This is a genomic window from Cellulomonas sp. KH9, from assembly GCF_900114185.1.
Lineage (GTDB): Bacteria > Actinomycetota > Actinomycetes > Actinomycetales > Cellulomonadaceae > Cellulomonas.
The window spans coordinates 1-57,191 of record NZ_FOSE01000003.1 but is presented as its reverse complement, the minus strand read 5'-3'; the positions used below and the strand labels follow the sequence as shown (position 1 = coordinate 57,191).

The following is a 57,191-nucleotide window of genomic DNA, read 5'->3' as shown; positions in this document are numbered from 1 at the left end:
CCTCGAGGTGGTCCCACATCACCAGGCTCGGGGAGTAGCACGCGGTGTCGGTGCCGTCGGGCCACCGCACGTCGAACGTCATCTCAGGCATGGGCGAGCTCCCGCCACCCCTGCGCGTGCGTGTCCGCGGTGACCGGCGCGTACGCGTCGGGGCGGCGGTCGCGCAGGTGGAACATGCCGCCGCGCATCGCCCGGAAGGTTCCCTCGACGTCGATGTCCGCCACGGCGAGGCCGCTGCCGAGCAGCGTCGTCGCCAGGACGTTGCCACCCGGGTCGACGACCTTGCTGTTGGCGACGTACCGCAGCGACCCGAACGTGCCGGACTGGTTGGACGCGATCCAGAACACCTGGTTGTCCAGCGCCCGCGCGCTGTCGAACAGGTTGAACCGGTACGTCCACCGGTCCTCCTGCAGGTTCTCGGCGGTCGCGGTGCGGGCCGCCGGCCAGGCCGACAGGGACGCGATGATCTCCGCACCGTCGAGCGCGAGCACCCGCGCGGCCTCGGGGAACGCCTTGTCGTAGCAGATCTGCAGGCCCACGCGGCCGACGGGGGTGTCGAACGCGCGGTAGACGTCGCCCGCGGCGTACGACATGTTCTCGCCCAGCGGCTGGTGCACCTTGCGGTACGAGCCGTAGACCTGGCCGCCGTCGAGGCAGACGGCGGCGTTGTACCGGGTGGTGCCGTCGTCGTCGAGCTCGCAGAAGCCGATGACGACGACCGTGTCACCGGCCAGCTCCTGCACCCGGCGGATCTCCGGGCCGTCGATCCGCACCGCGGGCGGCAGGGACCGGTTGCGCACGGTGTCGCCGTGGTTGCCGAGCGAGGACAGGTACCCGCCGATCGACGCCTCGGGGAAGACGACGAGCCGGGCACCCCGGGCGCGGGCGTCGTCGAGCATGTGCTCCACGACGGCGTAGTTCTGCTCGAGGTCACGCGTGAAGTTCGCCGACACGGCGGCGACGGTGGTGGTCACGGCCGTCCTCCTACAGGTTGTAGGTCGAGTTGATGATGGCGCCCTTGCGCGCGTAGTGGATGAGCGCGTCCTGGACGTCGAGCGGGTGCGCGGGGATCACGCCGGCGATGAGGTCCTCCTCGCGCATGCCGTGCAGGGCCATGCCGAACCGGCAGCAGAAGACCGTGCCGCCCTCGGCGATGAACGTCTCGAGGGAGCCGTTCATGTTGAGCTCGCCGGGGAACCCGGAGTCGCCCGTGGTGGGGAACCCGCGGTTGGCGGCGCAGCCCAGCGCACCCGGGCCGTAGAAGTAGATGGCCGACTCGAAGCCCTTCCGCAGCGCGCGCGTGGCCTGCAGGATCGCGACGAAGCTGACCGACGACTCGTGCGGGATGCCGTGGATGAGCGTGAAGTAGGACTCGCCGTTCTCGGCCTGGTAGTCGGGGAAGATCTTGGTCGAGCCGTACAGGTTCGTGCCCTTGGGCAGCGACGGGTGCGGGATCTCGGCCAGCGAGGCGTCGATGGCGGCCTGGATCTGCGGGTCGAACGGCATGGTGCTCCTCCGGGGGGTGGGGGCGTGCTGGTCGGGTCGTGCGGTCGGGGGTCGTGGAGCGGGCGGTCGCGGGGTCGGGTCAGCCGGTCCCGTCGGCCGGGCCGAGGCCGGTCGCGGCCGCGCCGGCGGCGTCGGTGGTGACGCCGTCGGGCCAGCGCAGGCGGACGCCGGGCTCGGTGGTGAGGTCCCCGCAGGCGGCGGACGTCGCGAGGTCCCCGGCGGCGTCGGCCATCCGGGACGCGCCCGGCGCGTCGGCGGTGAGCATCGCGAACCCGGGGAAGCAGGTGAGCCAGTCGCCGGTCGTCGCGGCGTCCGGGGTCGGCACGGCGGCGACGTCGAGCACCGCGCCGGCCCCCGACGCCTCGGCGAGCATCGCGGTGGTGCCGACGACCCCGGCCATCGAGACGTCCTTGGCGGCGCGCGGCCGGGCGGTCGCGACGGTGGTGGCGAGGTGCCGCAGCTCGGCCGCGCTGCGTGCGGACGTCGAGTCCCACTGCCGGCCCTCGAAGCCGCGGCGCCAGCGGCCTCCGAGGTCCGCGGTGAGGGTGAGCGTGTCGCCGGGGCGCCCGCCGCCGCCGGGCACGGGGTGCGCCGTGCGGCCCAGCGCCGTCACCGAGAGCGTCGACGGGACGCCGATCTGGGTGTGCCCGCCGAGCACCGGCACGCCCCAGGCCTGGGCGGCGCTGCGCAGCCCGTTGAGGACGCGGTGCGCTGCCGAGACCGTCGGGGCGCCGACGGCGTCGAGCAGCCCGACGGGGGCCGCCCCCATGGCGGTGAGGTCGTTGACGTTGACGAGCACGGCGCACCAGCCCGCCCACTCCGGGTCGCGCTCGAGCAGCGCGGGCAGGATCGCGTCGCACGCGGCGACGAGGTCGGTGCCGGGCACGGGGGCGCCGTCGTCGCCGACGAACCCGGTGCCGCCGAGCGTCGCGGCCGGCAGCAGCGTGCCGGCGTCACCGAGCAGCGGGCCGACGAGCCCGGCCAGCGCGGCCTTCGTCGAGCCGATGAGGTCCGCGACGCGCGTGACCGGCCAGCGCATCCGCACGTGCGGCACGCCCTCGACGTCGCAGGTGCCCCACGCGTGCCAGCCGAGCCGCTCGAAGAGCACCCGGTTGGGCTGCTGGACCGTGGCCTCGAAGCGCAGCGCGCCGACCTCGACGGCCCGGGTGCACGCGGCGCGCACGAGCGCGGCCCCGATCCCGCCGGCCCCGCGCGCCGCCCGGGCGACGACGAGCCGGCTGCCCGTCCACCAGCCGATGTCCCGGCCCGTGGCGTCGAGCGCCTCCGGAGCGGGGGCGATCCGCACGCCGCCCAGGACCCGGTCGTCACGGTCGACCGCCACGAGCACCTCGGTGCGCGGGTCCTCGTCGACGCGGTCGAGGTCGTGGCCGCTGAACAGGCCCTGCTCGGTGACGAACACCTCGGAGCGCAGCCGACGGTAGGCGGCGACGTGCCGGGCGTCGGCCGTGCGCACCGTCCAGGCGGCCGGGGCGACGGGCCGGACGGCGGGACCGGTGAGCGTCGGCACGTCGAGCACGTCAGCCCCCCACCGTGGCGAGCGCGCTGCACGCCCCGCAGGCGGCGCAGCCGGCGGCCTGGTCGGCCCCGCGCATCCCGGCGTCGCGCAGCAGCGCACCGACACGACGCGTGACGTCCGCGACGAGTCCGCGGTGCGGGGCCGGCACGTGGTCGACGTCGGTGGCGAGCGTCCCGGCGAGCGGCCGGAACGGCACGACGAACGGGTAGACGCCCATGTCGACGAGCTCGGCGGCCGCCGCGACGAGCTCGTCCGGGTCCTCCCCCAGGCCGACGAGCAGGTACGTCGAGACCTGGTTGCGGCCGAACACCCGCACGGCCTCGCGCCACGCGGCGCGGTACTCGTCGAGTGTGACGGTCGCCTTGCCCGGCATCCAGCGGCGGCGGACCTCGTCGTCCATCGACTCCACGTGGATGCCGATGGACCGGGCGCCCGCGTCGTACAGGTCGGTGATGGCCTGCAGGTCCGCCGGCGGCTCGCACTGCACCTGGATCTCGAGCTCCGGCACGGCGTCCTTGACGGCCCGCACGCACCGGGCCAGGTGCTTGGCACCGCGGTCCCAGCCGTTCGACGTTCCCGTCGTCATCACCACGTGCGAGACCCCGTCGAGGTCCCGGGCGGCACGGGCGACCTCGGCGAGCATCGCGGGCGTCTTCACCGCGACCGTCGTGCCGGAGCGCAGGGACGACTCGATCGCGCAGAACCGGCAGCGCTGCGACTCGTCGTAGCGCACGCACGTCTGCACGACGGTCGTGGCGAGCACGTCCTTGCCGTGGAGCTTGGCGATCTTCTCGTAGGGGGTGCCGTCGGCCGTCGTCAGGTCGTAGAACCGAGGACGCGTGACGGGCTGGACGTCCATCCCCAGGTCGGCGCCGTCGAGCGTGAGCCGTCCTTGCCGCACGACGTACGGGCTGCCAGGGTTGAGCGGGATCGCGGCGCCCGCGCCGCCGATGACGAAGTGTCCGTCGTCGCTGGGCCCCGCGCCGCCGTTGCGGCGGACGGGGGCCTCGCTGCGCACCCCGAGCAGTGCGATGCTCACTCGGGTCGAGAGCTGGTCGGTGGGCGACATGCAGCAAGTGAAGGCGCCAGGCTTTTCCGATTGGTTGCCGTCGGAATACGAGTGTGTGACTTTGCCGTCGAGGTCAGGGCTTCGGCTGCCCGCGGCGACCGAGCGTCATCGCCCGCCCTTCGCGAGGTACTCCGGGCCGTCGTAGTGCAGGCGCAGGGTGGCGATGCGCCCGCCGTCGAAGGTGAAGAACTCGGCGAACGTCATCGGACCGCCGGGCATCGTCGCCGTGTAGAGCACACCGCCGAGCCGGCGCCGTCGTGCACGTCCTGGAGGACCTCGATCCCCTCGACCGTGGCGACGAAGCCCGCCGCGCCGTGCAGGAAGCCCTCGGTCGCGTCCGGCCGGTGGCCCGCGAGCGCACCGGTGAAGTCCAGGTGGTCGCTCACGAGGCGGCGCATCGCCTCGCCCTCGCCGTAGGCGGCGGCACCGCCCTCCAGGACCTCGTAGTAGTCCCGCAGGACCTGGGGCGCGTCAGGTGACAGCGTGGCAGGCATGGTGGTCCCCCTCGGATCGGCGTCGACCCCTCACATCGTCCTCGGAACCACTGACACCGCGCCCGCTGCCGCCGTACGGTGGGCGCGAGCGGCACGACGCAGGGAGGCGGTCACCGTGGTCGTACAGGACGAGCCCGCGGTCCCCGGCGTGGTCCCCGCCGACCGGCTGCGCATGGCCGGCAGCCGGACCCTGCGCTTCGAGGGCGTGCACCACGGGTCCGGGGTCAGCTTCTTCCTCGTCACCAACGGCCCTGGTCAGGGGCCGGGGCTGCACCGGCACCCGTACTCCGAGACGTGGTCCGTCATCGACGGGGAAGCGACCATCCGGATCGGGGAGCACGAGGTCGTCGCGCGCACCGGTGACACCGCCGTCGTCCCGCCCGACACGTGGCACCGCTTCACCAACACCGGGGACGGCGACCTGCGGATGATCTGCATCCACGCGTCGCCCGTGATGATCCAGGAGAACGCCGACGTCGCTCGCTGAGCCCGCCCGCACAGGCTCGACCAGCCCGACCTGCGCGAGCACGGCGAGGTGCTTGGCGATCGCCTGGCGGGTCACCGGGAGCCGCTCGGCCAGTGCGGACGCCGATGCCTCGCCGCGCCCGAGCTCGGTGGCGGGGTCGAGGGCGCCCCCGCAGCCGGGCCACGCGAAGGCGAAGCGGCGCGGCGGGTCGTAGGCCTCGATCCGCACCGGGCTGTCGTCCTCGCCGTCCCACCCGAGGTCGCGGGCGGGCGGTGCGCCGACCCGGACGGTGCGGGTGGCGGTCGACGTGGCGTCGTCGACGGACGCGGTGGTCTGGTGAGCGGTCATCGCAGCCTCTTTGGTGCAACTCTCCTGTTGCACGACGGCCCGCACCTCGCCGAGCCCGCAACGCACCCCCTTGGTTGCATCTTCGGCAAGGCGTCGTCCCGCGCGCGACGGCGCGACCGCACCGACCAGCACGACGGTGTGAAGCGTTGCTGCCGGATCCCGGCACCGACGCTTCACGACTCACCGCTGGTGGCCCGCGTCAGCCGAGCTCGACCGGTCGTCCCTGGTCCGCGGTCCACTCGGAGAGCGAGCCGTCGTAGACCGCGACGTCGACGCCGGCCGCGACGTACGCCGCGAACGCCGGGACGGTCGCCGCGATCCCGCCGCCGCAGTACGTCACGGCACCCCGGGCGTCGAGCAGGCCGCCGTCCTGCAGGAGGCCACGGAGGTCGGCGGGCGGCAGGAAGCGGCCGGTCTCGGGGTCGAGGAACGTGAACAGCGGCAGGTTGGCGCTGCCGGGGATGCGTCCACGACGTGGGTACGGGCTGACCTCCTGCTCGCCGCGGAACGTCGCCGGGTCGAGCGCGTTGACGAGCAGCCCGGAGGCGGCACCGGACGAGATCTGCTCGACCTGCGGCAGCGTCGCCAGCAGCTCGGGCCGCACGCGGGGGGTCAGCCGGCCCGGGGTGGCACGGGCGGCCGCGTCGTCCTCGGTCCCGCTCGCGACGGGCAGCCCGGCCGCCCGCCAGGCGCCGAGGCCACCGTCGAGGACCGACACGTGGTCGTGGCCCAGCCAGCGCAGCAGCCACCACACGCGCGTCGCCCACGCGGAACCGACGGTGTCGTAGACGACGACATGGGTCTCGTCGCCGATGCCGAGGGCACCCAGTGCCGCGGCCAGCGCCTCCGGGGCGGGGACGGCGAAGAGCTGCGGTCCGGACGTGTCCGACAGCTCGTTCGTCACGTCGACGAACGCGGCACCGGGCACGTGCCCCTCGAGGTACTGCTCGCGCAGCGGCTGGGCCGTGTACGGCTCCGCCTCGCCGTGCGTGGCCAGGGCGGTCGAGGCGTCGAGCACCACGACGGCGACACCCGCCGCCACGGCGGTGTGCAGCTCCTCGGGGCTGACGAGGGCCGGAAGGGCAGAGGTCATCGGGCTCTCCTCGATGGCGATCGGTCTCCCGCGACGCTACGCCGCCCACGTCCGGCCCGACACCGCTCGTCCACCGCGACCGCCGTCGAGCCGTCAGTGCGCGACGGCGTGCGCCGACAACCAGTCGGCGACCGCGTCGAGCGTCAGGTGGTCGTCACCTCCGACGGCGCGGATGAACCCGTCGCCGTCGTGCGGGTCGACGACGAGGGAGTACCCGTTCACCTCGTAGAACGACGCCACGAGGAGCCACGAGAGCCGCTTGTTCCCGTCGTGGAGCGGGTGCGACCGGTTGACCGCGTCGAGGAGAGCCGCCGCCTTCGCGTGGATCCCCACGTACGCCTCGACGCCCCAGACAACCTGTGAGGGGCGCGCGAGAGCCGACGCGAGCGAGCCGGCGTCACGGATGTGGAGGCCGAACCGGTCGCAGATCAGCTTGGCGGTGTCGAGCGTCGGGTACCAGACGCTCACCGGGAGAGCAGGTCGAGCAGTGTGGCGTCGCGCTCGGCGACCTTCGAGACCGCGTCGGCGTAGGCGTCCTCGACGACCGTCTGCTCAGCCAGCCGGCGGATCGCCAGGATCGCCGTGTCGTTCATCGACCGGTTCTCGCGCTCCGCGAGACGGCGCAGCAGCGCGCTGTCCTCGTCACTCATGCGCACCGACATCGTCGGCATCCGGACCTCCCTGGTATCACTGTGCCACCAGCGTACGCCCGGGCCCGGTGGCGGAGCAGGCCGCTCCCTCACAGCACCGCAGCCCCGTGACCAGCAGGTCACGGGGGCCGCGGCGTCGTTCCGCAGGACTCAGAAGTCCCAGTCGTCGTCCTCGGTGTTGACGGCCTTGCCGATGACGTACGAGGAGCCCGACCCGGAGAAGAAGTCGTGGTTCTCGTCGGCGTTGGGGCTCAGCGCCGAGAGGATCGCCGGGTTGACGTCCGTCTCGTCACGCGGGAAGAGCGCCTCGTAGCCGAGGTTCATCAGGGCCTTGTTGGCGTTGTAGCGCAGGAACTTCTTGACGTCCTCGGTCAGGCCGAGCTCGTCGTAGAGGTCCTGGGTGTACTCCACCTCGTTGTCGTACAGCTCGAAGAGCAGGTTGAACGTGTAGTCCTTGAGCTCGGCGCGCTCGGCCTCGCTGACCAGCTCCAGGCCCTTCTGGTACTTGTAGCCGATGTAGTACCCGTGCACGGCCTCGTCACGGATGATCAGGCGGATGAGGTCGGCCGTGTTGGTGAGCTTGGCGCGCGACGCCCAGTACATGGGCGCGTAGAAGCCCGAGTAGAAGAGGAACGACTCGAGCATGGTCGAGGCGACCTTGCGCTTGAGCGGCTCGTCGCCCCGGTAGTAGTTCAGGACGATCTCGGCCTTGCGCTGCAGGTTGGGGTTCTCCTCCGACCAGCGGAACGCCTCGTCGATCTCCTTGGTGGAGATCAGCGTGGAGAAGATCGAGGAGTACGACTTGGCGTGCACCGACTCCATGAACGCGATGTTCGTGTAGACGGCCTCCTCGTGCGGGGTCAGCGCGTCGGGGATGAGGCTGACCGCGCCGACCGTGCCCTGGATGGTGTCCAGCAGCGTCAGGCCCGTGAAGACGCGGGTCGTCATCGTCTTCTCGGCCTCGGTGAGGGTCGCCCAGGACTGGATGTCGTTGGAGACCGGCACCTTCTCCGGCAGCCAGAAGTTGCCGACGAGGCGGTCCCAGACCTCCGCGTCCTTCTCGTCCTGCAGCCGGTTCCAGTTGATCGCCGACACGCGGTCGACCAGCTTCAGCTTGCCCGTGCTCATCATGTTCGTTCCTCAGTCTCGTCGAAGGCGTCGTCGCAGGTTGGGCGTCAGAGCATGCAGCTGACGCAGCCCTCGACCTCGGTGCCCTCGAGCGCCATCTGCCGCAGGCGGATGTAGTAGATCGTCTTGATGCCCTTCTTCCACGCGTAGATCTGCGCCCGGTTCAGGTCGCGGGTCGTGGCGGTGTCCTTGAAGAAGAGCGTGAGCGACAGGCCCTGGTCGACGTGCTGCGTCGCCTCGGCGTACGTGTCGATGACCTTCTCGTAGCCGATCTCGTACGCGTCCTGGTAGTACTCCAGGTTGTCGTTCGTCATGAAGGGCGCCGGGTAGTAGACGCGCCCGATCTTGCCCTCCTTGCGGATCTCGATCTTCGACGCGATCGGGTGGATCGAGCTCGTCGAGTGGTTGATGTAGGAGATCGAGCCGGTCGGCGGGACGGCCTGCAGGTTCTGGTTGTACAGGCCGTGCTCGGCGACGAGCGCGGCCAGCAGCCGCCAGTCGTCCTGCGTGGGGATGCGCACGCCGGCGGTGTCGAAGAGCTCCTGCACGCGCGCGGTGCGCGGCTTCCACTCCTTCTCGATGTACTTCGTGAAGTACTCACCGGTCGCGTACGTCGACTTCTCGAAGCCGTAGAACGACGCCTTGCGCTCCTGCGCGAGCAGGTTCGACGCACGGATCGCGTGGTACGCCACGGTGTAGAAGTAGATGTTCGTGAAGTCCAGGCCCTCGTCGGAGCCGTAGAAGATCCGCTCGCGCGCCAGGTACCCGTGCAGGTTCATCTGCCCCAGGCCGATGGCGTGCCCGCCGGCGTTCGCCTTCTTGATCGACGGCACCGACTCGATGCTCGTCTGGTCCGAGACGGCCGTCAGGGCGCGGATCGCGGTCTCGACGGTCTTGCCCAGGTCCGGGGAGTCCATCGACAGCGCGATGTTCATCGAGCCCAGGTTGCAGGAGATGTCGCGGCCGACCTCGGCGTACGACAGGTCCTCGTTGTACGTCGACGGCGTCGAGACCTGCAGGATCTCCGAGCACAGGTTCGAGTGCGTGATCTTGCCCTCGATCGGGTTGGCCCGGTTCACCGTGTCCTCGAACATGACGTACGGGTACCCGGACTCGAACTGGATCTCGGCGAGGGTCTGGAAGAACTCGCGGGCGTTGATCTTGGTCTTGCGGATGCGCCCGTCGTCGACCATCTCGTAGTACTTCTCCGAGACGTTGACGTCCGCGAACGGCACGCCGTAGACGCGCTCGACGTCGTACGGGGAGAAGAGGTACATCGGCTCGTTCTTCTTCGCCAGCTCGAACGTGATGTCCGGGATGACGACGCCGAGCGAGAGCGTCTTGATGCGGATCTTCTCGTCCGCGTTCTCGCGCTTGGTGTCGAGGAAGCGGTAGATGTCCGGGTGGTGCGCGTGCAGGTACACCGCGCCGGCGCCCTGGCGGGCCCCGAGCTGGTTGGCGTACGAGAACGAGTCCTCGAGCAGCTTCATCACGGGGATGACGCCGGAGCTCTGGTTCTCGATGTGCTTGATCGGCGCGCCGTGCTCACGGATGTTCGACAGCAGCAGCGCCACGCCGCCCCCGCGCTTCGACAGCTGCAGGGCGGAGTTGATGCCGCGCGCGATGGACTCCATGTTGTCCTCGATGCGCAGCAGGAAGCAGGAGACGGGCTCGCCGCGCTGCGCCTTGCCGAGGTTGAGGAAGGTCGGCGTCGCCGGCTGGAAGCGGCCCGAGACGATCTCGTCGACCAGGTTCATGGCGAACTGCTGGTCACCCTCCGCCAGGGCGAGCGCGACCATGCACACGCGGTCCTCGAAGCGCTCGAGGTACCGCTTGCCGTCGAACGTCTTCAGCGTGTACGAGGTGTAGTACTTGAACGCGCCGAGGAAGGTCTGGAACCGGAACTTCTTCGAATACGCGTGCTGGAACAGCGACTTCACGAACGCGCGGTCGTACTGCGCGAGCACGGCCGGGTCGTAGTACTTGTTCTCGACCAGGTAGTCGAGCTTCTCGTCCAGGTCGTGGAAGAAGACGGTGTTCTGGTTGACGTGCTGCAGGAAGAACTCGCGCGCGGCCTGCCGGTCGGCGTCGAACTGGATCTTCCCGTCCGCGTCGTACAGGTTGAGCATCGCGTTGAGGGCGTGGTAGTCCAGCCCCGTCAGCTCTACGCGGGTATCTGCGACTGTCGCTGCCAAAATCTTCCCAATCCTTCGCGGACGCGTGTGACGTCCTCGGTTGTTCCCATGAGCTCGAAGGCGTACAGGTACGGCACGTGGCACTTGGCGGCCACGATGTCGCCGGCGATGCAGTACGCCTCACCGAAGTTCGTGTTGCCGGCCGCGATGACACCGCGGATCAGCGCACGGTTGCCCTCGTCGTTGAGGAACTTGACGACCTGCCGCGGGACCGCGCCGCCCTCGTTGCCGCCCCCGTAGGTCGGCACGACGAGGACGTACGGCTCCGTGACGTGCAGGAACCCGTCGGTCGGTCGCAGCGGGATCCGCTGCGACCGCGTGCCGAGCTTCTGCACGAAGCGGTGCGTGTTGCCCGACGCGGACGAGAAGTACACGAGCTCGGTCACCGCTCGCCTCCTCCTCCGCGTCCTGTGCGTGCTGCCGCCGTGCGGCGGACCCGGGCATGCCGAGGCCCGCTCCGTGTGTGCCGGGTGCAGCCCGGCCGGCGCGCGAGGCGCCGGCCGGACCTTTCTCGAGTGCCCACCGGGCCGACGCGGCGCTAGCCGTGCGTCGGCCCGGGGCGTGCGGGGCGACGGACCACGAGGTCCGCCGCGATCAGGCGACCTGCGTCGCCAGCTTGTCCGCGAGCGCCTTGATGCGGTCGGGACGGTAGCCCGACCAGTTCTCGCCGCCGGCGACGACGACGGGCGCCTGGAGGTGGCCGAGCGACATGACGTAGTCGCGCGCGTCGGCGTCCTCCGAGATGTCGACGACCGTGTACTCGTGGCCGAGCTTGTCGAGGGCGCGGTACGTGGCCGTGCACTGCACGCAGGCCGGCTTGCTGTACACCGTGATGGTCATGTCTGCTCCCCCGAGCTCGTGGTCCGTGTGGTTCTCGCCGTGGCGGCCGCGTCACCCGGGGGTCGGGGTCCGCGTGCTCCCCGTCAGCCTCCGGACCTCCCTGCGAGGGTGGTCCGTCGTGCTGCCGAAGGTCTGCATGACACCCGTGTGGTTCGGGGCGAGCCGTCTGGCTAGACACTACACCTGGGGTCTGACATCGCAAGTACCCACTAAGTGTTGTGTTACGGCCGTGTCATTCTTCACCCTGTGGGGCCCGCGGCCCACCGCCTGTGGACATCCCGCGGGGCCGCTGACGTGCGACGACGCACGTCCGCCACACGACACGCCGGGAGGACCCACAGCGACGTGCACAGGGCAGGGCCGGTCGTCCCCACCCCCGTCCACAGGGACTTCGGGAGCGTTGTCCGCTATGCCGGGACCTCGGGCGCGCAGTTGCGTGCGACACCCTGTGCGACCGTCCGCCCGACCCGGGGCTACCCGGTCAGGCGGACGGCTGCCGCGGTGCGCGCGTCACGGCGCACGGGTACGGGCCGCACCGGGAGGGCGCCCTTGCACGCCCGGCACGGTGTCGAGGGCGTCAGACCGACGCGAGAGCCCGCCCGATCACGGCCAGCACGGCGAGGCTGCCGACCGTCCAGGCGAGCACGGACCCCAGCAGGTAGGCGACGTAGCGCACGCGCTGCCGCACCGAGCCCTCGAAGTACGGCGCCGGTGCCCAGCGCACGGTGTCCACCACGTGGCGCACGCGGGTGCGCAGCGGGAGCGGGCGGGCAGCCGTCACAGGACGGTTCCAGGTGACAGCGGACACGGCGACACGCTCCTGTAGGTGCGAGGACAGCGGGGTGCCGGGGTCACCGGCCCTTCGATGGTCCCAACGGGTCCCCGCGGGCACCCGGGACCTTCGTCCCCGGGCCGCTGCCCGCCTGGGGGCGCCGTCAGGCGATGCGCAGGTGCTCCGCCGGCGGGGCCTGTCGCACACCGTCGGGCCGGGCCGCGACCGCCTTCTCGAGCACCGACGTGATCTCCTCGCCGACCAGCTCGTACCGGTCGAGCAGCGCGTCGCGCAGCGCCTCGACCAGGTCCCGGTTGCTCGCCAGCAGCCGCCGCACCGTGGCCCGGGCGCTGTCCAGCACGTCCTCCAGCCGCGCCCGTGCCGCCGGGTCGCCGATCACCGCGGTGACGAGGTCCCGGTCGGTGGCCGCGAACGACACGAGCGAGCCGGTCATCCCCGCCGCGCCGACCATCTGCGCGGCCGTGCGGGTCGCCGCCGCCAGGTCGGACGCCGGGCCGGTCGTCGTCTGGCCGAAGAACAGCTCCTCGGCCACCCAGCCGCCCATCGCGATCTGCACCAGCGCCCGCAGGTCGTCCTGCGTGCGGGTGTACACCTCCTCGCAGTCGCCGTGCGCGAGCAGCCCCAGCGCGGAGCCGCGCTTGACGATGGTCAGCACCTCGAGCGTGCGGTTGGGCGCCACCAGCCACGCCGTGACCGCGTGGCCGGCCTCGTGCGTCGCGATGAGCGCACGCTCCCCCGCGGTGTAGGTCACGGGGTGCCCCAGGCCGACGAGCTCGGTGATGCGCGCCTGCTCGACGTCGACGAACGTCATCGCGTCGTCGCCACGCCGTAGCGCGTTGACGAGCGCCTCGTCGAGCAGGTGCTCGACCATGACGGGGGTCCACCCGTTGGTCGCGGCGGCGACGCGGTCACGGACGGCGGGCTCGTCGAGCTCGGCGTGGTGGGAACGCCGGGCGAGGAAGTGGTCGACGAGGGCCCGCCGTCCGTGCGCGTCCGGCGGGTTGAACGTCAGCCGCCGGTCGAAACGACCCGGCCGCAGCAGCGCCGGGTCGAGGTGGTCCGCGCGGTTGGTCGCGGCGATGAGCAGGATCGGCGCGCGCGTGGGGCGGCGCTGCTTGAGCTGGCGCTGCGCCGGCAGCAGCAGGTTCACGGCGGCGACCAGCGCGTTGTAGAAGCGGTCCGCACCGACCGGCTGGTCGAAGGACTGCATCTGGACCAGCAGCTCGTTGACGACGCCGCCCGTGCCCTCGGAGACCATCGCGTTGCGCACCACCCCCTGGCCCGCCAGCAGCGACGACCGCGACGGCAGCGCCACGAACGCCGCCGTGGGGTCCGCACCGAGCAGGCCACCGCGGCGCAGGGCGATCGCGTCGATCTCCTCGATGAAGCCGATCGCGCCGCCCTCGGTGCGCGCGGCCTGGCGCAGCGCCTTGAAGTACGTCCGGATCTTGCGGGCCGTCGCGCCGTAGTACATGGACTGGAAGCTCGTCGCGGAGACGAAGAGGAACGGCACCCCGGCCTCGGCCGCCATCGCCTTGGCGGTCAGCGTCTTGCCCGTCCCGGGCGGCCCCTCGAAGAGGATGCCGCGTCGCGGTGTGCCGCCCATCTGGTCGGCGAAGCGCCGGTGCGTCTGGAACAGGTCGATGGAGCGGCGCACGTCGTCGACGATCGGGTCGATGCCGACGACGTCGTCCAGCGTGACGTCGACCTGCTCCGGGCGGTACGTGACGTGCGGGGACCGCCCGGCACCGACCTGGGTGCCCACCAGCAGCGCGATCAGGGCGACGAAGAACAGCACCGGCGCGACGACCAGCGGGTCGACGTCGGGCAGCACCACCAGCGGCCGACCGGCGAGCGCCGACCACACGACGTACGCCTCGAGCACCAGGACCACCAGGCAGAGGCGGATCACGCGGCGACGACGCACCCGCTCGCGGTCGACGGCGATGTCGTGCGCGCCGAGCAGGGGCCTGGCGGGGGCGTCGGTCACGGGCGGACCCTTCATGAGGCGACGGCCCGCGGTGCCCGGCCGCCGCAGCCGCGGTGGTCGGGCCATCGTCGTCCGGATTGTCCGTTTCGAACAATCGCTTCGGCCCGCTGTCACCCGTCCGGCCCAACGCGCGAGCGGGCCTCCTCGGTCACGGGCCCCGCGGTCGGTAGCCTGCCCGACTCCGGACGAGAGGTGGGCGGGATGACGACGACGGACGGTTCGGCCACGCAGCCCGCGGCGGTGATCGACCTGCGGGTGCTCCCGTGGCGGCCGCGACGCCGCTACAAGGGTCCGGACGTCGACTTCGCGCTGTTCAGCGGCACCGAGCTGCTCGGCGGGGTCGTCGCGCTCGTCGTCGCGGTCCTGGGCGCGGTCGCCCTGCTGCTGGTCGTCGTCGCGCTGGCGCTCGTGGTGCTCGAGCTGTGGATCGTCGCGCTCGTCGCGCTCGCCCTGCTGCTCGCCCGGTTCGTCGGGCTGCTGCCGTGGGTCGTCGACACGGGCCGCGGCGGCTACGAGCGCTACCGGTGGCTGCCGCACGCGACGCGTCGGGTCCGCGAGCTGAACGGCGGCGGGCCGGCCCGGGTGCGCTGGCGCTGGGTCTGACGCCCTCAGTCGCGGCGCGTCACGCCCGACGTCAGCTGCCGCGGCACCCAGCGTGTGGGCCGCGGCGGGGTCGCCTCGGCCAGCGGGTGCAGCCGGTCGGCGACGACGTTGCCGGTCGGGTCGGCCCGGAACACGCGGCGGCCCGGGTCGACCAGCGTGCGCAGGAACTCGACCTGCCGGCGCAGCGCGCGGGCCTCCTCCTCGAGCTCGAGGATGCGCTTGATGCCCGCCAGGTTGACGCCCTCCTGGGACAGCCGCTGGATCTCGCGCAGCGCACGGATGTCCCGCGGCGAGTAGCGCCGCCCGCGCCCGCGCGTGCGCGCCGGCCGCACCAGGCCGAGGCGGTCGTACTGCCGCAGGGTCTGCGGGTGCATGCCCGCGAGCTCGGCGGCGACGGAGATCACGTAGACCTTGGAGTCCTCGTCCATCACGCCTCCTCACCGGCTCCGCAGGTCAGCGTCTGGCCTGCGCCATCAGGTCGGCCCGTACGTCCTGCCCGGACGTCGCGATGCCGAACGCCTGCACGGCCTCCTTGGCCGCGCCGGACAGCTTCTGCGGCACGACGACCTGCACGCTCACCAGCAGGTCGCCCGTGTGCCGCGACGTCGTCACGCCCTTGCCCTTGACCCGCAGCGTGCGGCCCGACGGCGTCCCGGCCGGGACCTTCACGCGCACGGTCGAGCCGTCGAGCGTGGGGACGTCGATCGTGGCGCCGAGGGCGGCCTCGTCGAAGGCGACGGGCACGGTGACGCGCAGGTTGTCGCCGTCGATGCTGAAGACCGGGTGCGGCTCGACGTGCACCGTGATCACCAGGTCACCCGCGGGCGCGCCGGCGTCACCGGGACGCCCCTTGCCGCGCAGGCGGATCTTCTGGCCGTCGCGCACCCCGGCGGGGATGCGGGCGTTGACCGTGCGGCCCTCGACGGACAGCGAGATGGTCGATCCCTCGACGGCCGTGCGGAACGGCAGCGTGGTCGTGGCCGTGAGGTCCGTGCCGCGCTGCGGGCCGCGGGCCGCACCGAAACCGCCGGCACCGCCGAACAGGCCGCCGAGGATGTCCTCGAAGCCTGCACCACCGGCGCCGCCGGTGGAGTACCGCACCCGCCCGCCGGGGCCGTTGGCCCCGCCGCCGAACATGCCGCCGAACACGTCCTCGAACCCCGCGGTGCCGCCGGCCCCGCGGCCGCCCGCGGTGAAGCGGGCGCCGCCGGCCATGGCCCGCAGCTGGTCGTACTGCTGGCGCTGCTCGGGGTCCGACAGGACCGCGTACGCCTCGCCGATGTCCTTGAACCGCGCCTCCGCCTTCGCGTCACCCGGGTTCTGGTCGGGGTGCAGCTGGCGGGCGAGCTTGCGGTACGCCTTCTTGATGGTCGCGGCGTCGGCGTCCTTGGCGACGCCGAGCACGGCGTAGAAGTCCTTCTCGATCCAGTCCTGGCCGGTCACGGCGCCTCCCTCCTGGTTCGCGTGCTGTGGTGCGTGGTCGTGGTGGTTCTCCTGGTGCCGCGGAGGCGGCGGCCGGTCGCCCGGCCGCCGCCCCCACGTCGCTCGGTGCTGATGATGGTGCTCCTCAGGCCTCCGGGTCCACGACCGCGACGCGCGCGGCCCGCAGGATCCGCTCCGGGGTGCGGTAGCCGGGCTGCAGCACCTGCTGCACGGTGGCCACCGTGACCTCGTCGGAGTGCGAGTGCATGAGCGCCTCGTGCACGGCCGGGTCGAACGGGTCGCCCTCGGTGCCGTAGCGCTCGATGCCGAGGCGGAAGAGCGTGCCCTCCAGCTTCTCGGCGATCGACGCGAACGGACCGGTGAGGTCGCCGTGGCGACGGGCCAGGTCGATGTCGTCGAGGACCGGGATCAGCGCCTCGCCGACGGTCGCGACGCCACGGTCGTGCGCCGCCACCGTCTCGGCCTTGGACCGCTTCACGTAGCCGTTGTACTGCTGCTCGAGGTTGTACAGCGCCGCCTGTGCGCGCTGCAGCTCCTCGAGCCGCTCGGCCGCGAGCTTCTCGGCCTCGACCAGGCCCTCCAGGACGACCGACTCCTCGGCCTCCGTCGTGACCTGCTCGGCCTCGGCCAGCACGGCCTCCTCGGGCGTCGGCTCGCGCAGCTCGCCCGTCTCCGGGTCGACGCGGCGCTTGTCGGTGAACCGCGGGGTGTCCTCGGGGTCGGGCGTGCCCGACCCCGAGCGCTCCTCGGTCACTTCTTGTCGTCCTCGTCGTCGACGATCTCGGCGTCGACGACGTCCTCGTCGGAGGTCGTCGAGGACGTCGAGCCGGCGCCCGCCGGGGCCTCGTCAGCGGCCGGCGCCGCCGACTGGTTGGCGTACAGCGCCTCGCCGATCTTCTGGCTCGCCGTGAGCAGCGCCGAGTGCTTGGCCTTGACGGCCTCGACGTCGGTGCCCTCGAGGGCGGTCTTCAGCTCGGTGACGGCCGTCTGGACCTCGGTCTTGACGTCGTCCGAGAGCTTGTCCGCGTTGTCGACCAGCAGCTTCTCCGTCTGGTAGACGAGCTGCTCCGCGGTGTTGCGGGTCTCGGCCTCCTCGCGGCGGCGCTTGTCCTCGGCGGCGTGCTCCTCGGCGTCCTTCACCATGCGGTCGATGTCCTCCTTGGGGAGGGCCGACCCGCCGGTGATCGTCATCGACTGCTCCTTGCCCGTGCCGCGGTCCTTGGCGGACACGTGCACGATGCCGTTCGCGTCGATGTCGAAGGTGACCTCGATCTGCGGCATGCCGCGTGGGGCCGGCGCGATGCCGGTCAGCTCGAACGTGCCCAGCGGCTTGTTGTCCCGGGCGAACTCGCGCTCACCCTGGAACACCTGGATGAGGACGGACGGCTGGTTGTCCTCGGCCGTGGAGAAGATCTCCGACCGCTTGGTGGGGATGGCCGTGTTGCGCTCGATGAGCTTGGTCATCACCCCGCCCTTGGTCTCGATGCCGAGGGACAGCGGGGTCACGTCGATGAGCAGGACGTCCTTGCGGTCGCCCTTCATGACGCCGGCCTGCAGCGCGGCACCGACGGCCACGACCTCGTCCGGGTTGACGCCCTTGTTGGGCTCCTTGCCGCCCGTGAGCTCGGTGACGACCTCGGAGACGGCCGGCATGCGCGTCGAGCCACCGACGAGCACGACGTGGTCGATGTCCTTGACGGAGATGCCCGCGTCGCGGATGACCTGGTGGAACGGCGCCTTCACGCGGTCGAGCAGCGACTGCGTCATCTGCTGGAACTGCGCGCGCGTCAGCTTGGTGTCCAGGTGGATGGGGCCGTTCTCGCTCATCGACAGGTACTGCAGCGAGATGTTGGTGCTCGTCGCGGACGACAGCTCCTTCTTGGCCTGCTCCGCCGCCTCACGCAGACGCTGCAGGGCGATCTTGTCCTTCGACAGGTCGACGCCCGTGGTGTTCTTCACCTCGGTGACCAGGTGCGCCACGATCGCGGCGTCCCAGTCGTCACCGCCGAGGCGGTTGTCACCGGCGGTCGCGCGGACCTCGATCGTCGAGAAGCCGTCGTCGTCCTTGCCGACCTCCAGCAGGGACACGTCGAACGTGCCACCACCCAGGTCGAAGACGAGGATGTTCTCGTCCTCCTTGCCGCGCTCGAGCCCGTAGGCGAGGGCCGCGGCGGTGGGCTCGTTGATGATGCGCAGGACGTTGAGGCCCGCGATGGTGCCCGCGTCCTTCGTCGCCTGACGCTCGGCGTCGTTGAAGTACGCCGGGACCGTGATGACCGCGTCCGTGACCGGCTCGCCCAGGTACGCCTCGGCGTCGCGCTTGAGCTTGCCGAGGATGCGGGCGCTGATCTCCTGCGCCGTGTACTTCTTGTCGTCGATGGTGACGGACCAGTCCGTGCCCATGTGGCGCTTGACGGACGAGATGGTCCGGTCGACGTTGGTGACGGCCTGGCGCTTGGCGACCTCACCGACGAGCACCTCGCCGGTCTTGGAGAACGCGACCACGGACGGAGTCGTGCGCGACCCCTCCGCGTTCGCGATGACGGTGGGCTCGCCGCCCTCGAGGGTGGCGACCACCGAGTTCGTGGTGCCGAGGTCGATGCCGACTGCTCGTGCCATGTGTGTGCCTTCTTCCTGGAGCCGTGTGGGCTCCGACGTGCTGTGGTCTGTGAGACGTCTTGAGTCCGCCGGGCTCAAGTCTGCGGTGGGACGGGGTCCCGGGGCAACTGGAGACGGCGGAAGTTGAGTCTGATGGGCTCAACCTTGGGGGGGCGCAGTTTGTTCCCCCGGTGGCCTCGCGTCCTGTCACCGCCGGCTGTGGGTTCGCATTGGGCTTGTCCGATTCGCGTTAGCGTGTCCGGTGCGTGTCCGGCGTCGCGTTAGCGTGTCCGCGCGCCATCCTGTGCAGGTGGGCACGGCTGTGACCCGAGCGATGTACCTGACGGCGGACGGCCTCGAGCGCGAGGCACCGCTCGCGGGCATCGACGCCCTCGAGGCGGTGCAGGGCACCCCAGTGCGCATCCCGCCCTCGTACGCCGGGCAGACGAACTACCCGGGCCTGTTCTGGTCGTCGACGATGCGGGCGCACGTCGTCTACGAGAGCAGGCTCGAGCTCTCGTGGCTGTGGCTGGCTGACTTCGACCCGGACGTGGTCGGGATCGCGGCACAGCCCCTTTACGTCGTCGGTGACGACGGCGGGCGGACCAGAACGCGGTACCCGGACTTCCTGTGCGTCATGGCCGATGGGCGCGTCGTCGTGGTCGACGTGAAGCCCGAGGAGATGCTGAAGAAGCCCGCCGTGCGTGAGTCGTTGAACTGGACCGCTCGCGTCATGCAGGAGCGGGGGTGGGAGTACCTCGTCTGGATGGGCGCTCCCAAGGCGACCTTGCGCAACGTGCGCCTCCTCGGTGCCGCACGACGGTCAGTTCTGATCGGCCCCTCGCTCATCGAGGCCGCCGTCGAGGCCTGCCCCCCGGGCGGGGCCGCGCTCGGTCACCTCGAGCAGGAGCTGCGCCGTTCCCTGCCGGGCGCCGCGAGGTCGGCGATCCTCGCGGCTCTCTGGTGGCACCGACTGGGCTGCGACCTCTCGACTCCGCTCGACTCCAGGACGTGGGTGACGCACGCATGAGGCAGAACGGCACTGTCGAGGTCCGCCCAGGCTCCACCGTCTGGTGGGAGGGCGCGCTCTGGCGGGTCGAAGCGGTGCACCCTCACGACGTTGTCCTGCGGCTCGATACCAACGTCGCGCGTGTCCCCTTCGGGAACCTCATCGACGGGCTGCGGATCCTCGATCCAGGAGCGTCGGAGTACGGCGGCGATCCGCTCGGGTCCATCGCACTCTCGTCGCTCTCGCAGTCGGCACGCGCCTCGGTCGAGGAGACGGCGCGCGTCATCACCCACCTGCTCGAAGGTGACGGACCATGGGGACCACGGATGGACGATGCCGCACGCGAGCTCGGTGTCGACGTCCGCACTGTCCGGCGGCGAGTGGCGGCATTCCGTGAACGAGGCGTCGCTGGGCTCGTGAACGCCACCGCGACACAGCGACGCACTCCGCGCGTGGACCCGCGTTGGGACGCTGTCTGTCTGGACGTGCTGAAGCAGTACACGAACAAGTCGACGCCGACCCAGGGCGCTGTGATCGACGAGGTCAGCCGTCGCGTGGTCGCGCAGCACGGCCGCGACGTGGCGCTGCCCCACCGGGCTACTGCCTACCGGCGCCTCAAGGAGCTCGAGAAGGGCCGCTACACGTTCGGCTCGGCGAAGGCCCGTCGATCTGTCGCTGCTCGTCCGGACGGCGTGCTCGGGCGTCTTCGAGCGGATCGACCGGGCGAGTACGTGGTGCTCGACACCAACTCCCTCGACGTCTTCGCCATGGAGCCCGTGACGGGACGCTGGGTTCCCGTGCAGCTGACCGTCGCGATGGACCTGATGTCCCGGAGTGTCCTCGGACTGCGGCTCACCCCGGTGTCGACGAAGGCGATCGACGTGGCGAACGTGCTGTTCCAGTGCCTGCTACCTCAGAGCGGATCGGGACAGACCTGGCCCTACCACGGCGTCCCATCCAACCTCCTGGTCGGGACCGAGGAACCTGACGGCGTGCATCAAGAGCGCCAGGGCGGCCTGCCAGCCATCGTCCCTGACACGATCGTGACCGACCACGGCAAGCAGTACATGTCCGCCCACGTCATCGGGGCATGCGCACGCCTCGGGATCTGCGTGCAGCCGGCCATCCCGCACAAGCCGACGGACAAGCCGACGATCGAACGGTTCTTTAAGACGCTCCGCGAGTCGCTCCTGCAGCACCTGCCTGGATACAAGGGGCCAGACGTCTACTCGCGCGGCGAGCGCGTCGAGCAAGGCGCCTTCTACTACGTCGCCGAGCTCGAGCAGATCATCCGTGAGTGGGTCGCGACCGTGTATCACCACACGGAGCACGACGGGCTGGCGATCGCGGAGATCCCGCGGGCGCGCTTCACTCCGGCCCAGATGTTCGAGATCGGCCTCACCCGGATCGGCGGGCTGATGCTGCCTGCGGCCCGGGATCTCGCGTTCGAATTCCTGGACGTGAAGTGGCGGACGATCCAGCACTACGGGGTCGAGGTCAACGGGCTGCGCTACGACGGCGAGGCTCTGAGCCCGTACCGCAACCTGAAGTCGACCTACGGCGGCGCGTACGCGGGCAAGTGGCCGCTCCACGTCGATGTGCACGACGTGCGACACGTGTGGTTCCGCGACCCCGGCGACGACTCATGGAACGAGTTGAAGTGGGAGCACGCGCCCTCCCTTAAGGCTCCCTTCAGTCTCGAGGCGGTCGAGTACGCCAAGCGGGTAGCGCTGCACGGCACACACGTCGACAACCCCTCCGCCGCGGTTCACGAGCTCCTCGCGGCCTGGCAGCGCGGAGAGGTGACGACCCGCCGCCACCAGAGCCTCGCCCGCCGACTCGCCGCCCAGCCCTCGCACGACGTCGATGGTGACGCGAGACAGATCGCGGCCCTTCCCGGGGTCATCAACCTGCTCGAGCGGCGAGCTGCGCGGTCGCAACCAGCCGATGACCTCGATGTCTTCGAGCGATACGAACCCGTCGACGAGTTCGAGGTGCTCGACTGATGACGAACCGATGGGCGCTGTGGCTCGAGCGCAACGACACGCAGGACTTCGCGCTGGGACGCAAGTCCGGATGGAACGCGTTCGTGAACGCCGCCCCTCGGGAGCAGCTCGAGCGTCTCGACCGGACGGAGCTCGAGCGCTTGGGTGACGAGGAGCGGGCGCTCTACGACGAGTGCCGCATGGTCTGGAACGCCAATCTCCCGACCATCAACACCTTCCAGGTCCTGGACGCGTACGACGTGCTCGACCAGGTCATGGCGTCGTCGCGACGCGACGGCGATCGGCTTCGTGGCACAGCCGTCGTCGATGCCCCCGCGGGGAACGGGAAGACCACCATCGCGGCGCAGTTCGGGCGGGACTTCCATCGGCGCGTCTACGCCCGCCACGGCCCGCTGACGGAGGAGGGCCACCAGCGCCTACCTGTGGCCTTCGTCCCGCTCGCCGCGGGTATGACGCTCAAGGGCCTCAACATGAAGATCCTGGAGTTCTACGGCCACCCCGGCGCACGCAAGGCCTCGACCTCGACGCTGGGCGCGTTGGCGGTCGACTGCGTGCTGTCCTGTCAGACCAAGTTGATCATCATCGATGACCTGCACTTCATCGACTTCAAGCACCGCAACGGCATGGATGTCTCGAACCACCTCAAGTGGCTGGTCAACGAGATGCCCGCGACTTTCGTGTACACCGGGGTGAACCTCACCGAGAAGCGGTTCTTCGACGAAGGGCTGATGGGCGAGCAGGCCGCCTACGCGCAGACCAGTCGGCGAGCGACACGGTGCGCGGTCGAGGCGTTCAGGATCGACAACGAGGCCGGCTACCGAGCATGGATGGCGCTGCTCCGGGCCCTCGAGAAGCACATCGTCCTGGCAGACGCGCGCGAGGGCATGCTCACCGACAACGCCCGCGAGATCTTCCGCCGCACGCAGGGCAACATCGCCTCGCTGACGAATCTGCTCGACCGCGCGTGTCTCCGCGCCACCAGGAGCGGCTCGGAGACCATCGACCGCGACGTCATCGACCGGGTCAAGATCGACAATGCCGCAGAGGCCGGCGCCGCGCGCCGCTGAACCGCCCGCCGCTGGGGCGCGACGTCTCCGGTCGGCGGGCGGCGGTTACGTCGTCGACCGCATGCCCATCGCCGTCCCGCGGCACGACGACGAGCACGTGGGGTCCTGGCTGGTCCGCTTCGCGAACAGGTACGCCCTGTCACCACGTGACTTGCTCCGAAGCGCTGGCGTGGACGTACTCCCCCAACGGTTCCTGCACTTGGACAAGCTGCCGGCACCAGCGCGCTCAGTCGTCGCGGAACGACTCGCTGTCACGGTCGACGACCTCTCCGACCTCCGCGGCGGTATCGGCCGCGCGCTGGCGGATGCCCGCGCCGAGTACCGCCGTGAGCTCGGGCTTGAAGCACGCGCTCCCGCACTGTCGCGGACGAAGTTCTGCCCGGACTGTCTGCGACGTGACGGGTACTGGCGCGAGTCATGGACGGACCCGTTGCACCTCGTGTGCATCGAGCACCGCGTCGAGCTGATGGTCGAGTGCCCGGGGTGTGATCGGCCGCCGTTCGGGGGCACGGCATGGCACACGAGTCGTACGGGCGTCACCATCTGCCCCGCCTTCGACACCCTGTCGAGTGGCGGCCGGTACCGCCGGCGGTGCCTCACCGACTTCGCGACGATCGAGGCGCCGACCGTCTTCGCCGAGGTCGTCAAAGCGCAGGCGAACCTGTTCGACCTGGCGGCGAGAGCGGCCACAGCCCGTGAGGGGCTGGTGGAGAGCTGCGGCACCTTGGGTCGCGCCCAAACGGTCCTCGAAGCGTGGCTGACCATCATCGACCGGAAGGTCAACGCCGCGCGCGCGCCGCGACTCGAGGTCTACATGGGCGCACTCCTCGACGCCGACGCCGTCCTCAGCACGGCGAGCCTGGTCGCCGCCGGCCGCGAAGCCGTGCGGCGGCAAGCCTTCGGTCAGAACAACGAACTTGCACCACTGGCCAGTGACACGCACGTGCGCTCCAAGCCGCGTAACCCGCTGATCGTCGCGATCACACTCACCGGTCTTCGCGGCAGGTTCAGCCTCGGCGCCGAGCTCAGTCACCGACTCGGCTCGGAGCGACCGCGATACCCCGACGGCGTGAATCCCACGACCCGGCTGCTGCAGGCCTCCGACGGGCGAAGCGCCCTACCGCTCGCCTGGATCCCGCAGGTCGTCGACGAAGGTGCGCTCGGCGTCGACGCGAAGCCCGAGCTCGGGATCAACTCCCCGCTGGGGCGCGCGTTCACAGCGACGTGTCTCGCGCGGTACGGCACCGACCGACCGTGGGGCCGCCTCGCGATCGCGCTCGGGCTCCCGGCGATGAGTGCGACGCAGTTCAGAACTCACTGGTGGGCGATCTATGACGCCAAGCTCTGGCCAGCCTACCTAGCAGCCCTGGACGACCTGTATCACCGCATCCATGAAACACCGCCGACCGTGGACTATCAACGGCGACGTCTCGAAGTGGCCGAAGTCGACGAACTACTGAGGGCATGCCGACAGGCGGCACATCGGTTAGGTGACACCGCCCGGCCTCGGGCCGCCGAGGCGATGGCGTGCCGGTTCTGGCTCGACCACACGGGCGGTCATTCCGCGTTCGCCCAGGCGCCCTTGGGACGCGCAGAACCGCCCGATCTGCTATCCAGCAGTCTCTCCATTGCCATCGGGCAGGAACTCGGGTTGTGCTCAGACGACGACCGATCGGCTCGTCCACCTTGAGGGCCTAATGACGACGAGGTCTCGGCCGTCGTCTCCTGGCTCCAGTCCAGCGGCCGGCGCGAGAGCGAGGGGCCGGGCGTCGACCACGCCCTTCGGCATGCCGTCGACCTCACCGACACGGCACCACGCGTCGTCCGGTTGCGCGGACGGCTAGCGGGACTCGTACGGCACACGCTCCTCACCCCCGCTGCCACTCGGGAACCGTGGGACCTGGACTTCTAGGCAACCGACGCTCCGATCCGGACTACTGGGGCAAGTCGCCGAACGTCCATTTCGCGGTTCGAGTCGGCGGTAGCCTCGCGATGGATCAGCGGCGACCGCGGGGCCACGCCCCTCTCGCCGCGCAGCGTGTGGAGAGTTGAGGGCACTACCGGTGAGCAAGCTCAGCAGTTTCGTGTGGGGGATCGCGGACCAGCTCCGCGGCCCGTATCAGCAGCACGAGTACGGGTCCGTCATCCTGCCGATGACGATCCTGCGTCGGCTGGACGCGATCCTCGAGCCGCACCGCGAGCAGATCGCGAGCCTGATCGACGGCGTCGACTCCGAGATGCGTCAGGCGTCGCTCGTCCGCCAGGCGACCGGCCTGCGGTTCTACAACACGTCGAAGTTCACGCTGACCGGCCTCCTGCAGGACCCCGATGGCCTGCAGGCCAACCTCGTGGAGTACGTGCACTCGTTCTCGTCGGCGATCGACGTCTTCGATCGGTTCAAGTTCGACGAGGTCGTCGCCAAGCTCGCCGAGAAGGACCGGCTCTACCTCGTGGTCGAGCGGTTCACGAAAGTCGACCTCCACCCGGACGTCATCTCGAACTCCGACATGGGCGACCTGTTCGAGGATCTGATCCGCCGTTTCGCCGAGGCCTCGAACGCCACGGCCGGTGACCACTTCACGCCGCGCGACGCCGTCCGGCTGGTCGTCGACCTGATCTTCGCCGAGGACAACGAGGCCATCGGCGAGAAGGGCGCCGTTCGCACTGTCTATGACCCCACAGCTGGGACCGGCGGCATGCTCTCGCTCGCCGAGGAGCACCTGCTCGGTCAGAACCCCGACGCCCGACTGACGCTGTACGGGCAGGAGATCAACGACCAGTCGTACGCAATCTGCAAGTCCGACCTGCTCGCCAAGGGGCAGAACCCGGACAACATCAAGCTCGGGGACACCCTGTCGGACGACCAGTTCCCCGGCCAGACCTTTGACTACTGCCTCGCAAACCCGCCGTACGGCGTGGACTGGAAGGCGTCGGAGAAGGCCGTCAAGGACGAGCACAAGCGCGGGTTCGCCGGCCGCTTCGGCCCGGGCCTGCCGGGGGTGGGCGACGGACAGATGCTCTTCCTGCTGCACCTCGCGTCGAAGATGCGCCCGGCCTCGCAGGGCGGCGGACGCGTCGGAGTCGTCATGAACGGGTCCCCTCTGTTCAACGGCGGCGCAGGGTCGGGACAGTCGGAGATCCGACGCTGGCTGCTGGAGAAGGATCTGGTCGAGGCGATCGTCGCGCTGCCGGCCGACATGTTCTACAACACTGGGATCTCGACGTACGTGTGGGTGCTCGACAACACCAAGTCGCCCGAGCGGGCTGGCAAGGTGCAACTCATCGACGGATCGGGGCGGTCTAGCAAGATGCGGAAGTCGCTCGGCTCGAAGCGCGTCGAGATCAGCGACGTCGATCGCAAGGCGATCCTCGCCGACTACGCGGCGTTCGAGACCGGCGAGACGTCGAAGATCTTCGACACGCAGGACTTCGGCTACTGGACCATCACCGTCGAACGGCCCCTGCGCCTGCGGTTCGCCTGCACGCCCGAGCGGGTCGCGCTCGTGCGCGACGAGCCGAAGCTCAAGGCCGTCGACCGCGACCGGCTGGCGGACGCGCTCGCCACCTTCGGCGAGTCGGTGTACCTCAACCGTGACGCGTTCATGAAGGACCTCGGCAAGCACCTCGGCTCGAACGGCGTCGCGCTCACCACACCGCAGCGCCGCACGCTGTGGCTCACGATCGGCGAGCGCGACGAGACCGCCGACGAGATCCGCGACGCCAAGGGCAACCCCGAGCCCGACCCCAAGCTGCGCGACACCGAGAACATCCCCTTCGGCTGGAACGGGACCCCCAAGACGGCCGACGCCGACGGCACCGAGCAGGCCGTGATCGACGCCTACATGGAGACCGAGGTGCTACCGCACGTGCCCGACGCCTGGGTCGACCGCACCAAGACCAAGGTCGGCTACGAGATCCCGTTCACACGGCACTTCTACAGGTACGTGCCTCCGCGACCGCTTGAGGAGATCGACCGCGATCTCGACGTTCTGGTGGGTGAGATCCTCGAGTTGCTGCGAGAGGTGGAGGCGTGACCTGGCGCACGCGCCGCGTCGGCGACCTTGCTTCTCTCTTCAACGGGTTCCCGTTCGACGCGGCGACCTTCTCGTCGACCGAAGAGATGCCTCTAGTGCGAATCCGCGACCTGCTCGCCGACGAGTTCGAGACTTACATCCCCGTGGCGACGGCTCCTGGCGGCGCGCTCCTCCGCAACGACGACGTCGTTGTTGGGATGGACGGCGACTTCAACGTACAACTGTGGCGCCGAGGGACCGCCGCACTCAATCAACGACTGTGCGCACTACGAAGCAGAGCAGACTGCGATCCACGCTTCCTTGCGTACGCACTCCCACGTCACCTCAAGGTCATCAACGACCTGACGTACGCCACGACCGTCAAGCATCTGTCTTCATGGCAGGTCGCTCACATCGCGATCCCTGCGCCGGATATCGAGGAACAGAGGGCGATTGCGGACTTCCTGGACGAGCAGACGTCGCGGATCGACACGCTGATCGCCAAGCAGACCCAACTAATCACCACCCTCCGCGAACGCCGCTCGGCTGTCGTCACCAGGGCCGTGACACGCGGTCTCAACGGCGCTTCGCTCGTGGAGACCCGCAACCCGTTCCTACCGCAGATCCCCGAGGGGTGGTCGCAAGACCGCTTCGGCCGGGAGATTGCGGTGAACGAAGGCCAGGTTGACCCAAGCGCCGACCCGTGGGCGGCCATGACCCTGGTGGCGCCCAACCACATCGAAGGCGGAACAGGTCGCATCCTTGGTCGAGAGTCAGCCGCCGAGCAGGGCGCCGACAGCGGCAAGTACCTCGCCACCAGCGGGCAGATTCTGTTCTCCAAGATCCGGCCGGCGCTGAACAAGATCGCGATCGCCGTCGAGGACTGCCTTTGCAGCGCTGACATGTATCCGCTCTCAAGCCGCAAGGGAAGCGATCACCGGTTCATTGCGCACTGGATGCGCGCGACTCCCTTTCACAATTACGTCTCCGTGATGTCGGCGCGCGTCAAGATGCCGAAGATCAACCGAGAGGAACTCGCTGCAGCACCCTGGGCCAGGCCGCCGCGGGATGAGCAGCGGCAGATCGTTACGTACCTCGATGATCGGCTGGCGACTATCGACCTCCTGATCGAACGAGCAGATCGCCACATCGCCCTCGCCAAAGAACGGCGCACCGCACTGATCACGGCAACGGTCGCCGGCCAGATCGACGTGCGCACCACGGGCCGGGCAACGCAGGGGGTGGCGTGATGGCGGACTACAACGAGAAGCCATTCGAGTCCGAGCTGTGCGCGCACCTGGCGGCGCACGGTTGGCTGTACTCGCCGACGGATCACGAGCCGGGTGCGGAGTACGACCGGGAGCGGGCGATCATCCCGGGCGACGTGCTCGGCTGGCTGCAGGACACTCAGCCGGAGGAGTTCGCCAGGTCGGTGAAGGTCGGCACGTCGCAGGAGCCAGCCGCGACGAGCGCGTTGCTTGACCGCTTGTGCAAGGTGCTCGACACCCCGCCGGAACAGGGCGGGGGCACGCTGAACGTGCTGCGGCGCGGGTTCAAGCACGTGTCGTCGTCGTTCCGGATGTGCCAGTTCAAGCCGGCGACCTCGCTGAACCCGACGACACTGGCGGACTACGCCAAGGTCCGCGTGCGGGTCATGCGGCAGGTGCACTTCTCGACGAAGGACAACCGCTCGCTCGACCTGGTGCTGTTCGTCAACGGGCTTCCCGTCGCAACGCTTGAGCTCAAGACCGACTTCACACAGTCCGTCGCTGAGGCGATCGACCAGTACAAGAAGGCTCGCCTCCCCAAGGACCCCGGCGGGCACGTGCAGCCGCTGCTCGGCTTCGGCAACCGCGCGCTCGTGCACTTCGCGGTGTCGAACGAGGAGGTGTGGATGACCACGCGCCTCGCCGGAGACAAGACTCACTTCCTGCCGTTCAACGCCGGCGACGGACATGGCGGCAAGGGCAACGCCCCGAACCCGCGCGGTTCAGCAACGTCGTACCTGTGGGAGAAAGTCCTCGAGCGCGACGCGTGGCTCACGATCCTGGGCAAGTTCTGCCACGTCGAGACGCGGCAGTCCCGCGACCCCATCAGCGGCGCGGTCAGCAAGTCGACGACGTTGCTGTTCCCCCGCTACCACCAGTGGGAGGCCGTCACCGCGATGGTGGCGCACGCCCGCGAGCACGGGCCCGGGCAGAAGTACCTGATCCAGCACTCGGCCGGCTCAGGGAAGACCAACTCGATCGCATGGACGGCGCACCGGCTGGCCCGGCTGTTCGACGAGCACGACCACAAGGTGTTCGACACGGTGATCGTCGTCACCGACCGCACCGTGCTCGACGACCAGCTGCAGGTCGCTGTGCGTCAGATCGACTCCGCCGACACCGGCACGTCCAGCGGTGAAGGCATCATCACGACGGTCGACGAGGTCGAGGCCCGCAAGTCTGGGTCGAAGTCCCAGGCGCTCGCGCAGGCACTCACCGGCGGCAAGCTGATCGTCGTCGTCACGCTGCAGACCTTCCCGTTCGCGATGGAGGCCATCGCGGAGAACAAGGGCCTCGCCGGTCGCACCTTTGCCGTCATCGCAGACGAGGCGCACTCGTCGCAGTCGGGCGCCACCGCGGGGAAGATCCGCACGATCCTGTCCGCCACCGAGCGCGCCGACCTCGACGACGGCGGAGAGGTCTCCGTCGAGGACGAGCTCGCAGCCGAGATGACTGCCCGGGCGACGACCCCGAACGTGTCGTTCTTTGCGTTCACCGCCACCCCGAAGGCCAAGACCCTCGAGCTGTTCGGCACGCCCGACGCCGACGGCATCCCGCGGCCGTTCCACACGTACACGATGAAGCAGGCCATCGAAGAGGAGTTCATCCTCGACGTGCTGCGCGGGTACCAGACCTACGACACGGCCTTCCAGATCGCCCGCAACGTCGCGGCCCAGGGCTCGCAGCCTGACGAGGAGTACGACAGCCCCGTCGAGCAGGCGGTCGAGGACATGCTCGTCGACAAGGCCGCGGCGACGAAGGGCCTGATGCGGTGGGTGAAGCTGCACCCCACGAACATCAGCCAGAAGTGCGCCATCATCGTCGAGCACTTCCGCGAGAACGTCGCCCACCTCCTCGACGGGCACGCCAAGGCGATGGTCGTCACCGACTCCCGCAAGGCCGCCGTCCGGTACAAGACGCAGATCGACGCCTACATCGCCAAGCGCGGGTACACCGGCCTCGGCACCCTCGTCGCGTTCTCCGGCTCCGTCGAGGACACCGAGACCGGGCCGGGGCAGTTCACCGAGTCCTCGATGAACCCGACCAAGGTCGGCTCACAGATCGCCTCAGCGTTCTCCGGCCCCGAGTACAAGGTGTTGCTCGTCGCCAACAAGTTCCAGACCGGGTTCGACCAGCCCCTGCTCACCGCGATGTACGTCGACAAGCGCCTGTCGGGTGTCCTGGCCGTGCAGACCCTGTCGAGGCTCAACCGCACGTACCGGACCCCGTCGGGGGTGCGCAAGGACGTAACGTTCGTCCTGGACTTCGTCAACGACCCGGAGGAGATCCGCAAGTCCTTCGAGCCGTACTACACCGACGCCCGGCTCGAGACGACGACCGACCCGAACGTCGTCCATGACATCTCCGCCAAGCTCGACCAGGGCGCTGTGTTCACCGAGGCGCAGGTCGATGCCTGCGTTGCCGCGTGGGTCGGGCGGGCCGGCAACAACGCACTCGCAGCGACGATCAAGCCAGCGCGTGACGAGTTCGCCAAGCGCTACACCGACGCAGTCCGGCGCGACGACACCGCCGAGATCGAGGCGCTCGATCAGTTCCGCAAGGACGTCGGCACGTTCGTGCGGCTCTACGACTTCATGAGCCAGGTCGTCGACTACGCCGACACCCAGCTCGAGAAGCGCGCGATCTTCCTCCGGCTGCTCGAGCGGTACATCCGCCCGACGACGGTGACCGCCGAGATCGACGTCTCCGACGTCGTGCTCAAGAAGATCAAGCACACGGCCGGCGAGACGCAGGACATCGGGCTCGGCAGTGGAGCCGGCCTGCGCGGGGTCGTCGCGGCCGGATCGGGCAAGGCACCCGACCCGGTGCTGGTCGCGTTCCAGGCTGTCATCGACCGGCTCAACGACCTGTTCGGCGCCGAGTTCTCCCGCAGCCAGGTCGAAGGGTTCGTCGACACCCTCGGGGCCGTGCTCCTCGAGAACGAGGCGCTCGTCGAGCAGGCACGGGTCAACTCCCGCGTGCAGTTCCTCGAGTCGCCGGACCTGTCCGACGCTGTCGTCGATGCCGTGTTCGCCAACCAGCACTCCCACAACGCCATAGCCGACTACATCGCCTCAGGGCACGCCGACTCCCAGCGGGTCATCGCCGAGATCGGCGCGATGCTCCACGCAGCAGTGGTGAGCGCGCTTCCGACCAGTGGTACACCCGCCGCGGCACCCCCGTGGTCCGCGCGACTGGCCGAACTTGAGGCGCTGCCTGCGGGATGGCTGGACGGCGAAGGCGCCCCGATCGGCCGCGCATCTCTCCACGCCGCTCGCGCACTCCTCGCAGCGCTCAGCGAGTTCCACGTCGTCCTGCCGCGGATCTATCCGACACCGACGGGCGGCGTACAGCTCGAATGGCACGGACCAAGCCCGCGGGTCGAGGTCACACTTGTCGACCACGTCCAGGAGATCTTCGTGCTCCACCCCGACGGCACCGAGGACACAGTCCGACAGTCCGAGCCTTACGCCACCGCGCGCGTCGTCGCCGAGCTGCTGGGTGGGAAGTCGTGAACGAGCCACGCCCCTACGCGCCTCTCGAGGCGCACGAGATCGAGCTCGACCAGGACGACGAGTTCTACTGGCGCCAGTGCCACCCCGGCTACCTCGACGGCGGGGTCCCGTCGGTCCAGATGTTCTGCGAATCGACCGGCGACAACGGAAAGATCTCCGGCGCGCGGTCAACGAAGGCCAGCGCCCAGCTTGCCTACGAGGAGCGCCTAAGCCGCGGTGGACAGACCGCGGGCAGTTGGGGCGTCACCGTCTCGGAGATCGCAGAGGCCGGGACGCGCGCAGTCGACGACTCGGCGGGCGACGACGCGCTGCCCACCGGGCACACGTACATCGACTACCGCCATCTCGAGATGAAGCCGTCGCTACGTGCCGTCCGATCCCGTCTCCACGAGGCAGCGCTGTCGCGGCCGCGCCAGTGGCCGACGGCGTGAACTCTGGATGGACAGCGGCGGCACCGGGCCATTGACCATCAAGACATCTCAGGGTCTACCAGGACGGCACTGATGAAGCCTGATGAAGTCGGGCGAGCACAGGAGAGGCGGTCTGCTCGCAAGAGAGGGCGGAGGCGACGTGTCGCGTCGGCACCCTCGCCCGACTGCGGCGCTGCGTCGCCCACGCTCCACGTCATCCACAGCTGAGGATCTGGCGGGCTGTGGGACTACGGCTGCGCACTCCCGGGTCAGTCGGGTTCATCCGGGAGGGCGGCGTGTCTTCAGGAAACGGGCACATCGGGCTCTCTGGTCTGCCACGATGCCACCATGACCATCGCCGTCGCGGTCAAGGTGAACGATGGCTTCGTGCTTGCCGCCGACAGCGCGACGACACTGAGCGCGGATGGGGCCGACGGCACCACCCAGGTCCTGAACATCTACAACAACGCGAACAAGATCTTCAACCTTCATAAGGGCCTCCCCGTCGGGGCGATGACCTGGGGTCGCGGCAGCATCGGTCCGTCCTCCATCGCGACCCTCACGAAGGACCTTCGGGTCCGGTTCATGGGGGGCGACGACGCCCATCTCGACTGGCGACTCGATCTTCGGACGTACCAGATGGCGGACGTCGCGGAACGAGCGCGTGAGTTCCTTCAGGACGAGAAGTTCGCCGCGCTCGGCGAGCCAGACGGCTCTTCGCTGGGCGACCTCGGCATCCTGATCGGTGGATACTCAGCCGGTGCCGACGAGCCGGAGCTGTACGAGATCAACTTCGCGGACGCCCCGGCCGTGGTCCCCGTGCTCGCGGGCGGGGCGGGTGCAACCTGGCACGGTCAACCAGAGGCGATCACCCGCCTTCTGCTAGGGGTCAGCCAGGCCCTGCCCCAGGCACTGGTCAACCTCGGGGTCCCGGCCACGGATGCTCCGCTCTTCAACGAGATCATCAAGCAGCAGGTCGCGATCCCGTTCGTCGCCGACGCGATGCCGATCCAGGACGCCATCGACCTCGCGGACTTCCTGGTCCACATGACCATCCAGTTCGTGCGGTTCTCACCTGGTAGTCCTACCGTGGGGGGACCGATCGAGGTAGCTAGCATCACGAAGCACGAGGGCTTCCGCTGGGTCTCGCGGAAGCACTACTTCAGTCCGCTACTCAACCCGCCGATGGAGATGACGTGACCTCAGAGGACACGAACGCCAACGCGAGCCGGTCACAGAACGTCTACCGGGCCGGTCGTCGTGGTGCTGCGTGGACCGCGACGGACGCGCCCCGCTCACAGTCCGGCACCCTCACAGCCGCACGGAAGCTGCCCGCTCCGAGCAAGCCGCTCCGCCTCAAGGAGCCCAAGAAGGCTGGCTGACCAACGTCCAACGCGGCAGTGGAGGGACTACCTCGCCGCTGCGCCAGCGCTTCAGCGCCGTCGCCCCCGGTGCGCGCCAAGGTCGCCAGCAGACGGCCCGGCGTCCGCTCCATGAGATCTATGCGCTCGGACGTACCCGCCGTACCCGCGCAGATGACGTCGACACTCCGCCGCTGAAACTCGGACAGGCCACAGGCCACGGCGTGGGAATCCGGACAGCTCGCTCGACTTCCCACACGCCCCGTGGCGGCCGACCTGTCCGGCATCCCGATGCGGCTGGTCGTGGGCGCGTGACGCGGGATCCTGGCTGCGGCACGCTTGCTCCGTGACCTATAGAGACCAATCGTGACCCGCGTCTTCGCAGTCGATCCCCTCGGTGCTCATGGGGGTCGCACAGTGAAGGTCGAGCTGGGGCGGAAGTTCGCCACAGTGACACTCGACCGAGACGACTACGCCTACCGCGCCGCCGCCGAGGGGCGCGAGGACGCGGAGCTGGCACCGGAGTTCGCAGCAGCGGCGAAGCGCTGCGTGAACGCTGCTTGCGGCTACCTGTGGGTCCACGGGTACGCGGGCGACTTCCTCTACGGAGCGGGCTCCAGCTTTGTCACGCTCTTCGTTCCGTTCGAGCTTGCAGACCAAGCCGCGAAGGCTCTGCGCGCCGCCGAGCTCGAGGGCGACTTGACCGGCATCGGGGCGTTGACGTCCCAGATGGCCGTGCCACTCGATGCTTGGCTGGCTCCCGGGGAGCGGGAACTGCGGCAGGGCATTGACTTCTGGACGTCGCCGACCGCGTTCGTGAAGTACCTGCGCGCCCAAGCGAACGCCCGGGGTCTGCGGCTCAACGGACGAGCATTGCCTGGTGCGGTGTGGGTCCGGCCGACGATGCCACGGTCTCGTCGCGAGCTTCTCCGCGAGTTCCCCGACCAGTTCAAGTCGTACACCGACCCTGCGCCTTACGAGCAGCACGAGTGGTCCGAGGACGATCCCGTTCGCCCTGAGGTCGACCGGGAGCCCGCATCATGGCGCGAGCCGACTCCTGTGGTCGCCATCGCAACCGCGTCGAAACCAGAGCCAGTCCAGGAGTGCCCGTGCGGTACAGCTCGCGCGCCGGCGGAGTTCGAGCAGCTGCAGCACCGGCGCGCTCACCTGAACTGGTCGATCGGGCTTCCAGTACCCCGCAACGTGTTCTGGCCAGCCGGTCAGGTAGCGCTCGTGACCGGAACGTCTCCACCAGCGTGGCGAAGGCTTGCCTACGCCAGCGCAGTCCTTCCCCGACGCGAGAACCACTATGACTCCGCCTCATTCGCCGTGGGCGACGGCGAGCCGTCCGACAGGAACGCGCGCGCCTACCTGCTGAACGACGGCGGTCGGGTCGTCGGCTTCGTCTCGGTCTTCGATGAGATCGCAGTCCGATGGCAGGCGTTCGACGCTGCTCCACAGCCCCAGAGTTCGATCCGCGAACGGCCGGTCATCAACGTGATTTTCACGGCCGCCTTGTGGCGCCGGCGCGGAGTCGGCCGGACGCTCGTCGAGGCGGTAGCCACGGACGCCGGCATCGACGTCACCGAACTGGCCTGGAACGGCCCGCTGTCCGTCGGCGGTGAAGCACTGGCGAAGAGCATCTCTCCGCTCGGCATATGGCACGCGTGACTGGGCGTTGTGACGAGCTCGTCGGATCTCGTCATGCGCAGATCATCCGGACATGGGCTGGCGCGGCCCGAGGCACGCAAAGGCGGAGCCGGCCTCCTACGGCTGCGCGGGTCGGGGTCAGCCCGAGCAGTCGGCGCGAGTGCCGCGCGCGTACTCGGATCGGTCGGACGTCTCCGCAGTCAGCGGGTCGCCGCGCGCCTTCACGTTGCCCGGGCTGAAGATTCGGACAACTAGGTGAGACGGCCGCTGTCTCACCTAGTTGTCCGCACGCAGGTCAGAGCGTCAAGTTCCGGACAAGTTCAATGAGTTCCTACACCGGTGGCCCGATGTGGGTCACCAGATGGCAGGAGCCCGCGGTGAAGTGCCGTCTGCCGCGCGCGAACCTCTCGGTCCCGACGAGCCGCGATGACCGGTGCGTTGCGTGCTTCGGCGACCAGCCGGTGGCACTCAGCGTCCGCCGCCGGCCAGGTGGACGTGGCGCGCGCAGGACGCGCGACGACGCCAGACTGGCGCGGTGCCGAGCCGCCGTCGCGTCCGCGTCCTGCTGATCGCCCTGACGGGGACGGTCGTCGTCCTCGCGCTCGGGGCCGCGCTCGTCGAACGCGGCCTGGTGTGGCCGAACCGTCTGTTCGCAGCGCGCTACGACGTGCGGGGGGTCGACGTCTCGGCGTGGCAGGGGACCATCGACTGGCCGGCGATCGCCCGGCAGGACGTCGACTTCGCGTACGTGAAGGCCACCGAGGGCTCGTCGTTCGTCGACCGGGAGTTCGAGGCGAACCTGCGCGGGGCGCGTGAGGCCGGGCTGCTGGTCGGTGCGTACCACTTCTTCAGCTTCGAGAGCAGCGGCGAGGCGCAGGCGGAGCACGTGCTCGCGACGGTGCCGGACGAGGAGGACCTGCTGCCCGTCGCGATCGACGTCGAGTACTACGGCACGTTTTTCGCCGACCCCCCGGACGCGTCGCAGGTCCGCCCCGAGCTGACCGCGCTCATCGCGACCCTGCGCGAGCACGGCATCGAGCCGATCATCTACGCGACCGGCAGCGCGTACGACCGGTACGTCGCCGGCCACTACCCGGGCACGCCCATCTGGATCCGGTCGGTGGCCGTGCCGCCCACCCTGTCGGACGACCGGGCGTGGACCTTCTGGCAGTACTCGAACCGGGACCGCCTCGACGGGTACGACGGCGAGGAGTCCTTCATCGACATGAACGTCTTCGACGGCGACCTCGACGACCTGCGCGCCCTGCGGTAGGCCAGGCGGAGCCAGGTCACGAAGCGGGCCGGTCCGCCTCCCGCTCGCCCTGGACGAAGCCGACCGCGATGCCCGGGTGGTCGAGCACGAGCCCGGCGTCGTCGTACGTGAGCACCGCCCTCCTTGACGCGCCGCCGCCCGCGGACGCTCCGCACCAACGGGCAGCCGCACGCCGCGGCCCTGTCCACCCCTCCGCCCGGACCCCACTCTGGGAGGTGACGGACGAGCGCGGAGGCACACGATGGAAGTGACCTACCTGACCGGCGGGAAGCAGCTCACGGTCGACCCCGCGCTGCTCGTGATCGCGTGCGACCCGCGCACGCTCGGACCGGTCATGAGCTTCACGCCCCAGGAGCGGTGGCTGCTGGGCTCCCTGCGCAACTTCACGTTCTACACGACGTGCCTGCGCGTGCGTCCGCGTCGCGAGCAGGACCGGACCGTCATCCTCGCCCCCGACCTCGTGGAGCCCCAGACGGGCCTCGTGCAGGGGTACCGCAACGAGACGGCGAAGCAGTGGGGCCTGCCGGCCGCGAACGGTGCCGCGACGAACGTCGTCACGACGTACCAGATGGTCGGGATCGGCGGCGCGTCGGATCCCGCGGGCCTCGCCGCCCAGCGGACCAGGTTCCTGGACGACCCGCCGTGGTGGTGGCCGTTCGAGCCCGGCGTCCACGAGATCGTGCAGGTCGACGAGGACCAGAACGGCGCGCTCCGTCCGGCAGTCAACCCGCTGCTGACGCCGTACTTCAACCAGTTCCCCGCGACCGCCCTCGCGGACGGTGCCCCGTGGGCGTGGCTCGACATCCAGGGCGAGAACGACACGGTGTACGTCCACGCGTCGACGTGCTTCGAGTCCGTCCTGCACTGCTGGTCGTACCTCAACATGCTGCTCGCCGCGAAGCCGGCGCTCCTGAAGGGTGACAAGAGCAAGCCGATCGTCGTCATCGGCGCCGGCGTGAGCGGGCTGCTCGTCGCGCAGCGCTTCCTCGGCGCGGGGTTCACGGACGTCAGGCTGCTGGAGCGGACGAACCGGTACGCCGGCAAGACGCACTCGCTGCAGGTGCCCGACCAGAACGCGACGACGATCGCCGAGCTCGGCACCTGCTACCTGTCCCCCGCGTACGACGACATGGTGCAGGCGCTCGCCGAGTTCACCGCCGGGAACTGCCGCGTGCCCGTCGCGCACGGGTCCGGGCGCGGCATCGTCGCCCGCGTCCCGCCGGACATGCGCGAGGAGGTCATGACCTTCGGCGACTACGGGCTGATGGTCGCGTGCCAGCGCCTCGGACTCACGTGGCCGTGCACCGACGCGGGACGCGACGCCGCCTACGCCGCGCTCGTGGTGGCCGTCGGGATCTACCTCGCGCTGCGCACGGAGATCTTCCGCAGCCTCGACGGTGTCATGCCGCCCTCGAGACCGACACGCGACCCGTACCGCATCTTCTCGACGACCTTCCAGCAGTTCCTGGACGCCCACGACATGGGCGTCCTCACGGGCTACCTGGTGTACGCGTACCAGGTGCAGGGGTACGGCGACCTCGACAAGATCCCCGCGTACTACGGCCTCGTCTGGATCACGCCGGACATGGCGTGGCCGTTCGGCTCGACGAGCGGCGTCACGGCCTGGGCGAAGGGCTGGGAGGACGTCTGGGACCAGATGGTCGAGAAGTGCGGCATGAACATCCAGCTCGACACCCAGGTGCTGGGCATCCGCCGCTGACAGGGCGACTGCGCTCTTTCCCTGGGGCCGCGACCGGCTCGACGGGTACGACGGCGAGGAGTCGTTCATCGACATGAACGTCTTCGACGGCGACCTCGACGACCTGCGCGCCCTGCGGTAGGCCGGACGGCGACGGTGCTCCACGCCCGCTCGACGTGGAGCACCGCCCGTCGGCAGTCGCGCCGGACCCGCTCAGGCGCTCAGAGCGTGAGGACGACCGTGGAGATGCTCCGCGCGGGGACGTCGACCGTCACCTGGCTGCCGTTGACGGCCGTGGTCCGAGGTGCCCGGCTGGAGTACTGCGACGTCATCGTGTGGAGCGCCGACCCGACCGCCTGCGGCGCCTGGACGACGGCGCCGTTCACCGCGCTGGTCGAGCGGTTGAGGATGACCAGGGTGATCTTGCCGCCGTCGCCCTGGTAGGCCGTGATGTCCAGCGGCGACGCCTTCGAGCTCTCGGTCACGCCGATGCGCTGGTCGCCCGGACGGACGTACTTGGAGTACTGCGAGAACGCCCAGCCGCGCTTGAGGACCGCTCCGCCCGTCGTCCCGAACGCGGACTCCCCGTCACCGATGAAGGAGTAGTAGCGCCGTCCGTACCACCAGACGTACGCGCTCCAGTTCGCCTCCATCGTGCGGTTGACCGACGGCATGATCACGTCGAGCGTCTCGTTCCACACGGCGGCGTTCGACGGGTCGCCCCAGATGTTCGACCCGTTGCCGTCGGCCTGGTGGTAGTTCCACTCGGTCATCCACTGGTTCTTGCCGTACTGGGCGGCGAGCGGGTACCGGGAGAGGTTCGGCCCGTTCTCCTGGCCGTAGATGTGACCGCCGATGTACCCGATGTTGTTGCGGGCGGTCGCGTCGTTGAGCGTGGGGTCGGTGTAGGCCCGGTTCGTGCCCAGCGACTCGGCGACCATCAGCTTCGTGTCCTTGATCTTCGTGCCGTGGTCGCGCACGAAGTTGCGGAGGGCGTCGCCCGTCCACGCCATCGAGTCGTAGTCGGGGTGCCAGTCGGGCTCGTTCTGGACGGACGTGACGTCGATCGTCACGCCCTGGCCCTTCATGTACTGCACGTAGCTGTTGAGGTGGTTGGCGTAGTCGCCGTAGCGCGAGGTCAGCAGGGTGCCGCCGTTGACCCGGCTGTTGTTCGACTTCCACGCGGCCGGCCCCGTCCACGGCGAGGCGAGGATCTTGACCTCCGAGCCGTACGCCTTCGCCGTCCGCAGCGCGCTGACCTGCGTGCCCCACTCGCTCGACACCGGCGAGATCCCGGTGCGGACGATCGACAGGCCGAGCTGGTTGTCGCCCATCCCGACGAGCGTCTGCGTGTCCGCGGTCGACCACGCGCCGCCCCAGATCGACACGGCGGCACCGAAGCCGTCGATCGTCTGGTACTTCGTGCCCGTGTTCACCGTGATGTCCGCGGGTCCGCCCGCCGGCGGGGTCGGCGTCGGCGTCGGCGTCCGGGTGACCGACGGCGTGGGGGTCGGTGCCACCGTCGGCGTCGGTGTCGGCGTGGGGGTGCCGCTGGCCGACCCCGTGCAGGTGGTGCCGTTGAGCGCGAAGGAGGTGGGCACCGGGTTGGCGCCGCCGTACGTCCCGTTGAAGCCGAACTCCGCCGACGCCCCGGTACCGAGCGACCCGTTGTACGAGGCGTTCCGTGCGGAGACGGCGGCGCCGCTCTGGGTGACGTCGGCGCTCCAGGCCTGGCTCACGGCCTGACCTGCGGGGAAGGTCCAGGTGAGCAGCCAGCTGCTGACCGCGTCACCGAGGTTGGTGACCTTGACGCCGGCCGTGAACCCGCTGTTCCACTGCGAGGCGACGGCGTAGTCCACCCGGCAGCCGCTCGCGGCGGACGCCACGGGCGCCTCGGCGACCGTCACACCCGTGATCAGCGTCGCCGCCGCCAGAGTGACCGCCCATGTCCGGCGCGATCTTGGAGATCTCCGCATGATCCGTCCCATCGTCGTTGGTCGTCCGATGTGCGCGCGACCGTCCCCGCTGACAGTCGGCAGACAAGACCCGGATCCGCCGGTCTGCGTGACTGTGTCGAGGCGGGATCCGTCCTGTCCAAAGCCAGTTGTGAACGATCACAGTCCGGCACCGCGAACTCTCGCACGGGCCTCGAGAGGCACGCGATCGCCCAAACGATTAGGTGCTGCGGGGCCGCCCAGGCGCATCCATCTCGATCGCGTGCGGACAGAGCGGCCGGCTCATCCCGTGGCGACGCCACGCGCCGCCGTGCCACCGTCGCGCGGTGACGACGCGGATGCATGACGACGAGCTCGCGGTCGACGCCGACCTCGTGCGCGCCCCGCTCACCGAGCATCTGCCCGACCTGGCCGAGCAGCCACTGCGCCGCGCCGCGTCGATCGGCGAACCTGCGCGGGGCGCGTGAGGCCGGATTGCTGGTCGGTGCGTACCACTTCTTCAGCTTCGAGAGCAGCGGCAGGGCGCAGGCGGAGCACGTGCTCGCGACGGTGCCGGACGACGAGGACCTGCTGCCTCTCGCCATCGACGTCGAGTACTACGGGACGTTCCACGCCGACCCCCCGGACTCCTCCCAGGTCCGCCCGGAGCTGACCGCGCTCATCGAGACCCTGCGCGACCACGGCGTCGAGCCGGTCGTCTACGCGACCTCCAGCGCGTACGGACCCACCTGGCATGCCCGACCGCAGATCTCGTGGAGCCACTCGGATGAGTTCCTACAGCCGCTGCTGAGGGTTCGCATCGAGCCCGTCCGCGTCGCGTCAGCATGTCCGGCCGCCGACCTGCTGGGCATCGAGCGAGTCCCATCGCAGGTCACAGCACCGCGGCGCCCGCACTGGGCTGAGGCCGCCTGACGCACCCTGTCCGGTGGATGTTGCGGCCCGTCCTCGGCTCAGAGCACAGAGATCTCGTCGCCGAGGGTGATCACACCCGGTCGGCTGACGTCGGCGTAGACCGCGAGGTACAGATCTCGCTCGGAGCCGAGCGACCGGAGCCATGGGGCACGCGGGCTGGTCCCGTCCTGCTCGACATCGATCATGCGGCACCGTGGGATCCGCTCCACGACCGTCAGCGCGGCGGACCCGAGGGCGATCTGGTGGCCGACCCACGTCTCCTCGACGAACGGCGTCTGCGTCTCCACGACGATGTTGACGCGCAGCCGCCGAGGGTCGTCGCTGCCGCCCCACCGGGCCGCGCACCATGCGATCGTCGCGGTGCCGACGAGGGAGACGGCACCGGCGTCCTGGTGCGAGACGGCAGCCTCGGGCAGGATGCGCTGATCGCTCCCCATGGCGGTGGTGAGGTGCCGGTCGAGCAGCGGGTCGCCCACGAGCCAGCTCGTGTCGTCCGAGCGAACCTCGACCTGGCCGTCCGCCGTCGTCGACGCCGTGTAGCGCACCACGGCGTCCCGCCGGCGGAACCGGCGGGTGTCCTTGACCGACGCGAACCTGCCGTCGCCGTCCACGACGGCGTACCAGCGGTCCCCGTGGAACCCGCGATGGTCCAGCTCGGCTGAGGCCAGCGCCTCTCCACCCATCGACTTGACCGGGTAGCGGCGCAGGGAGGGGTGCGGCACACGTGCCCGGACAGCGGGCGGGACAGAGCCGCGAGCCCGGCATCACCCGTCCGGCGGAAGCGGTCGCACACACGAGGGAAAACCGGATGAACTGGTGCGTATCGTGCCAAACGGGCCGCTACGGTCGGCTGGCACCCTCCCCCGACACAAGGAACTTCGATGCCCCGAACCATGCGCTGCTTCGCGTACGCAGTGATGCTCGCCGTGATCGCCGCCCCAGCCTCCGCCGCGCACGCGGCCACCCCCGACCCCGTCCTCGACATACTCACCGACGCCCTCGACGTTCCGGCGGTCGAGGCTGCGCTGAGCGACGTCGCATCGACACGTGCCCGCCCTGGCGTTGCGGCCGCGCACGTGGGCCGGCACGGCAGCGCCTCGGTGCCCCAGGACGCCGCCCGCGACGTCGTGCTCAGCCACGCGTCGGGCCCGACTCTGGCGGTAGGCCTTCCGTCGGGCGAGACGGCCGACGCCGCGCAGACGGTAACGGACGGCGTCGTCGCGTTCGACAACAACGACGGTTCTACGACAGTCCCCATCGTGAAGGACGACGCATCCGTGCAGATCCTGACGATCGTCCACGACGCGACCGCTCCCGAGAGGTACAGGTACGAGCTCGACGTTCCGGTCGGGTCGCGACTTCAGCAGGAGGCCAGCGGCGCCATCGTCGTCCTCACAGCGGCAGGCGCGCTCGTCGGCGGTGTGGCACCGCCGTGGGCCTACGACGCGACCGGGGCGCCCGTGCCCACGCGCTTCGAGATCGAAGGGACCTCCTTCACCCAGGTGGTCGAGCACCTCGCTTCGGAGACGACCTATCCTGTCGTCGCTGACCCGTTCCTGGGGGTGGCGATGGTGTCGTCCTACCGTTGGGAGACCAGCACGCGCATCCTCGTGACGCCCACCGCCTGGGCCAGAGCCGTCTACCCGGGCAACGTCGCCGGAGCCCCGATTGCGGGGAACCCCGGCTTCGACGAGCTGCGCGCCAAGCAGACGTCGAGCACGTACCGCAACCGGCTCGGGTCTTCCGCGCGGAACCAGTACATCTGCCACGTCGCGGGCGCCCCGTTCAAGTCCACATGGAACCTGGAGACGAACCGCGCTGACAAGGGCTATCTGGGCTTCATCGCCTCAGGCTGCAACTAGGAGCTGTCGACATGTCCGCTCGTCATATCCCGTTGGCCCTCACTCTCCTCGGAGCCGCCCTGCTACTGACCGCGGGTTCGCTCTTCTACTTCGGTTTCAGTGCGGCGGAAGAGACCCTCGACCTGCCCTACTCGCCCAGTCCCCTCCAGCTCGTCCTGGGCGGCCTCGGTGTCGTCTCGATCGTGCTGGGCGGCGTGGCCGCGATCCGTCGTGCCGCTGCGGGCACGGCCTGACCTGACCTCCGTACCCCCGTCGAGCTCGACACATCCGATCCGGCGCCGCTGAGATCCCTCATCGGCGCCGGGTCGCGATCGCTCTTCAGCGCCGGTGCCGGCTGCGACGACGATCATCCGAACGTCCGCCACAGGGCCTCCCTGGTGTTGATGCCCGCCCCGGTGCAGGTTCCGAGCTCGGGCGGACGGTTTCACGGTCGCGGCGGTCCCGAACGATCTCACCTCTCCTGCGCCGTGGTGGGTAGGGGTCGCGTAGCGCCACGCGCGTCCCAGGACGGCGGGCGTGGCGGGCGACCGAGTCGAAGCCGGGCCCGGACGCCCTGTGGGAGGGAAGCGCCCCGGGCGGGTTCGAGGTCGAGACGGTCGTGGCGCAGTGCGTCGCCGAGATCCGACGAGCCCGTCACTGAAGCTCCGGTCGGATCAGTCGAACTCCACCGCCGTGTCCCGCGGGTACTGGCCGCCGGCGAGCTTCACCAGCTGCGCGTGCGCGTACTCGCAGACGAGAGCATGGCGGTACACCATGCGCGGCACGTCGACGTTCGAGTCCATCCACAGGCTCATGCCGGCGAGCTTCCAGTGCCGGAAGGTGTCGTCGCCGGTGATGACGGCGAGGATCTCGAGGAAGGAGTCGTCGAACCGCATCGAGTGCACCGCTCGGCGGTACTCCTCCGAGCTGAGCGCCAGCGAGAACGGGATGTTCATGAAGCACAGCGCCGTCTGGATGTCGAGGCGGACCAGTCGCCGGCGATGCCGCTCGGCGTCGAGCGGCGGGATGTCCAGCTGACGGAAGTCGAGCGGGTCACGGGCGACGAGCGGCACGACGTCCAGCGCGATGAGCACGTCGTACACGTTGACGTCGTGCTCGACGACGGCCTGGTCGCCCAGCTCGGACAACGACTCGGGACGCAGCGTGACGGGCTCGATGCCCACCGGGGTGTTGCGGATGATGAAGTTCACCAGGTTCGTCTCGATGACGAAGTGGCGCAGCAGCAGGTCCACGGCGTCGGGTGACACGCACCGCCGCAGGAACCAGACGCAGAGGAAGTCCATCGTCCCCAGCGGCATCCACCGGAAGGGGAGGACGCGCTTCAGCACGCGGATGATCGTGACGAGCACCCGCGAGAGCACCATCGCGAGCGGGTACAGCCAGCGTCGGGACGGACGTCGCTGGTCGTCGATGATCTGCCGGACCACCGCCCGGTCGAGCGGGACCGAGGGGTCGGCGAAGATCGCCTCCCACATGCTCGGGTCGGAGCGGACGAACTCCGCCACGTCAGCGATCCAGCTCTTCGAGCTGCAGCGCGTAGAGCCGTGCGACGACCTGGGCGCACCGCACGATCTCGTCTGCGGTCGCGTCGTCGATCAGGCCCGACGTCAGGATCGCCTCCATGTCACCGGTGTGCGCGCCGTCCGCCTCCTGGTGGTACGTCATGAAGTGGACCTGGTTGTCGGCGAGGCCGAGCACCTCCTGGAACCGGGCCGCCCACTGCGCCGCGCGGCGGGCGCCGAGGCCCTCGATGACGAACATCGCACCGAGCAGACCCGCGGGGTTCGGCCTGCTGGCGTAGGTGAAGAGGTAGCCCGAGAGGGCCTCCGACCCGACGTTCTTGCGCCCGGCCCGCAGCTCCTGGCGCGACCCGCCGAGCGCGACGTAGTCGGCCTCGAGCAGGAAGTGGTCCCGGTGCTCCTCCTCGGCGTGCTTGATCGCCGCCGCCCGCAGCTCGAAGTGGTCGATGTCGAAGTTGGACGCCGCACGCGCGATCCACAGCGAGCCGTCGATGACCTGCTGGCGCAGGTTGAACAGCAGCCGCAGGTAGTCCTCGAGCGTGACGGTGCCGTCGTCGAGGCGCTGCAGCACGGGCACCTTCGCCAGGTGGTCCTCGAGCTCGAGCCAGACCTCGCCGAGGCGCTCGAGGAGCGAGGCGCCCGCGGCGTCCGTCCCGCCGGCCGTCGACGGGACGGTCGAGGTGGCACTGGTCATGACGATGCTCCTTGCGGACGGGGCGGGGCGACGACGGTGAGCTGGGCGAAGGCGAACGAGAAGCGGCCGGACTCCGGCACGGCGAGCAGGATGGTCTCCCCGGGTTCGAACCGGCCCGTGCGCCACGCCTCCTCGAGGGCGATGAAGATGCTGGCCGACCCGGTGTTGCCGCGGGTCTCGAGGTTGGAGAACCACCGGTCGGTGTCGAGGGAGGGGATGCGCCGACGCAGCGCGTCGAACGCGACGTCCCGGAAGACGTTGGTGCTGTAGTGGCAGATGACGTGGTCGAGGTGGCGGACGTCGACCAGCCCGATGTCCACGAGCTCCTCGAACTGCGCGATCCCGGCCTCGGCGAGGTCGTCGAGCATGCCGACGTCCTGCCGCAGGACGAACATGCCCCCGGCCTGCGCGTCCGCGAGGGCGACGTCCTGCCAGGTGCCGCCGACGTGGGTCTCGTCACCGCTCATGCCGGCGCGCATGCACACGGCGTGGGCGTGGGCGAGCGACACCTGCCGGATCCAGTCGACCCGCAACGAGAGCCTCGTGGGGTGCGGCTGGAACTCGACGACGACGGCCCCCGCCCCGTCGGAGAGCATCCACCGCAGGAAGTGCGCGTCCATGCCGGCGCGGAACCCCTCGTACCGACGCTGCCGCAGGCTGCGGCTCGGCAGCTCGGAGGCCACGACCGCCCCGCGCGGGTGGTCGCCGAGCCGGACCTTGCTGACCACCGCGTCGAGCGCCGCCATGCTCGAGGCGCAGACGCCCGACGCGGACAGCAGCTGCATCGGCCCGCCGCCGAGCCGGCCGTGCACCATGCCGGCGAACCCGGGCACGAGCACGTCGCCCATCGTCGTCGCGGTCGCGAGCATCCTCAGGTCCGTCGGTCGGATGCCGCGGTCGTCGAGCGCCGCGGTGAGCGCCTTGACCGCGAGCTCCTCGTTGAGCTCGGTGGGTTCACCGTGCTCGTCGAGGGCGTAGTGCCGCTGCCTGATGCCGTTGGACGCCAGGATGCTGCCCCGGATGCGTGCGGTGACGGCGTCGTCACCGCCGAGCCGCGCCGCCATGCCGTCGTTGTCGACCGGGGGGCCGGGAAGGTAGCGACCGAAGCCCGTGAGGTACGCGCGCGCGGTCGTCATGGCCGGAGCCTAGGTCCGACGCGCCGCCCCGGGGGCCCGCTACCCGGGTGACGAGTCAGGGCGTCGGTGGCGCGCGGCGCGTCCGCGACGGGCTTCAGGCGTCAGGCACCCCACCTAATCGTTTGTGCCGTCGCCGTCGCCCCGGCCCCGTGCCAGGCTGACCCCCGACCTCGGCGCGTGAACGTTCACAACGATGTGGACCACGCCGCGCTCTCGATCCCAGGAGGCAGACGACATGCTCCGGACCGCCCGAAGGCTGATGCTCGCCGTCACGCTCGGCGTCGCACTGGCCGGAGGTGTCGTGGCACAGTCCGCGCCCGCCTCCGCCGAGAGCAACGGGGGCACCCGCGTGATGCCCCTGGGCGACTCGATCACCGAAGGCATCGGCATGACCGGCGGCGGTGGCTACCGCGTCGGGCTGTGGCAGCGCCTGGCGCAGGGCGGCTACACCACGGACTTCGTCGGGTCCGGTTTCAACGGGCCGGCCAGTCTCTGGGACCACGACCACGAGGGGCACTCGGGCTGGCGGATCGACCAGATCGACGCCAACGTCGTCAACTGGGTGCGCACGTACCAGCCGCGCACCGTGCTGCTGCACATCGGCACCAACGACATCAGCCAGAACCGCGACCTGGCGAACGCACCGAACCGGCTCGCGGGGGTCATCGACAAGATCACCAGCACCTCCCCGCAGACCGACGTCTTCGTCGCGACCCTCATCCCGGTCTCGTACGCGAACTCGCAGGTGCAGTCCTACAACTCCGCCATCCCCGGCATCGTGTCGAGCAGGGCCAACGCTGGCAAGCGCGTGCACCTCGTCGACATGAACCGGGCGGTCAGCCTCTCCGACCTCCCCGACGGCGTGCACCCCAACGCGAACGGCTACGACAAGATGGCGGCCGTCTGGTACGCCGCCCTGCGCGCCGTGCCGGGGAGCATCGGCAACCCGGCGGGCGGCGGTGCCGACCCGACCCCGAGCCCGACCCCCGGCAACCCCGGGAGCTCCGGCCCGGTGGACACCTCGGCCTGGTACACGCTCGTCAACCGCAACAGCGGCAAGGCCATCGACGTGTACAACCTGTCCACCGCGGACGGCGCGCGCATCACCCAGTGGTCCCGCAACGGCGGCAACCAGCAGCAGTGGCAGTTCGTCAGCACGGGCAACGGCTACTACAAGGTGAAGTCGCGACTGTCGGGCAAGGTCCTCGACGTGGCCGCGAGGTCCACCGCCGACGGTGCGGCGATCCAGCAGTGGAGCGACAACAACGGCGCCAACCAGCAGTTCAGCATCCAGACGATCGACGGGTACGTCCAGCTGATCGCCCGGAACAGCGGCAAGGCGGTCGAGGTGCAGGGCGCCTCCACCAGCGACGGCGGGAACATCGTCCAGTACAGCGACTGGAACGGCTCGAACCAGCAGTGGCAGCTGGTCAGGGTGGGCTGAGTCCGCGGTGTCACCGCGATCACCTGGTGCGGCGCCTCGCTGACGCCGACCGGTGCCGCGCCGGTCACGGTCGGCGAGCCTGGGCGGCCGCCCGCCCGGCTGGTTCCCTGGAGAGGTGTACAGGGCGTTCCCGCCGTTCGCGGCCTGGCGGTTCGTCGACGCGGTCGACGGGTTCGAGGTGGTCTACCTCGAACCCGGCAGGTTGCGCGGGCACACGTCCGCCGTCGAGGACGGCCGGGCGCACGCCGTCGCGTACGAGATCACGCTCGACGCCGGCTGGAGGACCCGGTCGGTCCGAGTCTCGTCCGACACCGTGGGCGGGCTGCGCATCACCGAGCTCCTCTCCGACGGCCAGGGCAGATGGACCGTCGACGGCCGACCGGCACCCCGTCTGGACGGGCTGCTCGACGTCGACCTCGAGGCGTCCGCCTGCACGAACACGTTGCCGGTCCACCGGTTGACGCTGCCCGTCGGGAAGGAGGTCGCCACTCCCGCCGTGTACGTGCAGGCGGCCGACCTGACCGTCCGTCGGCTCGACCAGTCCTACCGACGGCTGGACGACGACCGCTTCGCCTACCGCTCGGAGGGCGGGTTCGAGGCCGTCCTCACGTACGACGCGTACGGGCTCGTGCTCGACTACCCGGGCATCGCCGCGCGGTTCGCCTGACGCTGACCACGACGGTCGCCTCGTGACGCTCATGACGGTCGCCCGGTGACGGTCGACGGCCCGCACCGGGACGTGTCAGCGTGAACCATGCGCCATCACATCGAGCTGAGCGCGGGGCCCATCGACTACGAGGACACGGGCGGCGACGGACCCGTGCTCGTCCTCGCGCACGGCGTGCCCATGAACGAGACGCAGTGGCGCAAGGTCGTGCCGCTGCTCACCGGGTGCCGGTGCATCCTGCCGACCCTCCCGCTCGGCGGCCACCGCCAGCCGATGCGCCCGGGCGCGGACCTGACGCACCGCGGCGTGGCGCTGCTGCTCGGCGAGCTCCTCGAGCGGCTGGACCTCACGGACGTGACGCTCGTGCTCAACGACTGGGGTGGTGGGCAGTTCCTGGTCTCCGAGGGCCGCGCGCAACGCGTCGGGCGGATGGTGCTGGTGGCGTGCGAGGCGTTCGACAACTTCCCGCCCGCACCGGCCAAGGCCCTGGCGGCGGCCGCCCGGGTGCCGGGCGGGATCTGGCTGGTCGTGCAGCTGATGCGCACCCGCTGGTTCCGGCGCAGCCGACGCGCCTACGGCGCCATGAGCCTGCGCGGCATCCCGGACGAGGTGTTCGACGACTGGATCGCGCCCGCGAGGAGGTCCCGGGCGATCCGGCGCGACTTCGCGGCGTTCGCGTCCTCGGCACCGGACCGCGCGACGCTCCTGGCCTGGTCCGAGCGGCTCGCCGACTTCACGGGTCCCGTCCTGGTGGTGTGGGCGCAGGACGACCCGCTGATGCCGCGCGCCCACGGACCCGGCCTCGCGGCCCTCTACCCCGCCGGACGGCTGGTCGAGATCGCCGACTCCTCGACCCTCGTCCCCGAGGACCAGCCCGAACGGCTCGCCGAGGTGATCCTCGCGTTCCTCGGGGAGCCGGCCCAGCCGCGTCCGGCGCGGACCCGCTGACGTCCACCGCCATGCTGGGAGCACAGGGGACGACCCGGGATGCCGCCTCCGGTGGCCGGGCGGAGAAGGAGAACGTGTGGACACCGAGCGTCGTGTGGTGCGGACGTCGGCGGGCGTCGTCGAGGTCGTGGTGCGCGCCGACGCCGATGCGCCGGGTGACACGGTCCTGTACCTCCACGGGGGGCACGAGTCCGCAGCGGCTGCTCCTGCCTGTCGGGTGTACGTCGAGCTCGGTCACCGCGTCGTCGCGGTGTCACGCCCGGGGTACGGGGGCACCGACGTGGGGCCGCTCTCCCCCGCCGACTTCGCACCGCAGATCGACGAGGTGCGTGCTGCGCTCGGGGTGGATCGGTTCACGGCGGTGGTGGGCACGTCGTTCGGCGGGCAGCAGGCCGTGCAGTACGCCGTGCAGCGGCCCGCTCGGGCGCGCTCGCTGAGCCTGCACTCGGCCGCCCCGTCGACGCTGCCGTACCCGGACGTCGCGCTGCAGCGGCTGCTCGGACCGGTCATGTTCCACCCGAGGATTGAACGGCACGTGTGGGGCGCCACCAGGACGCTGCTGCGCCGGGCGCCCGAGGTCGGCCTGCGCATGATGCTGGCACCGCTGTCGACGGTGCCCCTGGCCACGTGGCTCCCGCAGGTCACGGAGGCGGACCGGGCGCAGATGCGGGACCTCTTCGCCACGATGGGCTCCGGACGTGGGTTCGTCGTCGACCTCGCCCACGCCGGCGCCGACCAGGGACCGACCCGGCGCGCGGCGCAGCAGCGCGTGGCGTGCCGGACGCTGGTCACCGGCTCGCGCCATGACGCAGGGGTGGCCTGGGCGCACGCCGAGGACCTCGCCTCCACGATCCCGCGCGCGAGCCTCGTCGACCTCGGGGCACCCTCGCACCTGTTCTGGATCGGCGTGAGCCGTGCTCGCCTTCGCGAGGTGGTCGACGACTTCCTCGGCGGCGCCTGAGGTCCGTCCTGCCAGGATCGGCGGCGTGGACATCAGGTCGGTCGACCCTCGCGACCAGACCTGGGAGCTGGACCAGCCGCGCTACCGGGTGTACCTCCACGACGCCGACGGCGCGTCGGACGAGTACGAGCCGCACGGCGGCGACGTCGTCGACGTGCTGACCTGGGCGCAGGCGCAGAGGGCCGGCCGGTCGTTCGTCGTCTACGTGTGCGTCCCCGGCGACGGGCTGGGTCTCGTCCGTCTCCAGGGCAGCGACCCGAACGCGCGCTGATCGGGACACGACCGGGGGCTCGAGCGGCGCTCATGGGACCTGCCCAGCGCGCCCGGTGGGCAGGGTCCATGAGCGCCGATGAAGGTCGTCAGGACAGCGAGGAGTGGTACTGCTCGCGCGCCTTCATCGCGTGGATGATGAGTTCGTCCCCTGAGTCGAACTGCAGGATCACGAGCTCGAGCAGCCGACCGGCGCTGTCGAAGCCGAGAAGCAACCAGCGTCGCGGGTCGTCCTCGTCGTCGAGCGGCCGGCGGTACACGGGCGCCTCGGCGGCGTCCCGAGGTGATCGTCCGTCAGGCGGTCGCGGGAGCAGTGCTTGCGTGCCGAGGGGTGGATGTCACGCGACGTGCGCCCAGGCACGCACGGCGGCCCGGATGGCCTCGGTCCGGTTCGGCAGCCCTTCAGCCTCCGCGCGCCGCGTCAGCGCGGCGAGCGTGGGGCCGTCGAGCCGGACGGTGACCACGACACCGGGGCCTTCACCAGCGGTGGGCCGTCCGCGGCGTCGCAGTGCGGCGGGGTCGTACCCGGCTTCGGCTTCGTCGGCCCATGCTTGGATCTGGGCGTCGTCGACCGGCGTGCCGTGGATCTCGCCGCGAGCAGTCATGCGCATATCGTATACGAAACCACTGAGCCGACAAGGACACGGTCCCACGACGTGGGACGAGCGCTGCACGAGACCGGGCTCGGCTGCCGAATGCCACCCGAAGATGACGCCAAGCCCGGTCTCGCGCGGGGCGCGTCTCGCAGTGCCGGGCGCTGCCTCCTCAACGCCTGCACGCTGCTCGAGCTACGGAACCGACGTCGACGTGGCCTCCCGACCTGCCGCTGAGGACGCCGACCTCCCTCGCACACGGACTCACGCGCCCCTAGCGTGTGCGGGTGCACCCTCCCCTCGCGCCGTTCGACTCCGGGTGGATCCGCCGGCCGGGGGGTGCCCGTCTGTACTGGGAGACGTCGGGCAACCCCCTGGGCCGTCCCGCCCTCTACCTGCACGGCGGGCCCGGCAGCGGACTGCGTGGCGGTGGCTACCGTCGCCGGTTCGACCCCCAGCGCTACCTCGTCGTGGGGCTCGACGCTCGCGCTCGCATACGCGCTGACGCATCCGGACCGCGTCACCGCGCTCGTGCTCACGGCGGTGACGACCGGGAGCCGCGAGGAGATCGACTGGATCACCGACGGCGTCGGCAGGGTCTTCCCCGAGGCGTGGCAGCAGTTCGCGGGGGCGACGCCGACAGGTGAGCGCGTCGTCGAGGACTACGCGCGACGGCCGCGTGATCCGGACCCCGCCGTGCGGTCCGCGGCAGCGGACGCGTGGGACGCCTGGGAGTCGACCCACATCTCGCTCGACCCCAGCTGGGAACCCGGGCCCCTGCACGACGACCCTCGCGAGCGGGCGAACTTCGCCACCCTGGTCACGCACTACTGGGCACACGACTGCTTCCTCCCCAGCGACGCGAGCGTCCTGGCACGCGCGGACGCGCTCGAGGGGATCCCGGGCGTGCTCGTCCACGGGCGTCGGGACATCAGCAGTCCGGTCGTCACCGCGTGGAAGCTGCACCAGGCGTGGCCGGGCAGCGAGCTGCACGTCGTGGAGCCGGAAGGCCACGGGGGCGACGTGGAGACGGAGCTCACCTGTCGGGCGATCGACGCGTTCGTGGATCGGTGAGCACGCCCAGGACCAGCGGCGCACCACCGTGGCTCGAGCACTCGGGACCCACCCGTGCCCGGCGTCGCGTACCCCGACAGGTCCTCCACCCTGGTCAGGATCGAGCGTCGCGCCCAGCGCAGGTCCTCGTGGAGACAGGCCTCCGCGACGTCGTCGCTCGTGCGCACGAGCGCGGCACGGCACACCTGCCCTCCGTCGGCCCGGACGGCTCGGACGCGACAGGAGGGTGGCCCGCTCCCGGTGCGGGACTGGATCATGGCCGCATGCCTCCCGAGCCCGAGATCACCTTGATCCGAACCGAGCGACTGACGGCGAAGGCGCCCTACGCCTACGCCGCGGTGGTCGGTGACCTCGTCTTCACCGCCGGCGCCTGCCCGCTCGACGCCGACGGCAGGACGGTCGCCGTCGGCGACGTCGCCGGCCAGGCCCGCCAGGTGATGGCCAACCTCGAGACCGCCCTGCGTGCCGCCGGCGCGCAGCTGACGGACGTCGTCAAGACGACCGTCTACGTCGCCTCGACCCGGCAGTCGGACCTGGTGGCCGCCTGGGACGTCGTCCACGCGGCGTTCGGCGCCCACGAGCCGCCCAGCACGCTGCTCGGAGTCACCGTCCTCGGCTACGACGACCAGCTCGTCGAGGTCGAGGCCGTCGCGCTCCGTCGTCCGGGCTCCGCGTGACCCTCACCGAGATCACCGCGGACCGCGTCCGCGACCTGCTGCGGGACCAGCACCCCGACCTGGCCGGCCTGCCGCTGTGCGAGTCACGGTGCCGCACAGCCTCTTCCTCATGCTGATGGGCCAGAACGGGCGCCGCGGCCTGCCCGGCGGGAAGCCCACGTGGGGGCCTGCGGGACGCGCGGCGCTCGACCGGGTGCTGAGCGAACACCTGCCCTGATCGGCACCCCGCCACGAGCGCGCCGCCGAGGACCGGACGACGTCGGGTGCATCCGAGAACGCTCCTGGAGGGGAAGAGGGGGCAGGGCGTCGACGACGACGCCTGCGGTGCGTACCGCGTGCCGCCCGACCGCCCGCAAGGAGTCCTTCCATGAGGATCCGTCGTCTCGCAGCGTCCCTGGCCGCCACCGCCCTCGCCGGTGGCGCGGTCGTCGGGCTCGCACCCGCCGCGTCCGCCGCCGGCACCACGAGCCTCGCCTCGGTGCTCGCCGCCGACGGTGCAGGGTTCGACCGCAGCTGGTACGACTACGACATCGTCGACAACGCGGTGGCCGCCGTGCTCGCCGCCAAGCCCGACAGCCCGGTCGCCGTGCTCGCGGACGGCACGGTCCCGCTCACCGCGTTCCTCCCGAACGACCGCGCGTTCCAGGTCCTCGCGCACGACCTGACGCACCGCTGGTACGGCTCGGAGGAGAAGGTGTTCGGGGCCCTCGCACAGGCCGTGGGGATCGACGCGATCGAGCAGGTGCTGCTCTACCACGTCGTGCCCGGCGCCACGATCGACTCCGCCACCGCACTGGCGTCCGACGGGGCCGCGCTGACCACCGCCCAGGGCGGCACCTTCACGGTCGACGTCCTGTCCAAGCGGATCCCGATCGTCGTGCTGCGCGACGCCGACCGCAACGACCTGAACCCGCTGCTGGTGCGCAGCCAGCTCGACATCAACGCCGGCAACGCGCAGATCGCGCACGGGATCTCGTTCGTGCTGCGCCCGCTCGACCTGTGACCCACCGGCGCCCGCCCGGTACCGACCGGGCGGGCGCCGTCACCGCGCCGCCGGTCGACCCTCGCGACCAGACCTGGGAGCCGCACCGACCGAGCCGTCGAGCGGCTCGCCCGTCGGATCGGCACCCTCGTCGTCGCGCAGCGCCGGGCCGCCCAGAGGGTCGGGCGACCACGCGATCAGCCGCCATCCGCTGGTCGGGTCGCCGTCGACCTCGATCGCGCCGGTGTTGTCCAGCGGCGTCCGCTCGACGTCGTCGACGGCGAGACCTGCGACGCGGGCGGCCACCCAGCACCGGATGGCGGCTCCGTGCGAGACCACGACCGCGGTGCTCCCGCCGGCGGAGACGACCTGCGCGACGGCGTCGTCGAACCGTGCCAGGAACGTCGCGCCGTCGGGCCCGCCCGGCATGCGCCGGTGCGTGTCGCCGCGCGCCCAGGCGAACACCGTCGAGAGGTAGGCCTGGTGCGCCTCGTGCCCGCCGGACATCTCCAGGTCGCCGGCCTCCACCTCCCGCAGCCCGTCGTAGGTCGTCGGCGCGAGGTTCAGGCGATCCGCGAGCGGAGCCGCGGTGAGCGCCGTGCGCAGCAGGGTCGAGACCGCGATCGCGTCGATGCGACGGCCCTCCAGCGCCGCCGGCACCGCAGCGGCCTGACGCTCGCCCAGCGCGGTGAGCCGCGGGCCCGGGATGCCGGTGTCGACGAGCCCTCGCACGTTCGACGGGGTCTGGCCGTGCCGCAGCAGCAGGAGACGCATGCGGCATTGTCACCGCCGGGCCGTAGGGTGCCGACCGCGGTTGCCCACCGCACAGCGCGTCGTCGCACGGCCTTCCACCCCCTGTCCCCACAGGTCAGCCCGTTGACGTCTCCCCCGCGAGCGGGCCGGGCCGACGATCCGGGCCTCCCGGTGGGACAGCGCCCCGTCGACACCGTACGAGCCTCGCGGTGAGGGCCCCGGGACGCAGCGAACCGCCGGGCGACGGAGGTCGCCCGGCGGTCCGCGGTGCGCGGGATGCTCGGTCAGGTGCGTCAGACGGCACGCGCCCCGACCAGGGGACGGGTGGTCCCCGGGGCGCCGGTCACGGCCTCGTCGACCGGATCGGGCCGGTAGCCCAGCCGCCCGCGGGTCGCGACGATCGTGATGACCGCGCCCACGGTCGCCATCAGCAGCAGCGCCTGGTTCGTCAGGTCGTAGCTCGCCCCGACCACGGGGAACATCGACGCGACGAAGAGGCCGACGGTCGTGTTGATGCCCACGTGCAGCAGCATCGCCATCGGCAGGCTCTGGCCCGTCCGGTTGAACACCCAGGTCATGACGACGTTGAACGTGACGCAGAAGGCGATGAACCCCACGGCGCGCAGCAGGTGGAAGGTCGGCGCGTCGCCCCACATGGTCAGGTACAGCGGGAGGTGCCACACGCCCCACAGGACACCGATGCCGGCGGCCGCCCGCAGCGGCCCGACGAGGCGCTGGGCGCGGGGCAGGGCGAAGTCGCGCCAGCCCGGCTCCTCGGCGAGGCCGGTCGTCACCATCTGCATGACGAGCACGGGCAGGTACTGGATCAGGTTCTCCATCGGCGGGGCCTGGACGTCGCCGCCCGAGAAGAGGTACGACGACAGCAGGACGGCCGCGGGGGTGCCCAGCAGGATCCCGGCGTACCAGCGCCAGTTGACCTTGAACTTGAACAGCCGCCTCACCCACGCCCGCACGCCGGCTCGGCCGCCGGTGACGGCGGTGACGAACAGCGCGGCGCCGATGGGCCCGAGGTAGGCGCCGGGCAGCATGAGGAAGAGCTGGTAGCCGCCGACGCCGCCGGGGATGGCGACGTCCCAGATCCCCAGGCCGTAGGGCGACAGGATCAGCGGGATCCACGCGAGCCAGCTGGCGGCGAGCGCCAGGACGACGAACGCCGTGAGCGGGCGGCGCCGGACGATGTCGAGCACCCCTCCGCGTCGGGCCGGTGCAGGTACCTGGTGCGTGACGGTGCTCATCGGGGTGCCCTCTCGTCGAAGCCGCTGTGCGATGACTCGACGGTAGGAATCGGACACCCCGGGCCGCGCCGGGCGGACGGTGGAACGTGGGCGGTTGCATCCAACGACGCAGGTGCCTGGACCACGGTCCCGATCAGGGCCTGGTGGCCGAGCGGGAGGTCACCGTCCACCCACCGGTCGGGCAGCCCCATGAGCGTGCGGATGCTGGCGGCGGCCGTCTGCACGAGGATCCTCAGCGCGGCCGGCAGCCCGGTGTTCACGAGCACGACGACACCGTCCCCGGCGGCGAACGACCGCGCGGCGGGGACAGGATCGGGCTACAGCCCGCAGACGAAGCGCGGGACGTCGGCGGGCGTCCGGGCGGCCGACTCCGCGACGGCGGCGCTGCAGATCTCGAGCTGACGCACGACCTGGCGGGCCCCACCGGCGAACGCGAGCGGCTCGGCGAAGCTCGATGACCACCGCTCGCCGTTCGGGTCCAGAGCGAGGTCGCGCTGGAAAGCCGCCTGGACCGCGTCCTCCGCCGCCACGTCCGCCGCGAGGGCGTCGACGCCGCCCTCGAGGAGGTCGAGCGCGTCGAGGTACGCGACGCGCAGGTTGCCGCGGCCGGTCCGAGGGATCGGGCCGTCGCCGCCACCGTGATCCTCGATCGGCCCGTCCGGGTGGACGGACGCACGGATGAGATCGAACGTCAGCACGGCACCTCCCCCGTCGCGGTGCACCGGTCGCCCCCACCATCGACCGTGCGCCCGCGCCGGGAAAGGACGACATGTGACGATCAGCCCAGCGGCTGACCCGTCACAGCGGCCGGGGCCGGTACGCCTCCAGCAAACGCTCCGTGAGGGCGTCGAACTGCGTGTCGACCACGCGACGCGCGGGGTCCGCGTCGTGCCACGCGACGATCTCGCGGGCGCCGGCCGCGAACGGGATGCGGGGCGAGAACTGCGGGACCAGCCGCCGGATCTTCGAGTTGTCGAAGATCATCGTGTGCGCCTTGTCCCCGAGGATCCCGGCACCGAGCTCGGGGTCGGCGGCGGCGATCGCCTCGGACGCGACGTGCACCAGGCGCGGCTCGTCGACCCCGGCGGCCCGGGCCATCGCGCGGAAGATCTGGTCCCACGAGGGGGCCTCGTCGCCGGTGATGTGGAACGCCTCGCCGATCGCCTCCTCGCGCCCCAGCAGCCCGACCAGCCCGACCGCGACGTCGGCGCTGTGCGTGATCGTCCACCGCGACGTCCCGTCCCCGGGCACGACGACCTCCAGGCCGCGGCGCATCCGGTCGACCACCGTCCAGCCGCCGTCCATCGGCACGAGCGTCGCGTCGTAGGTGTGCGACGGGCGCACGATCGTCATCGGCAGGCCCGTGTCGCGGTACGCGCTCACGAGCAGGTCCTCGCACGCGATCTTGTTGCGGGAGTACTCCCAGAACGGGTTGCGCAGCGGCGTCGACTCGACGACCGGCA

The 57,191-nt window shown here is 70.5% G+C and carries 58 protein-coding genes and 1 pseudogene (1 of these 59 running past the window's edge); 27 read left to right on the top strand and 32 right to left on the bottom strand.

Translation table 11 applies throughout. The features are described 5' to 3' along the window. The 6 genes from BMZ16_RS10235 to BMZ16_RS10210 form a co-directional block, all read right to left on the bottom strand. Positions 1-91, bottom strand: the 5' portion of a protein-coding gene (locus BMZ16_RS10235) for an MSMEG_0570 family nitrogen starvation response protein (RefSeq protein ID WP_089800175.1). The gene continues 212 nt to the left of window position 1, outside the view; only the first 91 of its 303 coding nucleotides appear in the window; the start codon lies at positions 89-91; the stop codon falls past the left edge of the window. Next, a complete protein-coding gene (locus BMZ16_RS10230) occupies positions 84-974 on the bottom strand; it encodes a carbon-nitrogen hydrolase family protein (RefSeq protein WP_089800173.1) in 891 nt (296 codons plus the stop codon). Before BMZ16_RS10230 ends, BMZ16_RS10235 begins: the two co-directional genes overlap by 8 nt. 10 nt (positions 975-984) lie before the next feature. After that, a complete protein-coding gene (locus BMZ16_RS10225) occupies positions 985-1,506 on the bottom strand; it encodes an MSMEG_0572/Sll0783 family nitrogen starvation response protein (RefSeq protein ID WP_089800171.1) in 522 nt (173 codons plus the stop codon). 79 nt (positions 1,507-1,585) lie between these two features. Continuing rightward, a complete protein-coding gene (locus tag BMZ16_RS10220) occupies positions 1,586-3,034 on the bottom strand; it encodes an MSMEG_0567/sll0787 family protein (protein ID WP_218143348.1) in 1,449 nt (482 codons plus the stop codon). 10 nt (positions 3,035-3,044) lie between these two features. After that, entirely contained in the window at positions 3,045-4,112 is a 1,068-nt protein-coding gene (locus BMZ16_RS10215) for an MSMEG_0568 family radical SAM protein (RefSeq protein ID WP_089800167.1), read from the bottom strand. Between the two features lie 200 nt (positions 4,113-4,312). Continuing rightward, positions 4,313-4,606, bottom strand: coding sequence for a hypothetical protein (locus BMZ16_RS10210; protein ID WP_255366557.1), 294 nt, complete (start codon positions 4,604-4,606; stop codon positions 4,313-4,315). 115 nt (positions 4,607-4,721) lie between these two features. On the opposite strand from BMZ16_RS10210, the gene BMZ16_RS19540 reads away from it, so the two are divergent. Further along, a complete protein-coding gene (locus tag BMZ16_RS19540; protein WP_255366556.1) occupies positions 4,722-5,093 on the top strand; it encodes a cupin domain-containing protein in 372 nt (123 codons plus the stop codon). Between the two features lie 63 nt (positions 5,094-5,156). Here BMZ16_RS19540 and BMZ16_RS20040 read toward each other — a convergent pair. The 10 genes and pseudogenes from BMZ16_RS20040 to BMZ16_RS10155 form a co-directional block, all read right to left on the bottom strand. Beyond that, positions 5,157-5,420 (bottom strand): annotated as a pseudogene (locus BMZ16_RS20040) (hypothetical protein); the annotation flags it as partial. 199 nt (positions 5,421-5,619) lie between these two features. Beyond that, complete coding sequence (locus BMZ16_RS10195; RefSeq protein ID WP_089800165.1) at positions 5,620-6,513, bottom strand: sulfurtransferase; 894 nt, start codon at positions 6,511-6,513, stop codon at positions 5,620-5,622. A gap of 93 nt (positions 6,514-6,606) precedes the next feature. Next, positions 6,607-6,981, bottom strand: coding sequence for a type II toxin-antitoxin system death-on-curing family toxin (locus BMZ16_RS10190; RefSeq protein ID WP_089800163.1), 375 nt, complete (start codon positions 6,979-6,981; stop codon positions 6,607-6,609). Continuing rightward, positions 6,978-7,184, bottom strand: coding sequence for a ribbon-helix-helix domain-containing protein (locus BMZ16_RS10185; RefSeq protein ID WP_089800161.1), 207 nt, complete (start codon positions 7,182-7,184; stop codon positions 6,978-6,980). The genes BMZ16_RS10190 and BMZ16_RS10185 overlap by 4 nt, the downstream gene beginning before the upstream one ends. A gap of 129 nt (positions 7,185-7,313) precedes the next feature. Further along, positions 7,314-8,294, bottom strand: coding sequence for a class 1b ribonucleoside-diphosphate reductase subunit beta (gene nrdF, locus BMZ16_RS10180; RefSeq protein WP_089800159.1), 981 nt, complete (start codon positions 8,292-8,294; stop codon positions 7,314-7,316). Positions 8,295-8,338: 44 nt separating this feature from the next. After that, a complete protein-coding gene (gene nrdE / locus BMZ16_RS10175; RefSeq protein ID WP_089800157.1) occupies positions 8,339-10,486 on the bottom strand; it encodes a class 1b ribonucleoside-diphosphate reductase subunit alpha in 2,148 nt (715 codons plus the stop codon). Continuing rightward, complete coding sequence (nrdI, locus tag BMZ16_RS10170) at positions 10,456-10,872, bottom strand: class Ib ribonucleoside-diphosphate reductase assembly flavoprotein NrdI (RefSeq protein ID WP_089800155.1); 417 nt, start codon at positions 10,870-10,872, stop codon at positions 10,456-10,458. Before nrdI ends, nrdE begins: the two co-directional genes overlap by 31 nt. Positions 10,873-11,080: 208 nt before the next feature. Further along, positions 11,081-11,326 (bottom strand): glutaredoxin-like protein NrdH, encoded by a 246-nt coding sequence (gene nrdH / locus BMZ16_RS10165; RefSeq protein WP_089800153.1) that lies wholly within the window; start codon positions 11,324-11,326, stop codon positions 11,081-11,083. A gap of 577 nt (positions 11,327-11,903) precedes the next feature. Next, complete coding sequence (locus BMZ16_RS10160; protein ID WP_089800151.1) at positions 11,904-12,134, bottom strand: chemotaxis protein CheW; 231 nt, start codon at positions 12,132-12,134, stop codon at positions 11,904-11,906. A gap of 127 nt (positions 12,135-12,261) precedes the next feature. Beyond that, positions 12,262-14,109 (bottom strand): AAA family ATPase, encoded by a 1,848-nt coding sequence (locus BMZ16_RS10155; RefSeq protein WP_255366555.1) that lies wholly within the window; start codon positions 14,107-14,109, stop codon positions 12,262-12,264. A gap of 201 nt (positions 14,110-14,310) precedes the next feature. Between BMZ16_RS10155 and BMZ16_RS10150 the strand changes: the two genes are divergently transcribed. Beyond that, the gene (locus tag BMZ16_RS10150) at positions 14,311-14,712 is read left to right on the top strand and encodes a hypothetical protein (protein ID WP_089800147.1); all 402 of its coding nucleotides are present in this window, start codon (positions 14,311-14,313) and stop codon (positions 14,710-14,712) included. 5 nt (positions 14,713-14,717) lie between these two features. Here BMZ16_RS10150 and BMZ16_RS10145 read toward each other — a convergent pair whose 3' ends face one another. The 4 genes from BMZ16_RS10145 to dnaK form a co-directional block, all read right to left on the bottom strand. Continuing rightward, positions 14,718-15,140, bottom strand: coding sequence for a heat shock protein transcriptional repressor HspR (locus tag BMZ16_RS10145; RefSeq protein ID WP_089800145.1), 423 nt, complete (start codon positions 15,138-15,140; stop codon positions 14,718-14,720). Positions 15,141-15,165: 25 nt separating this feature from the next. Then, positions 15,166-16,155, bottom strand: coding sequence for a DnaJ C-terminal domain-containing protein (locus BMZ16_RS10140; RefSeq protein WP_089800144.1), 990 nt, complete (start codon positions 16,153-16,155; stop codon positions 15,166-15,168). Positions 16,156-16,279: 124 nt separating this feature from the next. Further along, on the bottom strand, positions 16,280-16,909 hold the full coding sequence (gene grpE, locus BMZ16_RS10135) for a nucleotide exchange factor GrpE (RefSeq protein ID WP_089800142.1): 630 nt from the start codon (positions 16,907-16,909) through the stop codon (positions 16,280-16,282). Next, the gene (gene dnaK / locus BMZ16_RS10130; RefSeq protein WP_089800140.1) at positions 16,906-18,774 is read right to left on the bottom strand and encodes a molecular chaperone DnaK; all 1,869 of its coding nucleotides are present in this window, start codon (positions 18,772-18,774) and stop codon (positions 16,906-16,908) included. Before dnaK ends, grpE begins: the two co-directional genes overlap by 4 nt. A gap of 301 nt (positions 18,775-19,075) precedes the next feature. On the opposite strand from dnaK, the gene BMZ16_RS10125 reads away from it, so the two are divergent. From BMZ16_RS10125 to BMZ16_RS10070, 12 genes are all read left to right on the top strand, one after another. Further along, complete coding sequence (locus BMZ16_RS10125) at positions 19,076-19,783, top strand: TnsA-like heteromeric transposase endonuclease subunit (RefSeq protein ID WP_143082792.1); 708 nt, start codon at positions 19,076-19,078, stop codon at positions 19,781-19,783. Further along, a complete protein-coding gene (locus BMZ16_RS10120) occupies positions 19,780-21,768 on the top strand; it encodes a helix-turn-helix domain-containing protein (protein ID WP_089800136.1) in 1,989 nt (662 codons plus the stop codon). The genes BMZ16_RS10125 and BMZ16_RS10120 overlap by 4 nt, the downstream gene beginning before the upstream one ends. After that, complete coding sequence (locus tag BMZ16_RS10115; RefSeq protein WP_089800134.1) at positions 21,768-22,835, top strand: TniB family NTP-binding protein; 1,068 nt, start codon at positions 21,768-21,770, stop codon at positions 22,833-22,835. Before BMZ16_RS10120 ends, BMZ16_RS10115 begins: the two co-directional genes overlap by 1 nt. Continuing rightward, positions 22,804-24,525 carry a TniQ family protein gene (locus tag BMZ16_RS10110; protein ID WP_089800132.1) on the top strand — a complete coding sequence of 574 codons (1,722 nt, stop codon included), beginning with the start codon at positions 22,804-22,806 and terminating at the stop codon, positions 24,523-24,525. Before BMZ16_RS10115 ends, BMZ16_RS10110 begins: the two co-directional genes overlap by 32 nt. 373 nt (positions 24,526-24,898) lie before the next feature. Continuing rightward, entirely contained in the window at positions 24,899-26,869 is a 1,971-nt protein-coding gene (locus tag BMZ16_RS10105) for a type I restriction-modification system subunit M (RefSeq protein ID WP_089800130.1), read from the top strand. Then, positions 26,866-28,098: a restriction endonuclease subunit S gene (locus BMZ16_RS10100; protein WP_089800128.1), complete on the top strand. Its 1,233-nt coding sequence runs from the start codon at positions 26,866-26,868 to the stop codon at positions 28,096-28,098. Before BMZ16_RS10105 ends, BMZ16_RS10100 begins: the two co-directional genes overlap by 4 nt. Beyond that, the gene (locus BMZ16_RS10095) at positions 28,098-31,631 is read left to right on the top strand and encodes a type I restriction endonuclease subunit R (protein WP_089800989.1); all 3,534 of its coding nucleotides are present in this window, start codon (positions 28,098-28,100) and stop codon (positions 31,629-31,631) included. Before BMZ16_RS10100 ends, BMZ16_RS10095 begins: the two co-directional genes overlap by 1 nt. Continuing rightward, positions 31,628-32,062: a hypothetical protein gene (locus BMZ16_RS10090; protein ID WP_089800126.1), complete on the top strand. Its 435-nt coding sequence runs from the start codon at positions 31,628-31,630 to the stop codon at positions 32,060-32,062. Before BMZ16_RS10095 ends, BMZ16_RS10090 begins: the two co-directional genes overlap by 4 nt. Before the next feature lie 327 nt (positions 32,063-32,389). Next, positions 32,390-33,241 carry an Ntn hydrolase family protein gene (locus tag BMZ16_RS10085; protein WP_089800124.1) on the top strand — a complete coding sequence of 284 codons (852 nt, stop codon included), beginning with the start codon at positions 32,390-32,392 and terminating at the stop codon, positions 33,239-33,241. Positions 33,242-33,819: 578 nt separating this feature from the next. Next, positions 33,820-35,073 carry a hypothetical protein gene (locus BMZ16_RS10080; RefSeq protein ID WP_089800122.1) on the top strand — a complete coding sequence of 418 codons (1,254 nt, stop codon included), beginning with the start codon at positions 33,820-33,822 and terminating at the stop codon, positions 35,071-35,073. Positions 35,074-35,587: 514 nt separating this feature from the next. Then, positions 35,588-36,325: a GH25 family lysozyme gene (locus BMZ16_RS10075; RefSeq protein WP_255366553.1), complete on the top strand. Its 738-nt coding sequence runs from the start codon at positions 35,588-35,590 to the stop codon at positions 36,323-36,325. Between the two features lie 241 nt (positions 36,326-36,566). After that, positions 36,567-38,045: an NAD(P)-binding protein gene (locus tag BMZ16_RS10070; protein WP_089800120.1), complete on the top strand. Its 1,479-nt coding sequence runs from the start codon at positions 36,567-36,569 to the stop codon at positions 38,043-38,045. A 200-nt stretch (positions 38,046-38,245) separates the two neighbouring features. On the opposite strand, the gene BMZ16_RS10065 is transcribed toward BMZ16_RS10070, so the two are convergent. Then, complete coding sequence (locus tag BMZ16_RS10065) at positions 38,246-39,931, bottom strand: cellulose binding domain-containing protein (RefSeq protein WP_255366552.1); 1,686 nt, start codon at positions 39,929-39,931, stop codon at positions 38,246-38,248. Between the two features lie 374 nt (positions 39,932-40,305). On the opposite strand from BMZ16_RS10065, the gene BMZ16_RS19740 reads away from it, so the two are divergent. Both BMZ16_RS19740 and BMZ16_RS10060 read left to right on the top strand, forming a co-directional pair. Further along, a complete protein-coding gene (locus tag BMZ16_RS19740; RefSeq protein ID WP_255366551.1) occupies positions 40,306-40,446 on the top strand; it encodes a hypothetical protein in 141 nt (46 codons plus the stop codon). A gap of 7 nt (positions 40,447-40,453) precedes the next feature. Next, on the top strand, positions 40,454-40,891 hold the full coding sequence (locus BMZ16_RS10060) for a GH25 family lysozyme (protein WP_255366550.1): 438 nt from the start codon (positions 40,454-40,456) through the stop codon (positions 40,889-40,891). A gap of 38 nt (positions 40,892-40,929) precedes the next feature. On the opposite strand, the gene BMZ16_RS10055 is transcribed toward BMZ16_RS10060, so the two are convergent. Then, entirely contained in the window at positions 40,930-41,613 is a 684-nt protein-coding gene (locus BMZ16_RS10055) for an MOSC domain-containing protein (protein ID WP_089800116.1), read from the bottom strand. Between the two features lie 159 nt (positions 41,614-41,772). On the opposite strand from BMZ16_RS10055, the gene BMZ16_RS10050 reads away from it, so the two are divergent. After that, positions 41,773-42,753: a DUF2599 domain-containing protein gene (locus BMZ16_RS10050; protein WP_143082791.1), complete on the top strand. Its 981-nt coding sequence runs from the start codon at positions 41,773-41,775 to the stop codon at positions 42,751-42,753. 11 nt (positions 42,754-42,764) lie between these two features. After that, the gene (locus BMZ16_RS10045; RefSeq protein ID WP_089800112.1) at positions 42,765-42,986 is read left to right on the top strand and encodes a hypothetical protein; all 222 of its coding nucleotides are present in this window, start codon (positions 42,765-42,767) and stop codon (positions 42,984-42,986) included. A 420-nt stretch (positions 42,987-43,406) separates the two neighbouring features. Here BMZ16_RS10045 and BMZ16_RS10040 read toward each other — a convergent pair whose 3' ends face one another. The 3 genes from BMZ16_RS10040 to BMZ16_RS10030 are packed head-to-tail and all read right to left on the bottom strand — an operon-like array spanning position 43,407 to position 46,103. Next, positions 43,407-44,258 (bottom strand): DUF6999 family protein, encoded by an 852-nt coding sequence (locus BMZ16_RS10040; RefSeq protein WP_089800110.1) that lies wholly within the window; start codon positions 44,256-44,258, stop codon positions 43,407-43,409. Between the two features lies 1 nt (position 44,259). Next, positions 44,260-44,967, bottom strand: coding sequence for an iron-containing redox enzyme family protein (locus BMZ16_RS10035; RefSeq protein WP_089800108.1), 708 nt, complete (start codon positions 44,965-44,967; stop codon positions 44,260-44,262). After that, complete coding sequence (locus BMZ16_RS10030) at positions 44,964-46,103, bottom strand: 3-oxoacyl-[acyl-carrier-protein] synthase III C-terminal domain-containing protein (protein WP_089800106.1); 1,140 nt, start codon at positions 46,101-46,103, stop codon at positions 44,964-44,966. The genes BMZ16_RS10035 and BMZ16_RS10030 overlap by 4 nt, the downstream gene beginning before the upstream one ends. A 259-nt stretch (positions 46,104-46,362) precedes the next feature. Between BMZ16_RS10030 and BMZ16_RS10025 the strand changes: the two genes are divergently transcribed. From BMZ16_RS10025 to BMZ16_RS10005, 5 genes are all read left to right on the top strand, one after another. Continuing rightward, positions 46,363-47,547: an RICIN domain-containing protein gene (locus BMZ16_RS10025; protein WP_255366548.1), complete on the top strand. Its 1,185-nt coding sequence runs from the start codon at positions 46,363-46,365 to the stop codon at positions 47,545-47,547. A 115-nt stretch (positions 47,548-47,662) separates the two neighbouring features. Continuing rightward, entirely contained in the window at positions 47,663-48,214 is a 552-nt protein-coding gene (locus BMZ16_RS10020; protein ID WP_089800101.1) for a putative glycolipid-binding domain-containing protein, read from the top strand. A gap of 87 nt (positions 48,215-48,301) precedes the next feature. Further along, a complete protein-coding gene (locus tag BMZ16_RS10015; RefSeq protein ID WP_089800098.1) occupies positions 48,302-49,162 on the top strand; it encodes an alpha/beta fold hydrolase in 861 nt (286 codons plus the stop codon). A gap of 76 nt (positions 49,163-49,238) precedes the next feature. Beyond that, complete coding sequence (locus BMZ16_RS10010; protein WP_089800096.1) at positions 49,239-50,123, top strand: alpha/beta fold hydrolase; 885 nt, start codon at positions 49,239-49,241, stop codon at positions 50,121-50,123. Positions 50,124-50,148: 25 nt separating this feature from the next. After that, on the top strand, positions 50,149-50,394 hold the full coding sequence (locus BMZ16_RS10005; RefSeq protein WP_089800094.1) for a hypothetical protein: 246 nt from the start codon (positions 50,149-50,151) through the stop codon (positions 50,392-50,394). An 88-nt stretch (positions 50,395-50,482) separates the two neighbouring features. On the opposite strand, the gene BMZ16_RS10000 is transcribed toward BMZ16_RS10005, so the two are convergent. Both BMZ16_RS10000 and BMZ16_RS09995 read right to left on the bottom strand, forming a co-directional pair. Further along, a complete protein-coding gene (locus BMZ16_RS10000) occupies positions 50,483-50,653 on the bottom strand; it encodes a toxin-antitoxin system toxin subunit (RefSeq protein WP_255366547.1) in 171 nt (56 codons plus the stop codon). Between the two features lie 78 nt (positions 50,654-50,731). After that, the gene (locus tag BMZ16_RS09995; protein WP_089800984.1) at positions 50,732-50,998 is read right to left on the bottom strand and encodes a ribbon-helix-helix domain-containing protein; all 267 of its coding nucleotides are present in this window, start codon (positions 50,996-50,998) and stop codon (positions 50,732-50,734) included. A 417-nt stretch (positions 50,999-51,415) separates the two neighbouring features. On the opposite strand from BMZ16_RS09995, the gene BMZ16_RS09990 reads away from it, so the two are divergent. From BMZ16_RS09990 to BMZ16_RS09980, 4 genes are all read left to right on the top strand, one after another. Beyond that, complete coding sequence (locus tag BMZ16_RS09990) at positions 51,416-52,060, top strand: alpha/beta fold hydrolase (protein ID WP_255366546.1); 645 nt, start codon at positions 51,416-51,418, stop codon at positions 52,058-52,060. A 263-nt stretch (positions 52,061-52,323) separates the two neighbouring features. Further along, entirely contained in the window at positions 52,324-52,737 is a 414-nt protein-coding gene (locus BMZ16_RS09985; protein ID WP_089800092.1) for a RidA family protein, read from the top strand. Positions 52,738-52,825: 88 nt separating this feature from the next. Next, positions 52,826-52,954 (top strand): hypothetical protein, encoded by a 129-nt coding sequence (locus tag BMZ16_RS18950; RefSeq protein WP_255366545.1) that lies wholly within the window; start codon positions 52,826-52,828, stop codon positions 52,952-52,954. 150 nt (positions 52,955-53,104) lie between these two features. Then, complete coding sequence (locus BMZ16_RS09980; RefSeq protein WP_089800091.1) at positions 53,105-53,740, top strand: fasciclin domain-containing protein; 636 nt, start codon at positions 53,105-53,107, stop codon at positions 53,738-53,740. Between the two features lie 39 nt (positions 53,741-53,779). Here BMZ16_RS09980 and BMZ16_RS09975 read toward each other — a convergent pair whose 3' ends face one another. The 5 genes from BMZ16_RS09975 to BMZ16_RS09955 form a co-directional block, all read right to left on the bottom strand. Further along, complete coding sequence (locus tag BMZ16_RS09975; protein WP_089800090.1) at positions 53,780-54,493, bottom strand: histidine phosphatase family protein; 714 nt, start codon at positions 54,491-54,493, stop codon at positions 53,780-53,782. Positions 54,494-54,765: 272 nt separating this feature from the next. Next, positions 54,766-55,728: a CPBP family intramembrane glutamic endopeptidase gene (locus tag BMZ16_RS09970; RefSeq protein ID WP_089800089.1), complete on the bottom strand. Its 963-nt coding sequence runs from the start codon at positions 55,726-55,728 to the stop codon at positions 54,766-54,768. After that, positions 55,725-55,994 carry a hypothetical protein gene (locus BMZ16_RS09965; RefSeq protein WP_089800088.1) on the bottom strand — a complete coding sequence of 90 codons (270 nt, stop codon included), beginning with the start codon at positions 55,992-55,994 and terminating at the stop codon, positions 55,725-55,727. The genes BMZ16_RS09970 and BMZ16_RS09965 overlap by 4 nt, the downstream gene beginning before the upstream one ends. A 51-nt stretch (positions 55,995-56,045) precedes the next feature. After that, the gene (locus BMZ16_RS09960; RefSeq protein WP_089800087.1) at positions 56,046-56,426 is read right to left on the bottom strand and encodes a hypothetical protein; all 381 of its coding nucleotides are present in this window, start codon (positions 56,424-56,426) and stop codon (positions 56,046-56,048) included. 100 nt (positions 56,427-56,526) lie between these two features. Beyond that, positions 56,527-57,191, bottom strand: a 665-nt coding sequence (locus tag BMZ16_RS09955) for an NAD-dependent epimerase/dehydratase family protein (protein WP_143082790.1), incomplete at its 5' end; no start/stop codon positions are given.

Coding starts and splice junctions, on each gene's coding strand:
- BMZ16_RS10185 (WP_089800161.1), bottom strand. CDS start 7,184: ATGCCGACGATGTCGGTGCGCATGAGTGACGAGGACAGCGCGCTGCTG.
- BMZ16_RS10215 (WP_089800167.1), bottom strand. CDS start 4,112: ATGTCGCCCACCGACCAGCTCTCGACCCGAGTGAGCATCGCACTGCTC.
- BMZ16_RS10110 (WP_089800132.1), top strand. CDS start 22,804: ATGCCGCAGAGGCCGGCGCCGCGCGCCGCTGAACCGCCCGCCGCTGGG.
- BMZ16_RS09995 (WP_089800984.1), bottom strand. CDS start 50,998: ATGACTGCTCGCGGCGAGATCCACGGCACGCCGGTCGACGACGCCCAG.
- nrdF (WP_089800159.1), bottom strand. CDS start 8,294: ATGATGAGCACGGGCAAGCTGAAGCTGGTCGACCGCGTGTCGGCGATC.
- BMZ16_RS09970 (WP_089800089.1), bottom strand. CDS start 55,728: ATGAGCACCGTCACGCACCAGGTACCTGCACCGGCCCGACGCGGAGGG.
- BMZ16_RS10070 (WP_089800120.1), top strand. CDS start 36,567: ATGGAAGTGACCTACCTGACCGGCGGGAAGCAGCTCACGGTCGACCCC.
- nrdH (WP_089800153.1), bottom strand. CDS start 11,326: ATGACCATCACGGTGTACAGCAAGCCGGCCTGCGTGCAGTGCACGGCC.
- BMZ16_RS10115 (WP_089800134.1), top strand. CDS start 21,768: ATGACGAACCGATGGGCGCTGTGGCTCGAGCGCAACGACACGCAGGAC.
- BMZ16_RS10095 (WP_089800989.1), top strand. CDS start 28,098: ATGGCGGACTACAACGAGAAGCCATTCGAGTCCGAGCTGTGCGCGCAC.
- BMZ16_RS10045 (WP_089800112.1), top strand. CDS start 42,765: ATGTCCGCTCGTCATATCCCGTTGGCCCTCACTCTCCTCGGAGCCGCC.
- BMZ16_RS10030 (WP_089800106.1), bottom strand. CDS start 46,103: ATGACGACCGCGCGCGCGTACCTCACGGGCTTCGGTCGCTACCTTCCC.
- BMZ16_RS10210 (WP_255366557.1), bottom strand. CDS start 4,606: ATGCCTGCCACGCTGTCACCTGACGCGCCCCAGGTCCTGCGGGACTAC.
- BMZ16_RS10050 (WP_143082791.1), top strand. CDS start 41,773: ATGCCCCGAACCATGCGCTGCTTCGCGTACGCAGTGATGCTCGCCGTG.
- BMZ16_RS09975 (WP_089800090.1), bottom strand. CDS start 54,493: ATGCGTCTCCTGCTGCTGCGGCACGGCCAGACCCCGTCGAACGTGCGA.
- BMZ16_RS10195 (WP_089800165.1), bottom strand. CDS start 6,513: ATGACCTCTGCCCTTCCGGCCCTCGTCAGCCCCGAGGAGCTGCACACC.
- BMZ16_RS09980 (WP_089800091.1), top strand. CDS start 53,105: ATGAGGATCCGTCGTCTCGCAGCGTCCCTGGCCGCCACCGCCCTCGCC.
- BMZ16_RS10150 (WP_089800147.1), top strand. CDS start 14,311: ATGACGACGACGGACGGTTCGGCCACGCAGCCCGCGGCGGTGATCGAC.
- BMZ16_RS10145 (WP_089800145.1), bottom strand. CDS start 15,140: ATGGACGAGGACTCCAAGGTCTACGTGATCTCCGTCGCCGCCGAGCTC.
- BMZ16_RS10120 (WP_089800136.1), top strand. CDS start 19,780: ATGAGGCAGAACGGCACTGTCGAGGTCCGCCCAGGCTCCACCGTCTGG.
- BMZ16_RS10035 (WP_089800108.1), bottom strand. CDS start 44,967: ATGACCAGTGCCACCTCGACCGTCCCGTCGACGGCCGGCGGGACGGAC.
- BMZ16_RS10225 (WP_089800171.1), bottom strand. CDS start 1,506: ATGCCGTTCGACCCGCAGATCCAGGCCGCCATCGACGCCTCGCTGGCC.
- BMZ16_RS10015 (WP_089800098.1), top strand. CDS start 48,302: ATGCGCCATCACATCGAGCTGAGCGCGGGGCCCATCGACTACGAGGAC.
- BMZ16_RS10085 (WP_089800124.1), top strand. CDS start 32,390: ATGACCATCGCCGTCGCGGTCAAGGTGAACGATGGCTTCGTGCTTGCC.
- BMZ16_RS09985 (WP_089800092.1), top strand. CDS start 52,324: ATGCCTCCCGAGCCCGAGATCACCTTGATCCGAACCGAGCGACTGACG.
- BMZ16_RS10025 (WP_255366548.1), top strand. CDS start 46,363: ATGCTCGCCGTCACGCTCGGCGTCGCACTGGCCGGAGGTGTCGTGGCA.
- dnaK (WP_089800140.1), bottom strand. CDS start 18,774: ATGGCACGAGCAGTCGGCATCGACCTCGGCACCACGAACTCGGTGGTC.